This is a genomic window from Streptomyces sp. NPDC058683, assembly GCF_042716195.1.
In the GTDB taxonomy this organism is placed as follows: domain Bacteria; phylum Actinomycetota; class Actinomycetes; order Streptomycetales; family Streptomycetaceae; genus Streptomyces.
Window position 1 is genome coordinate 112,409 of sequence record NZ_JBHXSK010000022.1, and the last position, 55,301, is coordinate 167,709.

A 55,301-nucleotide genomic window follows, 5' to 3' on the forward strand; every position below is an offset into this window, starting at 1 on the left:
AGCCGCACATAAGCCCCTCAAGGCGCGGCCGGACTCCTTGACCTCACTGAAATCGTCGTTGCGATCTGCAACGAGGGAGGCCCTTGGGCCAGTTGGGAGTAGGGGGACGCGGACACGGGTCGAGCTGTGCGCCGGCGAATCCCGAACGCCCTGCTCGCACACCCTGCACGCCAGGAGCCCTCACCACGCACCCATGAGGCCTGCACGAATCACTCACGTCGGCTTGACCGACGCATGCCATGATTTTTGCCTGGCGGGTGCGGGTGCCGGACGGGGCCGGCCCTGCGCGTGGTGGCGGTCCCGGCCCGGACGGTTCGTGGCAGCAGTGCCCGAACTGTCGTGGATGCGACGGCGGTTGCCGGCAGCGGCGTCCGAATAGGATCAGCCGGCCGGGTGAAGGTTCGCCGGCATGAATGACGGGGAGGGTGCCGGGCCGTGATCGAGCCGTCGTACCGCCATCACTGGAAGCCCCCCGAGGGCGAGGAGCTCGTGACGCGCGGCCGGGTGTCCTTCGCCACCGGGGCCGCGGGGCGGGTCGAGGGGCGGCGCTGGTTCCGGGACACGGAACGGCGGGACATCCAGGGTGAGTTGGCGGGGTGGCCGGCGGGGCCGACGTATCGCCGACGCTCGTGGTTCGACCGAGTGGTGTGGGACGGCGTGGTGGCGGTGTTCGCCCTCCTGCTCACCATCGTCTTCGGACTCCTCGGAGGCAGCCCGGCCCAGCCCGAGGGCCTCGGCAGGAGCGAGGACCCGGAGAACGAGGACACGGACTTCCCGGTGCTGTGGGCGGCCCCCGGCACGATCGCCCGTACCCTCCCCTGGCAGCTCGACCCGGCCCGCCGCCCCGGCACGGACATCACGGAGCTGGCCCTGACCGACCGCCGGTTGCTGGTGCTCGGCGGGCTGAAGGACCCCAGGGAACCCTGGGAGGAAGTCCTCTGGGAGACGGACCTCAGCACGGTCGCCGCACTCGAGCGGCGACCGTTCAGTGCCGGCAGGCGGGACTTCAGGATCACCTTCACGGACGGCTCCTGGTGCCGTCTGACGTCCTTGGAGGGCGAGTCCCTGCTTCGCCGTCTGAACGCCGGCTGACCGAAAGCGAGGTACACCGTGGGGGGATCGGCCAAGCCCAGGCGCCCGAAGGCGGCACCGGCCGCGCTGCGCGTGCGGGGAGCCGTCAGGAAGAAGGAGAAGAAGGACCTGGACGGTCTCTTCGGGTGCCTGATGTTCCTCGGCATCGGGGGCGGGATCGTCCTGATGGCGCTGGGCACCATGCTCTGGGGCGACGACGCCTGGCGGTGGGCGGCACGGAACTGGCCGGGCGGGGCGTACGCCTTCGCGGTGTGCCTCGGCGTGGCCGCACCGCTCCTGGTCGCCCTCTTCCTCCGGGCACTGGACGGCGTGGGCCGCAAGACCTGGAAGACCCGCCCGGCCCACGCCCTGGGCTGGACGGTTCTCGCCGTCCTGTCGGTGGCGTCGCTGTTGGCCTTCCTTTCCCTGGCCTTCGACGCGATGGACAGCGGCAAGCGCAAACACCGTTCGGTGAACCCGAGTTGGGTGTTCGCCCATTACCCGTGGCTGTGGGCGGTGGGCATCGCCTCGACGCTCGCTTCGGCGGTGGTGCTGGTGTGGACGCTGGTGATCCTGACCCGGCGTGCCGACGCGGCTAAAGCGTGACCCGGACGGTCTCCGCCAGCTCGTCGGTCAGCTCGCACAGGACGTCCGTGCGGGCCAACGCCCGCCAGGACGTGAGCAGGACCAGCCCCCACGTCTCATCGGCCCGGATCCCGTACGCACAGGTCTCCAGCACCGTCCCCAGCCCGTCCCGGCCGGCGTCCTGGACGTACGCGTGCCGTACGCGCACCGCCGGGCCCGCGGGAAGGGTACGGAGCTGGGCCTCGGGCGGGCGGTAGGAGACCGGGGTGGGGGCGGCGAGGTAGCGCTGGAGGAGGTCGACGGTCATGGCCGGGTACGTGTCGTCGGCGACCAGCGCGGACAGTTCGATCCGGGCGAGTTCGCCGAGGCGCGGCTCGGGGACGTACGACAGCGCGGTGATCGGGCCGCGCTCGCGGGAGTCCGCGGCGGCCTCGCGCAGTTCGGCGGCGAGGGCCTGGCGGAGCCGGGGTTCGTCGTCGTCCGGACCGACGCGGCGCGCGGCCGCCTCCGCGGCCCACGCGTCCAGGTCGACCCTCGCCTCGCGCACCGGCAGGGACATGGCGTCCTCGGGCACCCTCATACGCACCGTGGACGCGGCGAACTCGGGCATCAGGCCATCCATTGCAGAGTACGGGCGACGGAGTCGAAGAGGCCGACCAAGGCGTCGGCGAGCGGCTCCATCGGCGTGGAGAAGGAGAGCAGCAGCCGCTGGTCGCTGTGCGGGACGGCGAGATGGACGTCCAGGTGTGTGACGGCGAGCTTGTTGCCGTCGGGGTCGTCGGCGGCCGGGCGGCGCAGATAGCAGTGGCGTACGGCGGGGCCGGCGGGGAGGTCGACGAGGGTGACGTCCTCGGCGGTCCCCCGCAGGGCGAGGGAGCGGGCGACGTCCCCGAGGTCGCCGGCCTCGGTGCCGGGGGGCGGCCGCAGCAGGGTGACGACCAGGCCGGCGGAGACCGGGACCTGGCCGAGGATCCGGTTCATGACGTACATCTCGACCCCGCCGTTGGCGTGCGCCGCCTCGGCCTGCTCGCGCATCCGCTCCGCGAGCGCGGCCTCCAGCCGCGGACCGGCCTTCGTACGCCGTAGACCGCGCTTGACCAGCTTGTCGATCCGGTGCGGCCACCGGTCGGGATCGAGCACGATCCGCTCCCACCCCTCGGGGACGGCGAGGCGGTAGTCGGAGGGGGGTGCCGAACCGGCCACATCCGCCGAACCGGCCACATCCGCCGAACCGGCCACATCCGCCGAACCGGCCTCATCCGCCGAACCGGCCATCTCGCCGTTCATCCCGCTGCCCCTGCCCCGATCGCCTGGCCGTACCGGTTGCGCCGCCCCATGACCACGACCGTCACCGGTGCCAGCACGAGCACCGCGGCGGCACCCAGGCAGACGTAGCCCTCAAGAACGCCGCCGATGTCGGACTTGGTGCCGAGGGAGGGCTTGTAGTGGCCTGCCGGGTCGACGACGGCCGTGGTCGTCCGCCCGACCCGGTCGGCACAGTTCTCCTTGTTGTCGATCACCTCGTGGACGGACCCGTCGCGCAGCCGGACCCGGCAGTACGTCTCACGGGTCCCGTGCGTCCACTGATGGGTCGGGGCGGCGATGGTGATCGTCTGTTCCACCCCGCGCAGCTGCAAATACCAGGCGTTGGCGAAGTACGAGCCGACCAGGACCAGTACGAGATAGGCGGCCGCGGTGACATACCGGGCGACGGGGGCCCCGCGGGAGTCACGGGTCTTGAAGGCCACCCAGAACACCGGCAGCCCGAGCAGCAGGCCGACGAACGCCGCCGCCTTGCCGATGAACAGGCTGGAGAGCAGACAGACGGCGACCGAGGCGGCGGCCACCAGCAGTAGCCGGGCCCACGGCCACACCGGCGTTCCGCCGCCGTACCCGTACCCGTACCCGGTCCGCGCCGGCCGGGGACCGGTGGTGGTCTCGGAGAACTCGGCGAGGATGGTGCGTACCCGCCGCATGCCGTCCGGGCCTGCCGCGATACGGCGCAGCTCCGGGAGCCCCATGCCCGCCTCTTCCAGGGCCCGTTGCCATTTCTCCGGCAGTTCCGCGAACAGTTCGTCGACGGACCGCTCGTCCTCGCTCGCCACGTGATCCTTGCTCTTTCCGCTCTGGGATTCCTGACAGCCGACCGGGTCAGCCGCTGGTGCTCCAGTGCCAGTTGTAGAACGGTGTGCCGCCGGCCCCGATGCCCGGAATCTCCTTCGCTCCCTGGAGGAAGTTCGGCCCGGTGCCCCACGGCTCGCCGGGGTGCGTGTGTGCCAGGTTCGACCAGCCGGCCAGGAGCGGCAGCACCTGGCTGCCGTAGTAGAGGGCCTTGGCCTGACCCGCCATGGTCTTGAACGAGGAGTCCGCGACCTCCGACAGCTTGGGCGCCGATTCCGCGAACGCCGCGGCCGCCCTGTGCACTGCGGGGGCATCGCGGATGTCGGTCGCGAACGCCTTGAGGTTCAGCGACTCCTTGACCACCGAGCGCATCCGCGGCAGGAGTTTCGTGGGCCCTTCGGACAGTGCCTTGCCGATCTCGCCGGCCTTGACCCCGTTGAGCGTCTCGGCGAGTTCGCGGGCCGCCGTCGGATTCAGCCCGATCTCCCGTGCCAGCTGGAGGTCCTTGACCGCGGAGGCGCCCCGGGCGGCCGTCGCCGCCTCCTTGGCCGTCGTCCCCAGGACCCGCCCGGCGCCGAAGGACAGCACGCCGATGGCGTCGATGGCGACGTCCAGCCAGGTGCCCTTGCCGTCCAGTGCCGAGATGGTGTCGCAGACCAGAGCGACGACCGAGGCGATCAGCGCCAGCGCGGCGAGCACCTCGCCGAGGACCGGCACCCAGCTGAGGACGAGGGCCAGCACGCCCAGCACCGCCGCGGCCACCCCCGCCCAGTGCCCGATGTCGGCGACCCAGTCCTTCCAGTTGTCCCACCAGTGGTGCTTGGGATCCTTCAGCCCGTCGTGGTCGATGGCGTCCCGGATCGCCTTGGCGGCGTACCCGCCCTGCGTGTCCCGGTAGTCGAGCGCGGCCCGAAGTTCCCGCTTCGCGGCGTCGAGCTCCCCGTCGGAGGCTTCCTTCTGCCGCTTCAGCTTCTGCTTGTCGGGATGGCTGTCGCCACTGGACGGGTGCTGGTCGATCTGCCTCTGGTAGTTACTGCTGTCGGCATCGGCAGCGGCGGCCTTCTTCAGCGCCGAACGGACCCGGTTCTGCGCGTGGTTGAGAGCAGTGGCCCAGTTCTCCCGCACCTGGTCGGCAATGGGCTCGTACGGCACGGAGGAACCAAGCGCCGCCCCCGCCGCCGCGTACCGCTGATGCGACTGACCGAGCAGCTTGACGGTGTCCCCGGTCTTCTTGGTGAACTCCCTGCCCGCGTCGGAGTCCCACCCGTTCCCGTCGACGAGGTTGTTCAGCTTGCCGGCCTGCTCCTCGATCAGCTTGGCGGTGTCGGAGATCCGCTTGCCGAGCCGGGCGACTTCATACGGATCACCGGGGGCGAACTCCTTGTCGTCGTACCGGGCCGTCTGCCAGTCCACGCCGGAGAAGTCGTGATCGCTCACTTGTCCCCCGACTGGGCCTTGAGCAGCGCGTCGGCGAGATGCTGATCGACCCCGTCGTAGGCCTTGGCGGCCTCGCCCGCGGTCTTTCCGAGAAACTCCAGTCCGTCGCAGAGCTGCTTGCGCTTCTTCTTCCAGTCGTCCGCGAAGTCACCAAGCGCACCGGCCACATCACCGGACCCGATCTCGGAGCCGTACGAGTCGACGAGATCCTTCGCATGCTCAAAGCTGGACTTCAACTTCGCGACCGACCGGCTGATCTCCCGCAACTCGGTCGTGGACACCTTGACGTGATCCGCCACTACTACCCCCGTGAATACCTGCGCATCCAGCCGCCCCGCAGGACGCAGACGGCCACGGTCACTGTGGGGCGAGGGTTTTCGGAGCCACAACCAACGGACCGCAAAGGGAGCTCAAAGGAGGGGTACTGAGCCGATCCCGGTTTCGTGGAGTCCCCGGCCTGTCCTGAGTTGTGTGGAGTCGGGGTATCCCAGGCATCGTGGCTGACCCATGCCCATGATCATCACTTATGGCCAATGCCAAGCCGGACCAACGATGGCCACCTATGATTCGCCGTTCGAAGGCCCCGTGTGCTGCGGCCTCGCCGCACCGCAGAACCGCCAGTCGCCGTCAGCGTTCTGCGACGAACGACCCCATGCCCGGCGTCGTGGTGATGAGACCCTCTTCCCGCAGGGCAGCGGTGGCTTTGCGCACGGTCACACGAGACACCCCGAACTCCTGCTCCAGCTTCACTTCTGAGATGAGTCCGCGCACGGGGTACTCGCCACTGGCGATCCTCGCTCGGACCACTTCAGCGATCTGCTGCCACTTGGGTCTGGTGGGGTCAAATTCGAACACGGCCAGACTGTACGTAGGGGCATAGCTACACGCATAGCAGTCCCTTTAAATAGATAGCTATAGACAGGTATCTACATGTGCCCTACGGTGAGGCAGGGAAAGCCCCCGCGACCGCTGGAACGGTCCGAGGGCACGGCCAACGCTTCGAAGGAGCGTCGACATGTACGACCTTATCCACCGGATCCTCGACCGGTTGAGCCTGTTGCTCACCCCCGGCACGGGCCAGCGCAGGCACAGCACGGAACTCCACTCCACCTCACCCACCCCCACCGACTCCTGGCCGAAGCCCGTACCACTCCCCGCCCACCGTTCCCCCTACGGCCTCGACTTCCCACTCGACGGAACCGCCTCCGCCCTCACCCGCCCCTACCTCACGGCACGGGAACAGGAACGCTCCCAGCAGACACAACCTCGACTCGCCCTCGCACTCCCCGCCGACTTCGGAATCGACTTCGACCAACACCTGATCGGCGCACAGGGAGCAGCCGTATGACGCAGCCGAAGTCGGCCGCCCCCATCCGCCTCCTGCCCTGGCCGTCCCCCGAGGGCAAGCCCTGCTACCTCGTACCGGGCACCGAGGGCGGCTACCTCTCCCGCCTGGCCGACGACATCGAGGCCGCACAGCTGTCGGCAAGCGCGGACGTCCTCACCTGCGCCCGAAAGGTGCTGGCCGATCCCGCATCGCCGTACACCGAGGTGCGGTACGCCGGAATCCGGCTTGCGGAGTGCCTGAACGACGCCCTGCGGGTGGCGGAGTCACGCGGCACACGACTGACCGAGACCCACACGCCCAACACCGGGGACTACAGCGAGTCGAGAAAATCCCTATGACCCCGCGTACCGCCTACCGCTACGTCCCGCGCACCATCCGGCACACCTCGGAGGCCGGCGCGACCTTCGAAGCGCACTGCCCCCCCGACCGCAATGCGCACTCAGGGCTCCTCGCCACCCAGGAAGCCGCCCGTGAGCGGGCTCCACGCCACACCGGGCGCGCGAGCCACACCCGCTTCCGACAGGTGATGACGGACCACGCCCGTGTGAGTCGCGACGAGTAGCTCTACCCGGCGTCGACCGCCTCGAACTGGGTGGGCAGGGCGACGCCGAGAACAGTCACGAGCACGAGTTGGAGCCGGGCGTTGTAACGGCTCCGGACGCCACTTCAAGGCGACCGGGGCCGCCACCTGTTCGAGCAAGATCGGGACACACCCCACACTAATATCATCTGATATACCGAGAACTGCATGTCTTTGCAAGGAAGTTCACTCTGGCGAAACCGTGAACCTCGCCGATAGCGTCTGCATCCTTGACGAATTTCATTCTCAGGGGGAGTCCACTGTGAAGCGCCGTACTTTGCCCGTTGCCACCATGCTCGCCGCCACCGCGGCCCTGCTGCTGACGGCGTGCGGAGGCGGGAACGACAGCTCCAAGGACAACAACGACAAGATCGCGGGGGCCGACACCAACGCCGCCGAGACGTCGGCATCCCCGAGCGCGTCGAACAACGTGGCGGACATCAACCGTCCCACCATGGAGTTCCCTTCGGACTTCAAGATGGCGTTCGACATCACCAAGCCGTCCGGGGAGAAGAAGGCTGCGGCTCTCGGAGACGCGGAGAACTTCATCCGGGCCATCAACTACGGCGTCGTCCGGCAGGACGCGGAGGACGCTGCGTACAAGTTCTACTCCACGGCCGGCAGTACCGCTCAGGCCTACGCCAAGACGCAGATCAAGCAGTACATCGACGGCGGCTGGACCGTCACGGGGGTCCAGCGCTACTCGCAGGGCAAGGTCGATCTGGCTGCCGGCGGCAAGCGCGCTTCCGTCGCCTTCTGCGACGACGACTCGAAGTTCTACGGCAAGGAAGTCAAGTCCAAGAAGATCCTCAAGACCAGTCCCAGCAACAAGGACTACTACTACTTCGAGATCGTCATGACGGCGTCTCAGGAGGCCCCGGGCCTGTGGACCGCTGAGGACATCGAGGTACAGAAGGAGGCCACGCAGTGCAAGGCGTGAGGCGTCACACGATCGGCATCGCCGCTCTGACCGCCGTCCTGCTTCTCGCTCCGGCTCACAGCGCCTTCGCCGGCGGCCCTACCGACAAGGCCACGACCAATACTGGCAAGGACACCGGCCTCAAGGACGACACTCTCTACGCGGCGGTCTCCTACGACACCTCGAAGAACGGCTCCGGTTCGTCCGTGGGACAACGTCTCGGGCACAGGAACCTCCTGGACACCACGACGACGCCGAGACCTATCCCGCTTCCGGCGATTGCGCGATCAACGCCGACGGTTCGATCGGTGCGCCGCACGAAAAGGGGAAGGCCGACGAGACGCCGCCCTGCGGCATCAAGTACCCGCGATCGTCGGGGCACGGGACGTACAAGCTCCAGGCCACGGTCACCTGGGAGATCACCTGGACGGGAACCGGAAGTACGGGCGGCGACCTGCCTGACAGGACCTTCAGCAACGACCAGGACGTCAAGGATCAGGAAGCCCAAGCCGTGAACCGCTGATCAAGCGGGGCAGCCTGCACTACTCGGGCTCCCACGGCCCATGGAACCAGATCCAGGAGCGGCGCTGATAGCGTCAGAGCCGGTGTTTCCAAGGCATTCACGTGCCTCGGACGGAGTCTCCGAAGGAACACAAGCACCTCACCGGGGAGGATGAGTAGATGACCGACCATGTGCCCGAGACGGCCTTCGCCGATCCGGCGACCGTCCGTGCTTGGCGGAAGGAGCGTCGCCGTTCACTCATGAACCTGGTCTTCTGGATTCTCTGCTTTCTGGGCTGTTCGGCACTCTTGTCGACAGCGGAGGACTGGGTGGGTAAAGCCCTCGCGATCGCCTTCTGCGTCCCGGTCGTCATTGTGATCGTGGTGGGGATCGGTCTCGTCTCCGTGCGCTGGGAACATCTCAGCAAGATGAGAGCCGTACTGAAGGCATATCCCTGGCAGCGCTGCCCTCCGCTTGGGAAATCCCCTGCGGACATCGAGTACTTCCGTCTCCCTGATCCGGATGAACCACACAAGAACATCCAAGTGGCCTTCCGGCGATATGGCACGGGCAGGTCTTGGCGGCGCGCCGTGGAGGAAGCCAGGTCGGCGGGGTTCGCGTTCGCGGGTGATCCACGGTACGCCTGCGTGGTCGCATTGTCTGGCCATCGGCGGCTACTGGCCGTGCGCCCTCAGCATGTGCACCTCGAAAGGTACGGCGCCAGGCCTCGCACAGTGAGCGAAACAGCCTGGCGACGTGCGCAGGAAGCCGGCATCACCGCCCCACCGTCCGAAGAGGAGCAACGGCGCAAACTGCTCTACGCCGTGTGGAGAGCCTTCCGAAACAGGCCCTCGTCCCGATAAGAAACCATCTGGCGCAGTTACCAGCGTAAGCGAGGCATCATGCCGGAATTTCACTTCACCATGATCGACGGGCAGGACGACGTCAAAGATGGGCTTACCTTCGGCCATCTCGAGGTCCGAGGGTCGAATGGGCAAGCCTCCTCGCGGAGTCGCGACGAAGACGGCGGCCTGGGCATCCAGGTATTCGTAGTGCTGCCCGACCTGCTGGACGGTCTGGGCACCCTACTCAGGCGCGGCCGGGGAACCTTCAACTTCACGGACCCAGTGTTTTCACTGAAGTTCAAGCTCGACAAGCACGGAAAACTGACAATTTCGCACCGCCGGACGGTGATCGACGAGGCTGCACCCGAGGTTGTGACCAAGGCGGTCTGGGCGGCGGTGCAAGAATTCACGGACAGGTATCTCGACCACATCACGGAGGCGACGGATTTCACGGAGCTCTCGGACAGCGGCGAGATTCAGAACATCACCATCCGCCCGCGAGTCGAGGCTGCGATGGCGCGCTTCCAGAACACCCTGAACGATCTCAAGAGCTGAGGGCTGCCTTGGCCGGCAGGATACCCGGCTTGTATCCAAGACCTCCACCACCGCCACTGACGGTATCCATGAAGACACCGCTGGTATCAAAATCGGCGCCGAACAAAGCCGTGTTGACAGTAGCCCGGGTCAAGCTGGTCACAAAGCCCTGGGCCGCACCGACCGTACTCGTACCCAATACACTCTTGCCGTTCAGCGCCATATTGAGTTTACCGAACTGCTTTCGGTCCATGTTGAACAGGCTGCTGCGATAGAGCTTGCCGGGCAGGCTGGACAACCCCTTGCTCACCAGCGTGCCCGTACCGGCTCCGACGACGTTGCCTGTGAGGTTCTGCAGGGCATTCTTCTGCACCTCGCTCCAGCCGCCGTTCAGGGCGTCCTTGAGCGTCGTCTTCATCTCTCCCTTGGCAAACGCGAAGCCGACCTGGCGGAAGCCCTTGAGGTCCTCGCCCATGCGCCACACCTTGACCAGTTGGGCGAAGGCAATCTCCGCCTTCCTGACCTTCAGCGCCATCCTGAACCCGGACATGAACTTGCCTGCCTTCGCCAGCATGGCGACCTTGCCGACCAGCGGGATGCAGTCCAACGCAGCGAATAGGAGATCACCCCAGCCTGCTTTGCCTTGGGAGAACTGGACGATGGTGTCCGCCAGCACGATCAGAGCTGCCGCCAGAACGAACCACACCAGCGGACCGCCGACGAAGAGCAGCAAGATACCGGCGACGGCCACGAAGATCTTGGCGAAGAATACGAGCCCCTTCCAGGCCTCACCGAGCCAGTCCCCGACCTTCTCGTACCACTTCTTGTTGTGGATCCCGGCGTCGGACGCGCTGTGGATGTCGTGGACGAGTTTCGTGGCGGCCTTGTCCTGGTCCTTGCCCGCGTTCTCCGCCTTCGTCCTCAGCTCCGCCAGCTGGGAGTTCAGACTGTCGACCTGGCCCTGCACCGCCTTCTGGTGCTGGTTGGCGTGCTGGGCGTCCCGCGTCGCCTTGCGGACCTTCTCCGGATCGGGTGCGGGGGCGCTGCCGGTGGGGTTGTTCAGCTTGCCCTGTGCCGACTTGGCGTTGTTCGCCGCGGTGGTGGCGCTCGCCAGCCGGGACTGAGCCCGGGAGAGGTCGCCGCGCAACGTCCGGGCCTTCGCGAGTGCGTGGTCCGCCGTCGTCTGGGAGTGTTCCAGCTTCCCGGCGTAGGTCACCAGGGCGCCCGAAACCATCTCGTACGAGTCGTGCAGCTTCTGCAACTGGCTGGGCAGTTTCCCGATCTGCTCCTTGAACGCCTCCATGGCCTTGCCGGCCGACTCCTTGAGGACGGAGTCCTTCGAGGCGGAGCGCATGCCCCTGAGGACCGCGGCGACGTCTTCGACGAAGGTCTTGTACCGCTGGCCCTGGAGTTTTACCTCGTGCGGATCGCCGGGCGTCGGGTCGTCGTGCAGGTCGAGGTTGTGCCAGTCGGCAGGGCGGACCATTGAGCTCAGCTCCCCGTGTCGAGTTCGGCGCGGTAGACGAAGCGGAAGGTGCTGGTGATGAGGTCGAAGAGCTCCAGCATCGGGTCGACCAGGGCCAGTTGGGGTGTGCTGGCGCTGATGACGGCGACCTTCGGATTGCCGCCCGGGAAGGGGACGAGGGTCTGCATCACGACCGCGCGGTAGCTGCGGTTGTCGTCGGGGATCTCGATGTCCTCGATGCCTTCGGTGCGCGCGGCTTGGCCGGCGTCCGGCAACTCCACGAGGCGCACGCGACGCCACGGATCGGTCGGCCGACGGCCGGGGGCGATCGGTGTCAGGACACCCATGAGCGTGTCGAGTCCCGTGACGGCGGTCTCGCCGGTGGCCTCGTTCACCGCCGCGCTCACGCTGACCGTGAGGCTGGCCACCATCGACTCGTCGTCGACGATCTCGCACATGGAGCCGGAGTAGACGACGTTGTTCTTCCGGGCCTCGCGGGCCACCTTCTTCAAGGTCCTGACCAGATCGGCCTGGTGCTCGGCCAACTCGGGCCGCTGTTTGACCCGCTCCGCCACCACTTCGCGGATCGAGCGGTTCACCGTGGCCGGGTGGACGTCGAACTCGTACCACGTGCTGGGGACCTGGATGTTGATGCCGATGACATCACCGGGGGCCGCCCCGGCGAACGGGTCCTCGGCGGCGGGTTCATCGGCGCGGGAGGCCTCAGTTTCCACCCTTGCCGCCCTTCTCGTGCTTGCGGACGGCGTTCCGGAGATCGACGTCGAGCTTGGTCATCTTGTCGACGATCTCCTGCGCCATCTTCGCCACGTTCTCAAGGCCGACGTCGATCTCCTTGCGGCCGTCCTTCCAGCCGTGCATGAAGTCTTCCATCGCGTCGAAGGCCGCGCTCGAGCCCAGCTCTCCGTTGCCCAGTTTGCGGTCGACCTGGCCGGTGTCGTCCATGCGCTGTTTGATCGAACGCAGTTGTCCCGCCAGGTCGTCGAGGCCGGCAAGGCTCAGAACGAGATCGCCGTTGGACATGTCCGGTATCCCCCAATACCCCAGAGTGCGTTGCCATGGCACAAGTCGCTTTTGCAATGCAGCCGTCGGAGCCTACTGCTCATCACGCGTACGACGACTGCCGACCGATCCATTGCAGCACACACGTTACAAGCTGCCGCCGTGTCCGCTCCGGCCGCCTCGGCCGCACCGGAGGCTCGAGAGGCCCCTTACGGGGCACTGAGTTTGCTGCTCTCTCCGCACACCCGATCGAACACAAAGCGCGACAAAGAAGCACGGATACCCTCGGCCGCCCGGCTTCTGGTTGTTCACGTTGGCGAACCTCAGTTCGCAAGGTGTCGCCAGCTACCTTGAATAACCCTTTACCTCCGATGAACTTTGTCGCCCTCGACGGCTTCTCCACGCTCCCACTCGACGGCACCTCGGAGGAACGCGCCGCACTCGCCCAGGCCTTCGCGCGCGAGCTGTTCTCCCGGGGCGACGAGACGGCCTGGATCCCCGCGGCTCCTTTTTCGAGGCCATCGCCGAATAGCTGTCGGACAGCGGGCTCGCATACTCCGCGCCGAACCCGTTCTCCACCGACGGCGGCGGTGTCGTCCGATGCGCCTTCACCGTGGCCACCGTCCAGACAGATCGGACAGAACCGGAAATCGCGGCACAGGATCTCCTCGCCGCCCTGAACCGCGATCCCCTGAACGACGCTCGCTGGATGGTGGTTCACCAGCCGTGATCGCTCACGCCGCCGAACCGGTGCCGTACACATCTGCATACCCTCGTGCGCCTACTCGAGACGGCCGGCACCGCGGTAGCGAAACGGAACTCGCACCTCACGGTGGCCGGGCACGGCGTCCCGACACATCCGAGTCGTCACCCGTTCGGGCACGATCAGGACACAGGTCACCCCTCCGAGCACCCCATGCGCCCAGAATTATCACCATTCACAGGGAAGTTCGCGCTGGCGAAACCGAGAACCTCCCCGATAGCGTCGGGTCTCTTGAATGGACTTTTTTCTCACGGGGAGTTCACTGTGAAGCGCCGTACCTTGCCCGCCGCTGCCGCGCTGGCAGCAACCGCAGCACTGCTGTTGACCGCCTGCGGCAGTGGGGACGACAAAGCCGGCGACAACGACAAGATCGCCGGCGCCGACCAGGGAACGAAGACGCCGACAGCTTCGGCATCCGCCTCGGGAGCCGCAGCAGAGGACAAGCCGGACGGCGTGGACCTGTCCCTGCCCAAGGACATGAACCTGGTCTTCGACTGGGCCAAGCCGAAGGACAAGAACGAGGCGGCGGCGATGGAGGATGCCGCGAACTTCATGCGCTCCATCTACCGGGGCGTCGACAAGCGATCGACCAAGGATGCGTCCCTGGCCGCGTACGCCACTGGCGACGGGCTCAACTACGCGACCGTACAGATCAACGAGTGGATCAAGGGTGGCTGGACCGCCACTGGTACGCGCCGCCACTACGACGCCACCACCCGTTCCGCCTCCAACGGCACCTCGGTAGAGGTCGATTTCTGCTCGGACGCGAGCAAGTTCTACGGCAAAGAGGTCAAGACCGGAAAGGTTCTGAAGACCAAGCCCAGCCTCAAGGACTACGGCTACTACAAGATCATCATGGTCAAGGTCGCCACGGGTGAGAGCCTCTGGCAGGCGTCCAAGGTGTATGTCGAGACGGGAGCGAAGCAGTGCCAGTGAACGGATCACGGCGTACGCCCCTCGGTAACAGCGCCACTGTCCTTGTCCTGGCGATCAGCGCTCTCATGCTGGCAGCGCCCAACTCCGCTGCAGAGCCGGTGGACTATGGCAAGGGCGGCGGCTCGGACGAGAAAGGCGGCGCCGACGACACCAGCATCTACGCCGCCGCAAAAATCCAGTACTCCGGCGCCGTCACCAAGAACGGCAGCACCGGAAACGTGACGTCCTCCGACGTCAACTGGACGCCGCCGCCCTGCTGGTACGCCCCCTACCTCGGCGCCAAGGACTTCAAGAAGAAGATGTCCGAGCAGATCGAGAGCGCCAAGAACACGCCCGGTATGGGCGGCACCGCGGGCGCGGCGATCGGCGAGATGCAGCGTCACTACGAGGACGAGTACGGCTGGACCGACACCCCCGGCTATAAGGACTACAACGTCGACAAGGACGGCGATGGGATGTTCTGGGCCGCCGTCGAGAATCCCGATGAACCCGACGTACTCAAGCGGAGCTCGTGCAACGACCTCCCCTTCTGGGTCGACAACGGCGACGCCCCGCCGGCCCGGTACGAAGAGGCCATCAAACCGGAGATCCTCGCCGCCCTCGCGTACCAGCGCATGCAACTGCCCGACACCAAGGTGACCCTCGCGCCCGAGACCACCACCAAGGTGAACCTGCCGACATGGGCCTGGCTCGACAAGGCCGTCTTCGACGAGGTCCAGGCCACCGCGGCCATCAACGTCCCCGGCTTCGGCATCCAGGCCACAACCACCGCGAAGCCCGTCTCCCTCAAACTCGAACCCGGCACCACGGACGCCGAGACCTTCCCCGCCTCCGGCCAGTGCGCCATCAACGCCGACAACTCCATCGGCCAGCCCTACGCCAAGGGCGACGCGGGCAAGACGCCGCCCTGCGGAATCAGGTACCTGCGCTCCTCCGGTGACAACGTCTTCAAGCTCCGGGCGACGATCACCTGGCAGATCTCCTGGACGGGCACCGGCGGCGCGGGCGGAGACCTGCCCGACGGCACCTTCGGGACCACACAGGACGTCACCGTCCAGGAAATCCAAGCGGTCAACCGCTGATCAGACCCATGTGACCGCGTCGGGGTGTCCGGTCAGGAGGGACCCGGAAGCGGTGGTCCTCATGCGATCCACCGCAACGACTCCGCGATCGAGTCACAGAGTCTGCGCATGGGGCCGGTCACTCCGCTGAGCGGCACCGCGAACGCCAGGGCCAGATAGCCGACGCCACCGGGCATCTGGACATACAGGTCCAGAGTCGTCGGGCCGAGGACTTGCACGGTCTCCCCTGCCGGAAGGGCGACGATCGAGACCTCTACCTCGGCCGGATTCTGCCGTTGCTTCGCCTGGAGCGATTCCTGAAGGTCCCGGGGGGTCAGACCCCCGGGGCGCGGAATCAAGGAGACGATGAGCGAAGCGGGCAGGATGCCGCCGCCTTCCAGCTCCGGTCTCAGGAAGAACTCCAGCGCACCGGTTCTGACCCCGGCCTCGGCGGTGTTGCGCAGGGTGGCCCAAGCCTCCTGCTTGAGCTCCGCCGGAACGTTCCTGCCCTCGGCCTGGTGGTCCACGAACGTCTTCAGCTGGGAACGCCAGCGGTCCTGGGTGAGATCGATGCGGAACCAGTCCCGGGGGACCAGGAGCCGATAGTCCTTGGGAGGTGCCGTGGCGTCGGGCTCCGCGGTCATCAGGACATCACCATCGGCTTGCCCGCCTCGTTGAACAGGCGGACGCTCTTCACTACGCCGGCGAACATGGCCGAGAAGACCTCCCAGGCCTGCGGTGTGGGGGTGCCCATCTCCAGAAGCAGGACCGTCCCGTTGCTGAGCGGTATCTGGACCTGGATGAAGGAGGTCACCACCGGCTCGTCGGCTCCGGACGCGGTGAGACTGCCGGGAAGGCTCCCCTTCCGGGTCCCGATGCAGGAGACCGCAGGACCGCACGGCAGCTCGATCTCGCTGACCTCTCCCATGCTGAGGTGACGCATCGTCGAGCCCAGGAACCCTACGGGATGCGCGCCGGCCCTCTCGTCCAGATCGGTCATGCTGACGGAAACCGTCGCCGTGCACCGCTCCCCGTCGACCTCTGTCAGGACGAAGCCGGAGTACTGGATGCCGGCCTCGACGAAGGAGTCGTAGTGCGCGGCGACCATGACCGCCCACTCCAGTTGCACGTCGAAGGTGGCCTCCGGCATCACGGCGCGGGCCAGTTCGACGAGTTGCTCGGCGGTCTCCTCCAGGCTCTCCGAGTCCATCGGAATCTCGAAGAAGCCCTCCGGCATGATCCAGCGGACATCGATGCCCGGCCCACCGATCGAGCCCTGGACATCCTCTTCAGTTGCTACGGCGCTCACGACAGGCCTTCTCCATCGATGGTTTCCGGTTCATCCGCTTCGGGATGGAACGTGGCCGCGAAGGGATACGGCCCGTAGTGGGGATAGTGGGCAGGAATGTCCGCCCCTTCCCTGCGCGCAAGATGCGCCAGCTCGCGATATCTCCGCGCCCGGGCGCGGAGATTCTGGCGTACCGGGTCGCCCCAGTGGGTCACGGCGGTGCGTACGTACACGGCGAGCAGGATCAGTACGACGCCGGCGGCCACGGCCGCAAAGACGACACGCGCGGTGTCCGACTCCCAGTACTGGACCACGCCACCCCAGTACACCGCGGCGCCGAAGCCGGTGATCGCCAACGGAACGCCGGTCTTGAACCCCGCGTTGAACATCGCGGTCTCGTCCTCGTGCCGAAGCCGCAGCATACGAAGGACCGCTCCGTCGTCCAGGAAGTCGAAGCGGACTTCTCTGCCCGACCGTTCTGCGAGCGCCTTGGCGGCAGGGACCGCGGCGATCACCTCACCGGGGACGAGCCGGACAGGATCCGTGCCCCTGCGGCCGACGAATTCCCCTTCGTCAAGGTCGGTCGAGTCGCTCACGCGGATCGCCTCCTCTCATGCGGTGTGCACCGTCTTCGAACCGCCACGGCTACGCGGCGAGAGCCGCGTGGAACGGCTTCGGCGAAGGCTGGGGCGACGGGCTCGGAGTCGGGGTCGGCTTGGCCGTTTCCGGCTCCTGGTAACCAGTGGTCCCGCCGTTCTCACCGCTGAACATCCGGTGGAGCGCGCTCGCGAGGCCGTTCCCCTTGATGACCGCGGTGATCTGCTTTCCGCCGATGGGCGCGAACCTCTCCGGCAGCCCGGCGATGTTGAGCCTCTGTCCGACTTTGAGGCCTTGGGCAAGGACCTTGTTCGTCAAGCCCACGCTGAGGCCGTTGAGGAAGTTGTGCCCGATACCGTCGAGCCCTCGGAGGGAAGCCTCACCCCAGGTACCGGCCTTACCGAAGGCCTTGAGCTTGGCCAGGCCCTTGAGTTTGGACACGGCCTTGAAACCCTTGAGCGCGCCGAGCCCCGGGAGGACTCCGAGGAAGTCCGTTCCCAGCTTCAGCCAGTTGACCTTCCCACCACGCACCGTCATGTCGTACGCGTGACCGGCCAGGGCCGCCGCGCTGGTGAGCACCGCGAGGGTGGCGAAGATGGGCACCAGGAACTGCAGCGGCGGGATGAACGCACAGATGACCGCGAGGACGGAGAGGATCGCGGAGATGTTGGAGAACGTGTCCGCCCAGTCGGCGAGCCAGTTCATGAATCCGCCCGGGTCACGCACCGCGTCGTGGTGGACCACATCCTTGATACGGCGGGCGGCACGGTCTCCGGCGTCGTCGAAGATGTCCCTGGCGTCCTTGACTTCCTTACGCGCCTGGCCGATGCGGTGCAGCGCGTCGTCGCGCTTCCTCTCCCAGCGCTCGTACTCGGGCTTGTCCGCCTCGGGTATCTGGCTGACGAGGTATTTGTCCGTGAACTTCTTCACTTCCCGGTCGGCCAGATCGTGATCGGACTTGGCCTCACGGTAATCCGCCAAGGCCTTGTCGGCCTTCTTCTGAGACCGCTGCAACTCTCCGGCGAATTCCTTTGATTCACCTTCGGCCACCTTGGTACCCACGGCCTTGGACGCCTCGTCGTACCGTTCGAACGCCTTCTTCAACCGGTCACCGGCACCGTCCGCGATCTCGTTGAAGGCCCGGCCGGCGTCACTGTCCCAGCCCTCCACCGAGGACAGCGCCTTGATGACCCGTGCCTGCTCGTCGATCATGTCGGCCATCTGCCGCAACTTACGCCCGAGGGCCGCGACTTCGTCAGGATCCCCCGGAGTGGGATCCTCGTCCCACAGCGGCGGCCAGTCACCGGATCGCCTGCTCACTTCTTGCCCTTCCCCGTGTTATCGGCAATTGCCTTGGCCAACTCATGGTCGATCTCTTCGTACTTCTGGGCCGCGGCTCCGGTGTACTCGGCCAGCTTCTTCAGTTCCTTCGACAGTGTCTTCCGCGTCTTCTTCCACGTGGTACTGAACTCGTCGAAGGCGTCTTTCAGGCCACCATGCCCCAGTTCGTCCTCGTAACCGTCCGCAGGGTTCCCGTGCTGATCAAACTCATTGTGGAGCTTGCCCAGCGTCCGAGAGCACCCCTTGATCATGTCGAGGTCGTACCTGATTCTGTCCGCCATTGAAAAAATCCCCCATCATGGACATGAGACACTGCCGCGAGACTTCCTTCGGCAAACGACTTGGAAGGTGGAACGGATTTGTCCACGAGCACCGACCGCACCGTACGGGACCGACTCGGCGTATCGCCCGACGCAGCAGCCTGGTGCACGATCGGCAAGATCCCCGAGCCGCCCGCCGAAGCACACAGGGCAGCAGGATCCGGGCCGTTGCGTCCTGCCTCCATACGACCGCTCGGCATGCTCGGCGTCGCTCTGGGATCGCCCCTGCTGTTCATCGGCAAGCTGCTGAGTCTCCTCGGCGCCGGTGAGGAGGCCCTCAAGCGCATGCTGTCGACCACAGGGGAACAGGAGCGCCACCGCGCCGCGAAACTCGACGAGAAGCGGCGGGACCAGGCCGTCGTCGAACTCGGTCTCGACAAGACCTTCGACGGTGACTGGAACGGGGCCGCCGGCCGCTTCCTCCTGCAGTGGTACAGCCATTCCTCCCACCACCAACGCCTGGTCGCCCTTGCCGGGGACCGCATCCTGCTGGCCGCTCCGCCCACACGCGTGTCCATCCGCCGGGACGCACTCATGCAGGTCGTCGCCGAGATTCCGGCCGGGGACGCCACCCTCGCCGACCCCCTCCCCGCGTTCGAGAACGACCGGCTGCTCCTGCGCTTCAAGGACGGTTCGTGGCTCACGCTCACGACCGAGGAGTGGCGCAGCGAGCTGCACACCTACCTGATGCGTCATCCGCAGCCGGGCGAGACCCAGGCCACCGAGGCCTGACAGCCGGGTGCGACGGAGCACTTGACGCACTCCGTCGCACCCAGTCGTTCAAAGACCCCGGACTTTACTAACCCTTGGCCTGCTTCGCCAGCTGGTCGTCCAGCTGCTCGTACGCTTCCTTGGCCTTCTTCAGGAAGTCCGAGAGCCCGTGCAGGCCCTGGATCGTCTTCGTCGCGCCCTTCGTGAAGTCCTTCATGGAGTCGTCGTACGCTCCCGAGGCCTTCTGGGTGGTGAAGCCCTCCTCCACCAGTGCCGAGACACGCTTCTCGATGTTCTTGATCTTGTCCTCGAGCTCGTGCATGTCCTTGATCAGGTCGCCGGCGACCTTCTCCATCTCGGCATAAGTAAGGTCCGTGTCTTTGCCCTTGCCCATGTCGGCATCCCTCCCGTTGTGTTGTGGCCGCCCCAGGGCTCGCCCCCGTGGCTTGCTCCGATGGATCGGCCGGTCCTGACCCGGCCGTCCCATGAGCAAAGATCCTACGGGTGGGAGGCACGTGGCCGCAGGGGCCTCGTGCGAGGGAATCGTGAACCGGCGCAATCCCGTTGCGCCCGGGAAAGCCCGTCCGGCTAAGGTCACACCGAATGTGCCGGGCCTGCGAGGAGGACGAACGTGCGCCTGAGTCTGACCGTCGTCGACCCGGTCGGCGGTGCCACCGCCGACGTCGTGCTCGACGCGGATCCCGAGTCGACGGTCGGTGACGTGGCCCGGGAGCTGGCCCGGCAGGTCGGTCTGGGCTACCCGGACCACGGCGAGGTCGCCCAGGTCATACCCATCGGAACACCGAGGGGTGCCGCGGCCGTCCAGGCGAGCGGTCCGCTCGCCTACGTCGACGGCTACGCCCTCGACGCCGCCGCCACCGTCGTCGGCTCGCCGCTGCGCGACGGCGTGGTCGTCAGCCTGCACGACCCCGCCGGGTGTCTGCTCGGCGAGCCCACCGGCATCGTCGAGTTCCGGGTCGCGGGCGGTCCCGCCGCCGGCGCCGTGCACCGCCTCGGTGTCGGGCGGTACGACATCGGTACCGGCCCCGCCTGCCACATCCGTGTCGAGGACCCGGAGCTGTCCGCCCGCGCCGCCACCCTCACCATCGCCATCGACGGCACCTGCAAAGTCCAGACGCACGGCGACGGCGCCCGGCTGGACGGGGAGGAGTTCGGGGGCGAGGGCGACTGGCCGCTCGGTTCCCAGCTCGCCCTCGGCAACACCCTGCTGGAGATCACCGGGTACGCGCCGCCCAACGCCGCCCTCAAGTGGTCCGACGACGGTGCCGGGCTCGACTACAACCGGCCCCCGCGGCTGCGCCCCGCCGAGCACCAGACGCACTTCTCGCTCCCGAACCCGCCCGGCGACTACGAGGCCCGTCCGCTGCCCTGGCTGATGGCGGTGCTGCCGCTCGTCGGTGCCGTGGTCTCGGTGTTCATGTTCCACCGCTGGTACTACCTGATCATGGCCGTGATGAGCCCGATCATGCTCTTCGGCAACTACTTCATGGACAAGAAGCACGGGCGCAAGTCCCATGCCAAGCAGCTGAAGGAGTACAAGGAGCACAAGGGCCGGATCGAGGAGGACGCGCAGGACGCCCTGAAGACCGAACGCAGCGACCGGCGGGCCGCCGTGCCCGACCCCGCCGCCGTGCTGACGTACGGCACGGGGCCACGCACCCGGCTCTGGGAGCGGCGCCGCACCGACGCCGACCATCTGCTGATCCGCTTCGGCACCGGGCGCGTCCCCTCCGAGGTCGAACTCGACGACCCCGAGCAGGACGAGCACAAGCGCAAGGTCCGCTGGTACATCGAGGACGCCCCGGTCGCCCTGTCGCTGCGCGACCTCGGGGTCATCGGCGTCGCCGGGCCCGGTGACGCGGCCCACGCGATGGGGCGTTGGGCGGTCGCCCAGACCGCCGTCCTGCACAGCCCGATGGACGTGCAGTTCTACGTCCTCACCGACAACGACGCCGGCACCCGCTGGGACTGGGTGCGCTGGCTGCCGCACTCCCGTCCCGGCGGCGGCCAGGACGTGAACGTGCTCATCGGCACCGACTCCGAGACCGTCGCCGCCCGCGTCGGCGAGCTCACCCAGCTCCTCGACGGCCGGCAGAAGGCCCTCCAGCAGGGCGGGCGCAGCAAGATTGACGGGCCCGCCTTCTCGGATCCGGACATCGTGATCGTGTGGGACGGGTCGCGGCGGCTGCGGTCCATGCCGGGTGTGGTGCGGCTGCTGAAGGAAGGGCCGGGGGTGGCCCTGCGCTCCATCTGTCTCGACGAGGAGGAGCGGTTCCTGCCTGGCGAGTGCCAGGGCGTCGTCGTCGCCGAGCCGGTGGCGGCCAAGGACGCCCCCGCGACGGCCGTGGCGCAGCAGGCGGCCGGCGGCTTCCCCTCCTTCCAGGCCTGGCACCCGCAGGCCCAGCAGGACCGGCAGGGTGCGGAACAGGCCCCGCAGGAGCTGGAGTTGCGGCTGCGGGTCGAGCAGAGCGGGGCGCTGCGCAAGCGCGAGGTACGGCCCGACTTCGTCTCCCCCGCCTGGTGCGCCCGGCTCGCCCGCTCCCTGTCGCCGCTGCGTGACATCAGCGGGGAGTCCGAGGACTCGGCGCTGCCCGCCGCCAGCCGGCTCCTCGACGTGCTCCAGCTGGAGCCGCCCAGCCGGGACGCGATCGCCGCGCGGTGGCGGATGGGCGGCCAGTCGACGATGGCGGTCATCGGGGAGTCGTACGACGGCCCGTTCGGCATCGACCTGCGGCGCGACGGGCCGCACGGACTCATCGCCGGTACGACCGGTTCCGGCAAGTCCGAGCTGCTGCAGACCATCGTGGCCGCGCTGGCGGTGGCGAACACGCCGGAGAACATGACCTTCGTGCTCGTCGACTACAAGGGCGGCTCGGCGTTCAAGGACTGTGTGAAGCTGCCGCACACCGTCGGTATGGTCACCGACCTCGACGCCCATCTCGTGGAGCGGGCCCTCGAATCCCTGGGCGCCGAGCTGAAGCGCCGCGAGCACATCCTCGCCGCCGCCGACGCCAAGGACATCGAGGACTACCAGGACCTGGTGCGGAGGGATCCGTCCCGGCCGCCGGTCCCCCGGCTCCTCATCGTCATCGACGAGTTCGCGTCCATGGTGCGGGACCTTCCCGACTTCGTCGCGGGGCTGGTCAACATCGCCCAGCGTGGCCGGTCCCTCGGGATCCATCTGCTGCTGGCCACCCAGCGGCCGTCCGGTGTGGTGTCCCCCGAGATCCGCGCCAACACCAACCTGCGGATCGCGCTGCGCGTGACCGACGCCGGTGAGTCGACGGACGTCATCGACGCGCCCGACGCCGGGCACATCGCGAAGAGCACGCCGGGACGGGCGTACGTCCGGCTCGGGCACGCCTCGCTGATCCCCTTCCAGTCGGGCCGGGTCGGCGGCCGGCGCCCCGGGGCGGCCGACCCCGCGACCCTCGCGCCCTGGGCCGGGGCGCTGTCCTGGCAGGACCTCGGGCGGGCCGCGCTGCGCAAGCCCAAGTCCGAGGCCAAGGAGGACGACGAGATCACGGACCTGAAGGTGCTGGTGGACGCCGTGCGCGAGGCCAACACCGCGCTCGCCATCCCGGCCCAGCACTCGCCGTGGCTGCCCGCCCTGGACGACATGCTGCTGCTCGACGACGTGCCGGCCGTACCGGCGCAGGGCACGCTGCCCGCCGCCCCCTACGGTGTCGAGGACCTGCCCGCCGACCAGGCCCGCCGTGCGGTCGCCGTCGACTTCGCGAGCTTCGGGCACCTGATCATCGCCGGTGCCCCGCGCACCGGACGCTCCCAGGTGCTGCGCACCATCGCGGGGTCGCTGGCCCGCACCAACTCCTGTGCGGACGTGCACCTGTACGGCATCGACTGCGGCAACGGCGCGCTCAACGCGCTGACCCGGCTGCCGCACTGCGGTGCGGTCGTCGGCCGTAACCAGACCGAGCGCGTCGAGCGGCTGATGTCCCGGCTCTCCGGTGAGCTGAGCCGTCGTCAGGAGCTGCTGGCCGACGCGGGGTTCGCGGACATCGGCGAGCAGCGGGCCGCCGTGCCGGAGGCGGAGCGGCTGCCGCACATCGTGCTGCTCCTGGACCGCTGGGAGGGCTGGCTGCCCACCCTCGGCGAGCTGAACCACGGTGATCTCACCGACCAGATCATGGTGATGATGCGGGAGGGCGCGAGCGTCGGTATCCATCTCGTGCTCACCGGTGACCGGCAGATCCTGGCCGGCCGGATCTCCTCCCTCACGGAGGACAAGTACGGTCTGCGGCTCGCCGACCGCGCCGACTTCTCGATGCTGGACATCAACTCCCGCAAGGTTCCCGAGGAGATCCCGCCCGGCCGCGCCTTCCGCAGCGAGACGGCCGCCGAGACGCAGTTCGCGCTGCTGTCCGCGGACACCTCCGGTCAGGGGCAGGCCGCCGCGATCGTCGCGATCGGCGAGGCGGCGGCGGCCCGGGACGCCCAGGTGCCGCGCTCCCGGCGCCCGTTCCGGGTGGACGTGCTGCCCAGCCGGATCTCCTTCGAGGACGCCTGGGCGATGCGGGATCCGGCGGTGGCGGCCGCACCGCTGTGGGCCCTGGTGGGCGTCGGCGGCGACGAACTCACGGCCTTCGGGCCGGACCTGGCGCAGGGCGTGCCCGCGTTCGTGATCGGCGGTCCCGCCAAGTCGGGCCGTTCCACGACCCTGTTGGGCTTTGCCCGCTCCTACCTGGCGGGCGGCGTGCGGATCGTCGTCGCGGCGCCCCGGATGTCCCCGTTGCGCGAACTCGAAGGCCAGGAAGGCGTGTTGAAGGTCTTCACCGGGCGGGACATCGAGGAGGACGAGCTGACCGAGGTCATCGCGTCGGCGTCGCCGGCCGAGCCGATCGTGGTCCTGGTCGACGACGCCGAGGTGCTGGACGACTGCGACGCCGAGGACGTCTTCAAGCGGATCGTGGAGAGCGGCGTCGAGGAGGGGCTCGCCGTGGTCATCGCCGGTGACGAGGACGAGATCTGCGACGGCTTCTCCGGCTGGCAGGTCGACGCCAAGAAGGCCCGCCGGGGCATCCTGCTCTCCCCGCAGGAGTCCGGCTCGGGCGAGCTGATCGGCGTCCGGACGACCCGCGCGATGGTCGGCGGCCCGATCCAGCCCGGCCGGGGCATGCTGCACCTGGGCAGCGGTGAGCACGTCACGGTGACCACCCCGCAGTAGTCGTGGTCGTGAGGCGGGGGCTCAGTCCCCCGTCTTCGACATCACCGCCACCGGGTTCCCCTCCGCCGAGCTGTCGGACGTGTAGATCAGCTCGCCGTGGCTGGGGGTCAGGTACACCGTGGTGGGGTCGGGGTCGCAGCCGTCGTGGTTGCCCTCGACGCCCTTCGACGTCGCGACGAGCTTCTCGGCGGTCACCGAGTTCAGGGTGAGTACGTCCGTACAGACCCCGCCCAGCTGGTCGGTCTGGCGCAGCCGGCCCAGCTCCCGGCCGACCTTGGCCTGCTGGACGGTGACCCGGAAGGTGCCGATGGGCAGATTGCCGTCCAGGGCGGTGGCCGAACCCTCCCAGGTGCCCAGGTAGGCGGCCGGGACCGGTCCGCCGCCCGACGAGGACGCCGAGGACGAGGAGGACGCCGAGGGTGATGTGCCGGTGGCGCTGCTGTCGTTGTTCGGTCCGCCGCCGTCGTCGCCGAGGTAGGGCTTCAGCAGGAATCCCGCCCCGACGGTCACCACCGCCAGCGCCCCGGCCACGGCGAGCGCGACCGTACAGCTGACCCGGCGCCCGCGCCCGCCCTCCCCCGCCGGTACGGCGGTCGCGGCGACGCTCACCGAGACCTTCCCCGGGGGTACGCCCGGGGGCACGGCGTCACGCGGCTCGGGTACGACCGCGGGCGGCACCGTCGGCGGTGGCCCGAACGCCCCCACCGCGGGAACGCCGGCAGAAACACCCGGAGAAGCGCCGGCAGAAACACCCGTGGAAGCGCCGGCAGAGGCACCCGTGGAAGCGCCCCCGGACGCGTCGACCGAAGGCGTGCTGAAGTCCACCGGCCCGGACGCCGGTACCGCCGCTCCCGGCCCCGTCACCTCCAGGTTCAGCACCTCCACCGCGCTCCGGCTGACCCGCTCCACCAGCGCCCCCGGCAGCCACCCGCCGGTCACCAGCCGCGCGGCCCCCTCCGGAGCCAGCCGCCGGGCCACCTCCGCGGGGGCCGGCCGCGCCCCCGCCTCCTTCACCAGGCAGGCCTCGGCGACCTCCCGCAGCTCTCCGCTCAGCGCGCCGAGTTCGGGCTCCTCGTGGACGACCTTGTAGAGGAGAGCGGCCGAGGAGTCCCCGGGGAAGGGCGGCCGGCCGTTCGCCGCATACGCCAGCACCGCGCCGAGCGAGAAGACGTCCGCGGCGCCGGTGACGCCCTTGCCGAGGATCTGCTCGGGGGACATGTATCCCGGTGAGCCGATCGAGACGCCCGACGACGTCAGCGAGGCCGTGCCGTCCGTGGCCCGCGCGATGCCGAAGTCGATGAGCAGCGGGCCGTCGAGGGTCAGCAGTACGTTCGACGGCTTCACGTCCCGGTGCACCAGGCCCAGTTCGTGCACGGCGGCCAGCGCCTCCGCGAGGCCGGCACCCAGCGCCCGTACCGAATGCGCGGGCAGCGGGCCGCCGTCCACGACGGCGGCGGCCAGGGACGGGCCCGCCGCGTAGGCCGTGGCGACCCAGGGCACCGGCGCGTCCGGGTCGGCGTCCAGGACGGGTGCCGTCCAGGCGCCGCCGACCCGCCGGGCGGCCGCCACCTCGCGGCGGAAGCGGGCCCGGAACTCCTCGTCCAGGGCGAAGTGCGGGTGCACGATCTTCACGGCGACGGTCCGGCCGCCGGCCGAACGGCCCAGATAGACGCGGCCCATGCCGCCGGCACCGAGCCGGCCGAGCAGCCGGTACGGCCCGACAGTCGTAGGTTCGTCACCCGCCAGCGGCTGCATGCCCCCACCCCCCAGTAAGTCCGGGCAGCAGCCTATTGCCTGTCAGGCCCCCAGAAGATCGACCTTCACATCCGCCGCGAAACCGGTCGTCGGCCCGACCCGGCGGGCGAACTCCGCCACCGCCGCCAGCTGCGGTGCGCCGAAGCTGAAGTCGAGGGTGGTGAAGTACTGGGCCAGGGTCGCCTCGTCGAAGGCCTCCCAGCGGGCGGCCTGTTCGGCGACCTTGGCGACCTCCTCCAGGGAGAGGTTGCGGGAGTCGAGGAAGGCGCCGTGCACCTCGCGGGTGATGTGCGGCTCACGCTCCAGGTAGTCCCGGCGCGCCGCCCACACCGCGAAGACGAACGGCAGGCCCGTCCACTCCTTCCACAGCGTGCCGAGGTCGTGCACCTGGAGGCCGAAGCGCGGGGCGTCCAGCAGGTTGGCGCGCAGGGCGGCGTCGCCGATGAGCACCGCCGCCTCCGCGTCCTGCATCATCAGGCTGAGATCGGGCGGGCAGGTGTAGTAGTCGGGCTGGACGCCGTAGCGGTCGGCGAGCAGCAGCTGGGCCAGGCGGACCGAGGTGCGCGAGGTCGAACCGAGGGCGACCCGGCGGCCGTCCAGCTGGTCCAGCGGGACCTGCGAGACGATCACGCAGGACATCACCGGGCCGTCGCAGCCGACGGCGATGTCCGGGAAGGCGACCAGGTCGTCGGCGTTGCGCAGGAACTCGACGAGGGTGATGGGCCCGATGTCGAGGTCGCCGCGCACCAGCTGCTCGCTGAGCTTCTCAGGGGTGTCCTTGGTCAGCTCGAAGTCGAGGAGGGTGCCGGTTCTCGCGAGCCCCCAGTAGAGGGGCAGGCAGTTCAGGAACTGGATGTGGCCGACGCGCGGCCGGGTGCGAGAATTGTCCACATCGCGAGACTAGACCCCATGAGGTACGGTGCTGAGACCGCCCCTGCCGTCGGCACCGAAGCCACCCCGGGCGTCAACCCACTTGCGAGGCCTTTCAAACGTCCGGGTGACGTGATCTTGGCCTCTGTTGCTTTCGGCTGCCCACATGCTAGGCTCGCCGCAAGTTGCAGTTTGGTTTCCCTTGCAGTACAGAGCCTGCGGAGCATGTAACCGCAGGCTCTCGTCGTTTTCAGACGTATGCAGTTGTGCGGCACTTAGTTTGTTTTCACACTTGCAGGTTCTGGAGCAGGGCGACCCTTTGGGCCCAAGGAGGGCTTATGGCTACCGGAACCGTTAAGTGGTTCAACGCCGAAAAGGGCTTTGGCTTCATTGCCCAAGAGGGCGGCGGCCCGGACGTCTTCGTTCACTACTCCGCGATCAACGCGAGCGGCTTCCGCTCGCTCGAGGAGAACCAGCAGGTGAGCTTCGACGTCACGCAGGGTCCGAAGGGCCCGCAGGCGGAGAACGTCACCCCCGTCTGATCTCACTGATCCAGACACCCGAAGTCTGATCTCAGACTGAGTGCAGTACCCAAGGAGCCCCGCGCCTTCCGGCGACGGGGCTCCTGCCTTTTCCCGCCGACCCGAATGCGCCGCGTCAGGCATACGCATGCGCATACGGCGCCGGACACCGTCACTTCCGCAGAAATGCGGAACATCCCCGCGACGCGTCAGAAATCCCCCGGGTTCAATTCGACGCCCTTCCCGCGTGACCCGGCGGTCACCTGCCTACCCCTTACGACGTAATGCCCTCCCCGCCCCGATCACCCGAACGCCGGACACCGACGGCTCCGCCGGGTCGGCCGGGCCGGCCGGTGGCCACGCGCCGCGGGCGAACCGGGCCGTTGTCGGCGGCGGCCGTCCGTCGTCCGTAGGGACCGTTGTCGGCGGCCGTCCGTCGTCCGTAGGGGCCGTTGTCGGTCGCGGCCGTCGTCCGTAGGGACCGTTGTCGGTGGCGACCGTCGTCCGTAGGGGCCGTTGTCAGTGGCGGCCGTTAGGGTCCGCGGGCATGACTGCCGACTTCCTTGCCGCCACCCGCACCTTCTACGACACGGTCGCCGAGGACTACGCCGACCACTTCCGCGCGGACCTCGCCGACCGGCCGCTGGAGCGGGCCCTGTTGGCCGCGTTCGCCGAGCTGGTCGGCGAGGGCGGGGAGGTGGCCGACCTGGGCTGCGGGCCGGGCCGGGTCACCGCCCGGCTGGCGGGCCTAGGGCTGTCGGTCTTCGGGCTCGACCTGTCGGAGTCGATGCTGGCCATCGCCCGCCGGGAGAACCCCGGCCTCCGCTTCGTACCGGGCTCGATGCTGGAACTGGCGGTCGGGGACGGGGCGCTGGACGGGGTGGTGTGCTGGTACTCGTCCATCCACACGCCCGATGACCGGCTGCCGGCGCTGTTCGGGGAGTTCCGGAGGGTGCTGCGGCCGGGGGGCCGGCTGCTGCTCGCGTTCCAGGTGGGGGACGTGGCACGGCGGCATGAGGATCCGTGGGGGCATCCGGTGGCGCTGGACTTCGAGCGGCGACGGCCGGAGGAGATGGCACACCTGCTGACGGAGGCCGGCTTCACGCTCCACTCCAGGACGGTACGGGAGGCCGACACCGCCCTCGCCGAAACGAGCCCGCAGGCCTTCCTGTTCGCGCAGGCCGGTAAAAAATGAGAAGACTTCCCATTCTGTTACGGTTGCCGCGTGGGGCTCAGGGAGAAAAAGGCGCAGAAGATCCGGGCCGCGATCTACGACGCCATGATCGCGCTCGCCGAGCGGGACGGCTACGAGGCGGCCACCCTGGAGCAGGTCGCCGAGCGGGCCGAGGTGGCGGTCTCCACGGTCTACCGGTACTTCGCGAACAAGGACGCCATCCTCCTCGACCCGGTCGAGCGCAGCATCGGCGCGCTCGCCGGGCAGCTCCGGGCCCGGCCCGAGGGCGAGGACGTCGCCGTCTCGCTGGGCTGGACCGCGCGCGCCGTTCTCGACCTGGGCCCGGAGGAACTGGCCCGGATCCGCCGGCTGCGGGCGCAGCTGGACCGTGCGCCCGGGCCGCGGGCGCGGCTGTGGGACCTGGTGAACCGGGAGCGGCTGCTGCTGGAGGACGCGATCGCCGAGCGCAGCGGCCGGGACCAGCTGTGGAACGCGGCCGCCGCACACCTCACGCTCATGATCGTCGGCATGGCGCACGACCATGCGCGCGACAGCCTCGACGAGACGGCGCCCGCCGACTACGCCGACCGGATCATCAGGATGCTGCACGAGGGCACCGCGGCACCGATCCCGGTGCTCGCGGGGCGGGCGGGGTAGGGCCGCGCATGGCCGACGAAACGATCGACGTGGTGATCGCCGACGACCAGGAGCTGGTGCGGGCCGGTTTCGAGATGATCCTCGACGCCCAGCCGGGCATCCGGGTCGTGGGCGTGGCCCGCGACGGCGTCGAGTGCGTGGAGCTGGCCCGGCGGCTGAAGCCCGACGTCGTGCTGGTCGACGTCCGGATGCCCCGGCTGGACGGGCTGGAGGTCACCCGGACGCTGACGGGCGAACGCAACGGCGGCCACGGCCCGAACGTCGTCGTCATCACCACCTTCGACCAGGACGACTACGTACGCGACGCGCTGCGGTTCGGCGCCTGCGGGTTCCTGCTGAAGGACGCCTCGCCCGCGCTGCTGGTGGAGGCGGTACGGGCGGCGGCGCGCGGGGACGCCCTGGTCGCGCCGGCCGTCACCGTCCGGCTGCTGCGGGAACTGCGCGCGGGCTCCGGCCCGGGAGCCGGCCCGGACACGGCCGGGCTGAGTACCCGGGAGACGGAGATCATGCGGCTGGTGGCGGTGGGCCGTACCAACCAGGAGATCGGCGAGGCGCTGTTCCTGTCGCTGTCGTCGGTGAAGACCTATCTGGCCCGGATCCAGTCCAAGACCGGCGCCCGTAACCGGGTGGAGGTCGCGGCCTGGGCCTGGGAGCACGGCGTGGTCACCTCGCGGCACCACTGAGCGGGCTCATCCCGGCAGGCCGGGCGGCGGGTCCGCCGGGGAGCGGGGCACGCTGGCGCGGACCTCCCACTGGGCGGGGTCGACGGCCCCGGCCCAGAACTCGCCGTCGAGCGCCTCGATGCGCTCCCGCAGCCCGATCAGCCCGAGCCCGCTCTGCCCGCCCGCCGGATTGCCGGTACGGCGGTGGCCCAGGCTGTTGGTGACCGTGACATGGAGCCAGTCCCGGTCGGCGTCCAGCCGTACGACGACCCGCTCGCCCGGGGCGTGGCGGTGCACGTTGGTGAGGGCCTCCTGGACCACCCGGTACACGGAGGTCTCGACCTCGGGGCTGAACCTGCTGGTCCGGGCCGCCGCGCCGGCCTCGAACCGGGCGGCGGGGGCGTCGGGGCGGCGCCCGGAGAAGTCGGTGACGAGGTCGCCGAGGCCGGAGAGCAGGTCGGCGGGGCGCAGGGCCTGGTGGTTGTCCTCGCGCAGGACGCGGACCAGGCGCCGCATCGACTCCAGGGTCTCCGTCCCGGACCGGGCGATCGCCTCCAGGGCCGGATCGACCTTCTCGGGCGCCGTCGCGTGCACGGTCCGGGCCGCGTTGGCCTGCACGATGATCCCCGTCATGTGATGGGCGATGAGGTCGTGCAGGTCACGGGCGAGGGCGAGCCGCTCGGCGTACCGGACGTCCTGGACGGCACGCTGTCTGCGGGTCTCCATGGCGCGCAGGAAGCAGCCGATGAGGACCGCCAGGGAGAGCGCGACCGTCAGCACGTACTGCCCGGCCACCAAAGTGGCCACCGTACGGCCGCGCAGCGGCAGCATCAGCACGGCGGCGACCAGGGCGGCGACGGTCCATGCCGTGGTGCGGTCGGACTCCGTCTCGGCGAGCACCCGGACGATCAGGAACAGCAGCGCGAGGGTCTCCAGGAGGCCCCAGTTCGCCACTCTCCCCGACACGGACAGGAAGACGCAGGTCAGCACGGCGGACATGGCGGCAACACCCACCGCGCGGACCGTGAGCGAGGGCGACCGGCGGGTGTCGGGCAGCGCCAGCACGGCCAGCGGGCCGGTGACGAACACCGGCAGCCAGCGGGCGGGCGCGCTCGCCCCGCCCGGCTGGTACAGCGCGACGAGGTCGACCACCCAGGTCAGGGCGAGGGCCAGCACGGCGGCGCCGGTGAGGAGCCGTCGTACCAGCGGCGAGAACGGAAGCTTCCAGTCCACGCTCTCCAGCGTAGGAAACCTGCCGGATCAGGTGGTGTCGGCCGGATGACCGACACGGCGGAGCAGACCCCGGACGAACGGCCGACACGGCGGCGGTGCCGGTCGGCACAGCATGGAGACCGGGCACAGGCGGTCCCCGGCGCCGGTGCCCTTCCCTCGCCCGCCGACGACGACGGGCCGCCCGGAGCACCGCCCCGTGCCCGCCGCCCGTGGGCACCGCCGCCCGTCAGGGCGGTCGCCTCAAGGGGCTTCGCACGGCCCCCGCCCCCTCACGTCCATTCACGTCCTGACATTCGGAGTCTGTCTTCCTCATGGCTACATTCCTGCACCGGATCGGCCGGGGTGCCTTCACACGCCGCTGGCTGGTCCTGCTGCTCTGGGCGGTCGTGCTGGGCGTCGCGGGCGCCGCGGCGGCCAACAGCACCGGCAGCGGCAACTCGAACATCACCCTGCCCGGCATCGAGGCACAGAAGGCGTACGACCTGCTCGGCAAGAAGTTCCCCGCCGCCAACGCCTCGGGCGCGAGCGCCCGGGTCGTGCTGCGGGCGCCCGGCGGGGAGAAGCTGACCGGCAGCGCCCCCAAGGCCGAGGTCCGCGCGCTGCTGAAGGACCTGCGGGACTCCTCCCCGCGCGTCGCCTCGGTCACCGACCCCTTCACCGCCAAGACCGTCAGCGCCGACCGCACCACCGGATACGCCCAGGTCACCTACAAGGCCAAGTCCACCGAACTCACCGACGCGGACCACCGGCACCTCGACGACGCCCTCGACGCGGCCCGTGCCAAGGGGCTGACCGTCGAGGCATCCGGCGACGCGCTGGCGGCCGCCGAGTCCAGCAGTTCCTCCGAGGCGATCGGCTTCGTGCTGGCCGCGGTGATCCTGGTCATGACCTTCGGCTCGCTGGCCGCGGCCGGCATGCCGCTGCTGACGGCCCTGATCGGCGTCGGTATCACGATCAGCTCCCTGACCGCGCTGACCAGCGCCCTCGACCTCAACAGCAGCACCTCGGCGCTGGCGACCATGCTCGGCATCGCGGTGGGCATCGACTACGCGCTGTTCATCGTCTCCCGCTACCGCTCCGAACGGGCCGCCGGACACGACGCCCGGGAGGCGGCCGCCCGGGCGAACGGCACGGCCGGCTCCGCCGTGGTCTTCGCCGGGCTGACCGTCGTCATCGCCCTGGTCGGCCTGGCCGTGGTGAACCTGCCGATCCTCACGGCCATGGGCCTGGCCGCCGCCGGTGCGGTCGTCATCGCCGTCCTGGTCGCCGTCACCCTGGTCCCGGCGCTGCTCGCCCTCGCCCCCGAACGCGTCCTCGGCCGCGCCGCCCGCAAGCCGCGGACGGTCACGAAGACGCCCCTCGGCGAACGCTGGGCGGTCTTCATCCTGCGCCGCCCCTGGAAGGTGCTGCTCGTCGCGGCCGCCGGTCTGATCCTGATCGCCCTGCCCGCCACCAAGCTCCAGCTGGGCCTGCCCGACGACGGTTCCAAGCCCCCCGCCACCACCGAGCGCAAGGCCTACGACATGCTCGCCGAGTCGTTCGGCCCCGGCTTCAACGGCCCGCTCACGGTCGTCGTCAGCGACTCCGACCCGGCGACGGCGAAGAAGGCCGTCGGTGAACTCACCGGCACCATGGGCGGGGCGAAGGACGTGATCGCGGTCGCCCCGGCCGTCTACAACCCGGCCGGCGACACGGCGATCATCACCGTCGTCCCGAAGAGCTCCCCCTCCAGCGAGGCGACCAAGGACCTCGTCCACACCCTCCGCGACCAGACCGCGGACGCCCGTGCCGCCACCGGTGCCGAAGCCCTGGTGACCGGCACGACCGCCCTGAACATCGACATCGCCGCGAAGTTCGCCAACGCGATCGTCCCCTACATGCTGCTCGTCGTCGGCCTGGCCTTCCTGGTCCTCATCCTCGTCTTCCGCTCCCTGCTGGTACCGCTCAAGGCGGCCCTCGGCTTCCTGCTGTCCGTCCTGGCCGCCTTCGGCGCGATGGTCGCGGTCTTCCAGTGGGGCTGGTTCAAGGACCTGTTCGGGCTGCAGACCACCGGCCCCATCATGAGCCTCGTCCCCATCCTCACGGTCGGCATCGTCTTCGGCCTCGCCATGGACTACCAGGTCTTCCTGGTCACCCGGATCCGCGAGGCCTACGTCCACGGGGCCGGTCCGCGCGAGGCGATCGTCGAGGGCTTCCGGCACAGCGCCAAGGTGGTCACCGCGGCCGCGCTGATCATGACGTTCGTCTTCGGCGGCTTCATCGGCGGTGACGACGCCATGATCAAGTCGCTGGGTCTGGGCCTGGCCGCGGCGGTCGTCTTCGACGCGTTCGTGGTCCGCATGACGATCGTCCCGGCGGTCCTCGCCCTCCTCGGCCGCCGCGCCTGGTCCCTGCCGGGCTGGATCGACCGCCGCCTGCCGCACGTCGACATCGAGGGCGAGCGCCTGTCCCGCACCACCGCCGCGGACCGTGAAGCCGCGGACAGCGAGGCCGGGTTCACCAGCGTCGGCTGAGCCCACCGATGCGCCCGCACCCGGGGTGCGGGCGCATCACCACACCAGAACCACAGCCTGCACGCCGCACGCCGCGGCCTGCGGCCTGCGGTCGACGTCCTGCGCTCCACGGACTGCGGACTGCACGCCGCGCTCCACGGGCTGCGGACTGCGGACTGCGCTCCACGGACAGCGCTCCGCGGACCGCGCTCCGCGGACCTCCGACAACGGAAACCCGCACGAATCCGTCCCGAGGGGGAGACGCCCATGCGTAAAGGTCCCGTCCTGCTGGCCCTTGTGGTCGTCCTCGGTCTGCTGGCCCTGTCCCAGCACGCGCGGCAGCAGACGGCCGAGCTTCCGGACTTGCGTGGCCTGACCCTGCGCCAGGCCCAACTGGCGGCCCGGGACGCGGGGTTCCGTCAGCTCGCTGGTACGGACGCGTTCGGCCGGCACCGTGTCCCCGTGCTGGGCTCGAACTGGCGGGTCTGTTCACAGCAGCCCCCGCCGGCCCGCCACAGCCTCACCACGCCGGTCACCGTACGCGTCGTGAAGACGGGCGAGGCGTGCCCGAGGAGACCCTGAGCGCTCCGCCGGCTACCTCTCCTTCGCGTAGAGGCTCTCGATCTCCGTCGCGAAGTCCTTCATGACCGCCTCCCGGCGGAGCTTCATCGAGGGGGTCAGATGCCCGGCCTCCTCGGTGAAGTCGACGGGGAGCATCGTGAAGCGGCGGATGGACTCGGGGCGGGAGACCAGCTTGTTGGCCTCGTCGACGGCCCGTTGCAGGATCGCCTGCAACTCCAGGTCGTCCAGCAGGAGTTCCGGCGGTACCGGGTGCTTGCCGTTCATCTGGCGCCAGTGGGTGAGGCCGTCCCGGTCGAGGGTGATCAGCGCGCTGACGTACGGCAGTCCGTCGCCGACCAGCATCACCTGGGAGATCAGCGGGTGGGAGCGGAGCCAGTTCTCCAGCGGGGCGGGGGCCACCGACTTGCCGCCGGCCGTGATCAGCATCTCCTTCTTGCGGCCGGTGATGGTGAGGTAGCCCTCGTCGTCGAGTTCGCCGAGGTCGCCGGTGGCGAGCCAGCCGTCCCGGGTCGCCGGAACGACCCCGCCGGCCTGCGGGTCCCAGTAGCCGCGCAGGACGTGCTCGCCGGCGACCAGGATCTCGCCGTCGGCGGCGATCCGGACCTTGGTGCCGGGCATCGGCCAGCCGACCGTGCCCAGCCGGGGTTTGAGCGGCGGGGTGACGGTGGAGGCGGCGGTGGTCTCGGTCAGGCCGTAGCCCTCGTAGACCTCGATGCCGGCGCCGGCGTAGAACGCGGCGAGCCGGCGGCCCAGCGGGGAGCCGCCGCAGATGATGTGGCGGACCCGGCCGCCCATGGCGGTGCGGATACGGCGGTAGACCAGCGGGTCGTAGAAGGCGCGGGCGGTCCTCAGGGCGCGGCCGGGGCCGCTGCCGGTGCCGGTCTGGCTGGCCTCCAGGGCCTCCCCGTACCGCTGGGCGACCCCGGTGGCCCGGTCGAAGACCGCGACCCGGCCGCCCGCCTCCGCCTTCGCCCGGGCGGTGTTGAAGACCTTCTCCAGCATGTACGGGATGGTGAGCAGGCAGGTCGGCTTGAAGGCGGCGAGGTCCGGGAGCAGGTCCTCGGCCTTGAGGCTGGGGGCGTGGCCGAGGCGGACCCCGGCACGGATGCAGGCGATCGCCACCATCCGCCCGAAGACATGGGACATGGGCAGGAAGAGGAGGATGGAGACCTCCTCGTCGTTGCGGGCCTTGAAGATCGGGTAGAGGAGTTCGATCGCGTTGTCGACCTCGGCGAAGAAGTTGCCGTGCGAGAGGGCGCAGCCCTTGGGGCGGCCGGTGGTGCCCGAGGTGTAGATGAGGGTGGCGAGCGTGTCGGGGCCCAGCATGCCCCGCCGTACGGCCACTTCGGGGTCCTGGACATGCTCGCCCGCCTCCGCGAGCCGGTCCACGTGCGCCTTCTCCATCACCCACAGATGGCGCAGGTCGGGCAGCCGGTCCAGTTCGGGGCCGAGCGCGGCGGCCTGTGCGGAGGTCTCGGTGACCAGGGCGACGGCGCCGGAGTCGTGCAGGATCCAGCGGGTCTGGAAGACCGACGAGGTCGGGTAGACCGGGACGGTCACCAGGCCGGCCGCCCAGGCGCCGAAGTCGAGGAGCGTCCACTCGTACGTGGTCCGGGCCATGACGGCGATCCGGTCGCCCGGCATCAGCCCTTCCGCTATCAGCCCTTTGGCCACCGCCAGCACCTGCGCGGCGAACTGGGCGGCCGTCACCTGCTCCCACCGGCCCTCGCCCGCGGCCGGCTTGCGGCTGAGCACGATCGCGCCGGGCTCGGCCTCCGCGTTCTCGAACGGCAGGTCGGCGAGGGAGCCGTGCCGCACCGGCGGAGCGAACGGCGGTACGGAGGCCTCCCGCACCACCCCGTCCAGCCGCTGGACGAGGGGTTCGATCAGGATCGGCTTCCCGTCGTAGTCCGTGGCCTGGATCGCGGCACCCGTGGAGACGGGGGCGGCGTTCTGGAAAGAGGAAGTGGACACGGGGCGGCTCCTCGGGCGTGCAGCGGGTGAACTGCTTGCTGCATGTCGTACGCGCCTCGCGCACCGAGGCGTTCACCGGGGCCGGGCCTCAGAAAGGGGTTACCGGCGGTTAGGACTGGAGATCGTACGGGGCCGCTGTGGTGGGGTTGTGGGGTTTCGGGGATGGTCCGGGGCCGGGCCTGTGCAATCCCGGAGGTTACGTGAGGACCTCTCACATTAGGCCCCACTTCCGGACCTTGACAGCTGTGACATAGACTTACCTTGGGTAACCTTACTCCAGAGTCAGCAGTTGGGCGATCCGGGGGGACGGACATGACGGACCGCTGTTGTCGTCCGCGCCGACGGCCGCAGGAAGGGCGGGCGCGGTGATCGTCCTCAGCGGCCCGCCCGCCCTCGGACCCCTGCTCGCGCGTGGCGCGCTGCGGTCGCCCTTCAAGAGGCCGGCCGCCGACGCCCCCTTCCCCCGTACCCGCCTGGTGCTCCCCGCCCTCCGCGCCGACGTCGGCAGGCTCGCCGCCTACGAACGCGTCTGCGGTTTCGCCACCGGCGACGACGGGCTGCCCGTCACCTACCCGCACGTCCTCGGGTTTCCGCTGGCCATGCGGCTCATGAGCGCGCGGGACTTTCCGCTGCCGTTGCTGGGCCTGGTGCACACCTCGGTCGAGATCGAGCGGTATGCCGGGCTGCCCGGTGCGGGGACGTACGAACTCTCCGTCCACATCGAGAAGCTGAGCCCCCATCGGCGCGGCACCGAGGCCACCGTCGTCACCGAGGCGCGCGCCGGCGAGGACGTCGTATGGGCGTCGCGGAGCAGGTATCTGGCGCGGCACCGGACCCCGGCGGTGCGCGGCGGCACGCCCCAGGAGGGTCAAGAGAGCCAAGAGAACCGGGAGCATCGGGAGCACCCGGAGCCGCTGCCGGTCGTCGAGGAGTGGAAGATCGCCGGGGATGTCGGCCGGCGGTACGGCGCCGTCTCCGGGGACCGCAACCCCATCCACCTCCACCCGCTCACCGCGAGGCTCTTCGGCTTCCCCCGGGCCGTCGCGCACGGCATGTGGACCGTGGCCCGCTGTCTCGCCGCGCACGGGGTGCCCGAACGCGCCCGGGTGGAGGCGGAGTTCCGGGCGCCGGTGCTGCTGCCGGGGACGGTCACCTACGCGGCGCAGGGGGGACGGTTCGAGTTGCGCGGCGCGGCGGGGCGGGTGCACGTGGCGGGCGGTGTCCGGCCGTACGACGGCTGATCATTCCCCCGGGGCTGTGCAAAGAATGTGTTTCGCCTTTCTGTGCGACGGCTGTAGGCGGGCCGCAAACCCGCAGCTGGAAGGGGCGGGCATCACGTTTCCCACAGGAAATCCTCACCCTGCCCAAGGCTCCTGGCAGGCTTTCCTCATATTTCACAAAGGGAGCATTCCTAGCCTCTGCTCACTTCCCTGATCCTTTGCACGAAGGGCACTGAGCATGCCTTCCAGACGCGTCGCCGTACTCGCGGACTCGGACACCCGTTGGAAATGGGGTGCGTCGGTGGCCCGGCAGATCGCCCCCGGCCACGCGCTCGACGCGTACTTCCTGCGGAGCCGGTCCACCCCGACCGAGCGGCAGCTCGCCGAGATCGGCATCGTGCCCGACACCCGGCGCGAGGTGCCCGCGGCCCGGCTGGTCGACGACGAGGAGCTGGCGAACGCCGACATCGTCGTGCTGGCGGTCGCCGGCGGCACCGTCCTGGCGCTCGCCCACAGCCTGGGGCTCGCCTGGGCGGGCCGGGAACACCGGCCGGTCACGGTCAGCGGGTACGTCGGCGTGGTCTACGAGAAGATGGTCGACGGCCTCATGACCCGGGCCGGCACGGACATCGTGCTCGCCAACTCCGGCCATGACGCCGAGCACTTCCGGTCCGTCTTCGCGAGCGTCGGCGTCGACCCCGACTCGGTGGTCGAGTGCGCGCTGCCCTTCCTCGGCGGGGATCCCTACCGGCCCGCCCCCGACCGGCCGTTCACCGTCACCTTCGCGGTCCAGCCCTCCGTGCCCAAGGACCGCGGCGCACGGCTCACGCTCCTCGAACGCGCCGCCGCGCACGCGCGCCGGTATCCCGAGCGGCAGGTGCTGATCAAGCTGCGCAGTCTGCCCGGCGAGCAGACCACCCACGTCGAGTCCGCCCCGTACCAGCTGCTCGTCGACTCCCTCGCCGAACCCGCCCCCGAGAACCTCCAGCTGGTCTACGGCAACATGGGCGAGGTGCTGGACCGCACCGACCTGCTGGTCACGGTGAGTTCGACGGCCGCCATGGAGTCGATGCACCGGCGGATCCCCACCGCGATCCTCACCGACTTCGGCGTCCGTGAGGCCCACGGCAACCACTACTTCGTGCACTCCGGCTGCCTCGCCTCCTGGGACGACATCGACGCGGGGGCGCTTCCGCAGCCCGCCCCGGACTGGGCGGCGGCGCACGGCATCGGCAAGAGCGACCCGTACGCGGCGGCCCGTGCCCGCGTCGCCGCGCTGCGGGCCGCCGGTCCGCTGACGCCGCTGCGCCCGTACTACACCCCGGGGACCGCCGGCACCTACCTCGGCTCGATCCTCCGGCACAACGGGTTCGACGAGCAGGGCCGCCCGCTGCCCGTGCCGCTGGGCGCCGGCGGCCGGGGACGCGTGCGGCGGGTGGTGCGGAAGGTGGCCCGGCGGGGCGCCAAGCGGCTGTACCGCGTGGGCTATCAGCGGCTCGCGCCCGCCCTGCGCCGCTGGGGCGCCGTGTGAGGACCGGCGTCCGCCGGCCCGGCCGGGTCCGGCGGCGTCGGCACCCAGGGGTGCCCGTCCATCAGGTTGCCGAGGCCCGCCCACGCGAAGTTCATCAGGGTCGTCGCCGCCTCTCGCGCGGTGACACCGGGAGTGACGTTCGCCCAGGCGGCGAGGGACTCGGCGGCACCGACCAGGGCCTCGGCGAGCCCCGCCACCTCACGCTCGGGCAGGTCGGGATCGCGGCGCGCCTCGCGGGCGGCGACCACGATGAGCTGGGTCACGAACTCCACGATCTCCGTGCGCATCGCGGCGACCTCGGAGGCGAACCGCTCGCCGTGTGTTCGCGCCTGCAGATGCAACACCGACCAGCCGTCGGGGTGTTCGGCGGTGTGCGCGAAGAACGCCTGCAGCCCGTCCCAGAGTTGGCGGTCGGCGGGCAGGTCCCGCTGCACGCCGGTGCGGACCGCCTCGGTCAGCGCCGCCGCCTCACGGCGGATGCACGCCGTGAACAGGTCGTCCTTGGAGTTGAGGTACAGATACACCAACGGCTTGGAGACACCGGCGAGTTCGGCGATCTCGTCCATCGACGCGGCCATGTAGCCGCGCTGCCCGAAGGTCCGCACGGCGGCGTCCAGCATCTGCTGCTCCCGGACCGCCCGCGGCATGCGCTTGGTCTTCACGGCACCCATGAGGCAAAGCCTAAAGGGGACCGGCGGCGAGGGAGTCGCCCGGGAAGCTCAGGAAGTGGTCTGGGCCTGTCCCTGGGCCGGCGCCTGCGGCTGGGCGGCCTGCGCCTGCGCCGCCTCGTCGACGGCGTCGTCCTCCTGGCTGCGGTTGGCCTCGATGTTGGCCTTCATCCGGTCGACCCGCTGGGAGACCTTGACCGAGGCGCGGTCCCGCTCCTTGCGCAGCACGACGAAGCTGATCGGTGCCGACAGGAGGAGGGAGAGCAGCAGGACCCACAGGAGGTTGGAGTCGCCGAAGCCACGCGGGAACGCGCCGGCGTAGACCAGGCCCCAGACGACAAGGAGGCAGCCCGCGAAGATACCGAGGCGCATCAGCGTGTAGCGGAGCATCTCAATCCAGTCTTCCGATGACGAAAAGGGGCACCGTCCAGTGAAGCACGGGCCGGGGCCGATCTTGCAGCGGGGTCAGACGAGCGGCAGCAGCATGGTGATGTCGTCGCGGTCGTCGCCCGGGGCCACGCGGATCGCGGCGGGGACGCGGCCGACCTCCTGGTAGCCGCAGGAGCCGTAGAACTTCTCCAGGCCGTGGCCGCCGCGGCAGCCGAGGCGTATCGCGGCTATGCCGTCGAAGCCGCGGGCCGCGTCGGCGGCGGCCGCGAGCAGGTCACGGCCGTAGCCCTGCCCCTGGTGCTTGGGGTGCACCATCACCGTGTACAGCCACACCCAGTGCTTCATGAGCCGGTGCGTGTTGAAGGAGAAGAAGGCGGTGGCGGCGACGGTACCGGTGTCGTCGTGGCCGACGAGGAGCCGGTTGCGCCCCTCGGCCATGGCGACGAAGTGCTTGACCAGCTCCGGGCGGACCTCCTCGACGCTCACCGGGGCGACGAACCCGACGGCTCCACCGGCGTTGGACACGTCGGTCCAGAGGTCGAGGATGCCGTCGCGGAGGGCGGGGGTGACGGCGGGGTCGAGGGTGAAGGTAAGGGGCATGGGCGGATCGTATCTATTACCACGAGGGGTGCGGAAAGGCTTTTCGGGTGGGTCGAGTCACGTCGGCCCCATGCCTCACCCTTCTCCCGACCGAGTCGGGTGGTGGGTGGGCAGAGGGCCCGGGGGGGGCGGAGCCCCCCGGTGCCTCAGACCCGCATCGGCTGGGGGGACTCCCGGCGTGCCGGGTCCGGGCCGTCGTACTCGCGGATGATCTCGTACCGCGTGTTCCGCTCCACCGGGCGGAAGCCGGCGTCGCGGATGAGGTCCAGCAGGTCCTCGCGGGTCAGCTTGTTCGGCGTGCCGTAGTTGTCCGCGTCGTGGGTGATCTTGTACTCGACGACCGACCCGTCCATGTCGTCGGCCCCGTGCTGGAGCGCCAGCTGCGCCGTCTGGACACCGTGCATGACCCAGAAGACCTTGACGTGCGGCACGTTGTCGAAGAGGAGACGCGAGACCGCGAAGGTCTTCAGGGCCTCGGCGCCGGTCGCCATCTGCGTCCGCGCCTGCAGCCGGTTCCGTACCTTCCCGTCCTTCATGTCCACGAAGTCGTGCTGGTAGCGGAGCGGGATGAAGACCTGGAAGCCGTTCGTCTCGTCCTGGAGTTCACGGAGCCGAAGGACGTGGTCGACCCGGTGGCGGGGCTCCTCGATGTGGCCGTAGAGCATCGTGCAGGGCGTCTTGAGGCCCTTCTCGTGCGCCAGCCGGTGGATCCGGGACCAGTCCTCCCAGTGCGTGCGGTGGTCCACGATGTGCCGGCGGACCTCCCAGTCGAAGATCTCCGCGCCGCCGCCGGTCAGGGACTCCAGACCCGCGTCGATCAGCTCGTCGAGGATCTCGGAGGCCGACAGCCCGCTGATCGTCTCGAAGTGGTGGATCTCGGTGGCCGTGAAGGCCTTGAGAGAGACGTCCGGCAGGGCCGCCTTCAGCTCCCGCAGCGACCGCGGGTAGTAGCGCCACGGCAGGTTCGGGTGCAGGCCGTTGACGATGTGCAGCTCGGTGAGGTTCTCGCCCTCCATCGCCTTGGCGAGCTTCACCGCCTCCTCGATGCGCATCGTGTACGCGTCCTTCTCGCCCGGCTTGCGCTGGAACGAGCAGTACGCGCAGGACGCGGTGCACACGTTGGTCATGTTGAGGTGACGGTTGACGTTGAAGTGGACGACGTCGCCGTTCTTCCGCGTCCGCACCTCGTGGGCGAGGCCGCCCAGCCAGGCCAGGTCGTCCGACTCGTACAGCGCGATGCCGTCCTCGCGGGTCAGCCGCTCACCGGCCCTGACCTTCTCCTCCAGCTCACGCTTGAGCCCGACGTCCATGCCCACACCTTTCGTCACGACCACGACCACCCCACCGTACGCCCCCACCCTTCGGGCGGGAGGTGCCCCCAAACGGCCCTTCGGGCCTAGACCTCTTCGGGCAGTTCCCCGACCCGGTTCTCCCACTTCGTGGACAGCACGATGGTGGTACGGGTCCGGGAGACGCCCTTGGTCCCGGACAGCCGCCGGATGGTCTTCTCCAGTCCGTCGACGTTCGTCGAACGCACCTTGAGCATGAAGGAGTCGTCGCCGGCGATGAACCAGCAGTCCTCGATCTCCGGCAGGTCCCGCAGCCGCTGTGCCACGTCCTCGTGGTCGGCCGCGTCGGACAGGGAGATGCCGATCAGGGCGATGACACCGAGGCCGAGCGAGGCCGCGTTGACGGTGGCGCGGTAGCCGGTGATGACACCGGCCGCCTCCAGCCGGTTGATGCGGTCGGTGACGCTGGGTCCCGACAGTCCGACGAGGCGCCCCAGCTCCGCGTACGAGGCCCGGCCGTTCTCCCTCAGGGCCTGGATGAGCTGCCTGTCCACGGCGTCCATGCGATCGAAGCCTTCCGCTGAAAGTTCCCGAAGTAGATGAGAGGTACTGCAGAGGTGGAGCCTGGTGGTGCCGGGTGGTGCTACCTGCTGCCGCCCCCGAGGTCGCCCTCCCAGCGGCGGTACAGCCGGTGCCCCACACCGGCCGCGTCCAGCACCCGCCCGGCGACGAAGTCCACCAGGTCCTGGATGTGCGTCGCGCCCGCGTAGAACGCCGGGGAGGTGGGGACGACGACCGCCCCCAGGTCGTCCAGGGTGACGAGGTGACGCAGGGTCTGGCCGTTCAGCGGCGTCTCGCGGACGGCGACGACGAGCGGCCGGCGCTCCTTCAGGTTGACACTGGCCGCCCGCTGGAGCAGGTCCTTGGAGAGCCCGAGCGCGACCCCGGCGACGGCGGCGGTGGACGCCGGCACGATCAGCATGCCCTTGGTCCGGTACGACCCGGAGGACGGCCCGGCGGCCAGGTCCCCGGCGTTCCAGTACCGCACCCGCGCCAGGTCCGCCTGGAAGGTCCCCGGCTTGCCGTCGGCCCCCCGGGCCAGCCACTCCCCCAGGTCGTCCTGCCAGTGCGCGTCCCGGAAGGAGATCCCGGTCTCGTCCAGCAGGGTGAGCCGCGAGGCCCGGCTGACCACCAGGTCGACGCTCTCGCCCGCGTCCAGCAGCGCACGCAGCACAGCGGCCGCGTACGGCGTACCGGACGCCCCGGACACCCCCACGATCCAAGGCACGCGCTGTGTTTCTCCTGCGTTCACACCTTGAGCGTACCGGCGCGCCCGACCGAGTTCAGGACGGGGCTGCGGTGGCCGACGGTACTCAGACCGTCAGGCCCCGGACCAGCAGGTCCAGCAGGGCGCACACGAAGAGGGCAATGCCGATGAAGCCGTTGACGCTGAAGAAGGCGCGGTTGAGGCGGGAGAGGTCGTGGGGGCGGACGATGGAGTGCTCGTAGGCGAAGGCTCCGGCGACGATCACCAGGCCCAGCCAGAAGAACCCGCCCGCGTGCGTCGCCACGGCGTACCAGACGAACAGGGCCGTGGTGATCAGGTGACAGGCGCGGGCGCCCCAGATCGCCGCCGGGATGCCGAAGCGGGCCGGGACCGACATGACGCCGATCTCGCGGTCGGTCGCCACGTCCTGGCAGGCGTAGATCAGGTCGAAGCCGCCGATCCAGATGCCGACCGCGAGGCCGAGGATCACCGCGTCCCAGGACCATTCGCCGGTGATCGCCAGCCAGCCGCCGATCGGGCCCATGGCCTGGGCGAGACCCAGGATGGCCTGCGGGAAGTTCGTGAACCGCTTGCCGTAGGGGTAGACCACCATCGGGATCACCGCGATGGGAGCGAGGGCCAGGCAGAGCGGGTTGAGCAGCGCCGCCGAGCCCAGGAAGACCGCGACCGCGATCAGCGCGCCGGTCCAGGCGTGCTTCACGCTCATCGCGCCGGTGACCAGCTCACGGTGGGCCGTGCGCGGGTTCCGGGCGTCGATCTCGCGGTCGATGATCCGGTTCACGGCCATCGCGAAGGTGCGCAGGCCGACCATGCAGATCGTGACCAGGAGCAGCCGCCCCCAGTGGATGTTCTTGTCCAGCTCGAACATCGCCGTCAGCGCGGCGATGTACGCGAAGGGCAGGGCGAAGACCGAGTGCTCGATCATCACCAGACGGAGGAAGGCTTTCGTGCGTCCCGGCTGCGGGAGCGCTGCGGAAGCGGAGCTCACAGTCCGTACTCCTTCCAGCGGCGGTCGACCGTCGCCGCCGTATCCGGGTCCGACAGGACCATGTCCGGCCAGCCCCCGTCCCTGGTGTAACCCTCCTCGGGCCACTTCTTCGTCGCGTCGATGCCCGCCTTGCCGCCCCAGAACTGCTGGTAGGAGGCGTGGTCGAGGTGGTCGACGGGGCCTTCCACGACCGTGAGGTCACGGGCGTAGTCGGTGTTGCCGAGGGCTCGCCAGGCGACCTCGTGCAGGTCGTGGACGTCGCAGTCGGAGTCGACGACCACGATGAGCTTGGTGAGGGACATCATGTGCGCCCCCCAGACCGCGTGCATGACCTTCTGCGCGTGCTTCGGGTACTTCTTGTCGATCGAGACGATCGCACAGTTGTGGAAACCGCCTGCCTCGGGGAGGTGGTAGTCCACGATGTCCGGGACGATGATCTTCAGCAGGGGGAGGAAGAACCGTTCGGTGGCACGGCCGAGGGGTCCGTCCTCCGTCGGGGGGCGGCCTACGACGATCGACTGCAGGAGCGGCCGCTTCCGCATCGTCACGCAGTCGATGGTCAGCGCCGGGAACGGCTCCTGCGGGGTGTAGAAGCCGGTGTGGTCGCCGAAGGGGCCCTCGGGGAGCGTCTCGCCCGGCTCCAGCCAGCCCTCCAGGACGACCTCGGCGTTGGCCGGGACCTGGAGCGGGACCGTCTTGCAGTCGACCATCTCGATCCGCCGGCCCGCGATGAACCCGGCGAAGAGGTACTCGTCGATGTCGCCGGGGAGCGGGGCGGTGGAGGCGTAGGTGACGGCCGGCGGGCAGCCGAAGGCGATCGCGACGGGCAGCCGTTCGCCCCTGCGCGCCGCCACCTGGTAGTGGTTGCGGCTGTCCTTGTGGATCTGCCAGTGCATGCCGATGGTGTTCCGGTCGTGCCGCTGGAGCCGGTACAGGCCCAGGTTGCGGATGCCGGACTCGGGGTCCCTGGTGTGGGTCAGGCCCAGGTTGAAGAAGGAGCCGCCGTCCTGCGGCCAGGTGAACAGGGCCGGCAGCTGGTCCAGGTCGACGTCGTCGCCGTGCAGGACGACCTCCTGGACCGGCGCGTTGTCGGACTTCACCTTCTTCGGCGGTACGTGGGTCATCGCGCCGAGCTTCCCGAACGCCTCCCGCACACCGACGAAGCCGTGCGGGAGTTCGGGGCGCAGCAGCCCGCCGATCTTCTCGGAGATCTCGCCGTACGACTTCAGGCCGAGGGCCTTGAGCAGGCGCCGGTCGGTGCCGAAGACGTTCATGGCCAGCGGCATGCTGGAGCCGCGCACGTTCTCGAAGAGCAGCGCGGGTCCGCCCGCCTTCTGCACCCGGTCGACGATCTCCCCGACCTCCAGATACGGGTCGACCTCGGCCTTGACACGCTTGAGGTCTCCCTCGCGCTCCAGTGCCCGGAGCAGGGAGCGAAGATCGTCGTAAGCCATGCGTCCCAGTATCGGCCACCCGGGCCCCGGGCCCGGTCACCGCCCCCTGCGATACCCCCCTGCGATACTCGTCGGCCGTGACCGTCCACCGCCGGATCAGCCGGTTACCGCTGCTCGCCCTGCTGCTCGTGCTCGCCGCCTGTGCGCCGCGCCAGGACACCGGCGGGGCGCCGGTCTCCGCGCTGACCCGGGTCGCGGCCACCGACCGCGCCGCGGCCCCCGACCTGTCGGGCAGCGGCCTGGACGGCAGGGCGGTACGGCTCGCCGACTACCGGGGCAAGGTCGTCGTCCTGAACGTGTGGGCGTCCTGGTGCGGACCCTGCCGGGCCGAGGCGCCCGAACTGTCCAAGGCGCAGCAGGAGTTGGCGGCCAAGGGGGTCCAGGTGTTCGGGGTGGACACGGACGCCCGGCGGGACAGGGGGCGGTCGTTCGAGCGTGCGCACGGGCTGGTCTACCCGAGCCTGCACGACCCCGGCAGCCGCAGGCTGCTCCGGCTGCCCCGGGGCTATGCGCCGCAGGCCCTGCCGTACACCCTCTTCATCGACCGGGACGGGAAGATCGCCGCGAAGTACCTGAGCCCGCTCACGGCGGCGGACGTCCGCACGATCGTCCGCCCGCTGCTGGCCGAGAAGGCGTGACGAAGGCGCGACGAAGGCGCGACGAAGGCCTGCCGAAGGCCTGACTAACCGCCGTCGCTCGCAAGGCATCCGGCGCCCGCTCCGATGGGCGCCACCAGGTGGCTGAGGTCCAGCAGTACCGCGTCCAGGCGGGTCACCGAGTCGGCGATCGAGACCTCCACGGCCGGGCTGCGGCCGTAGGTGACCAGGTACGTGCGGTCCCCGGTACGGTCCCCCGCCTGCTCCCGCCACACCCAGTCCACGCCGTCCACGCTGACGCACGCGTCCGTCGTCGGGGCGGGCGGGGTGAGGCCGCAGCGCAGCTCCACCGTCCCGCGGCCCCAGACCGCGAGGCCCTCGAAGGTGACCGGGTCGCGGCCGGCGCCGCCGAGGCGGTCGGGGTAGCGGCCGGCGATCCGCGCGCATGCCGGGTCCTTCGCCAGCGGACCCTGCGCCAGGCCGAACACCGGCGAACTCAGCTCGTACGCCACCAGTCCGGCGCCGGCCGCCAGCCCGGCCGCGGCCACACCGGCCGCCGCCCGCCCCCGGCGAGACCACCCACGCACCACCACGGATCCCCCTCCGCATCGAAGGGACCCATCATGCCCGCGGCCCCGTCACCGGGCGTCGCCCACCCGCTACTCTGACCGCCATGCTCAGGTATCTGCCTCTTCTGCTGGTCCTCGCGCTGTGGATCTACGCCTTCGTGGACTGCCTGAACACCCCCGAGGACGAGGTCCGCGCCCTGCCGAAGCTGGCGTGGGTGCTGATCATCCTGCTCTTCGGCGAGGTGCTGGTCGGCCCGGTGGCCTGGCTGGTCGCGGGCAGGACACGGCAGCCGCGGGAGCGGTGGGTCGCGCCGGACGACAACCCGGAGTTCCTGAAGTCCCTGAAACCGGAGGATCCGCGCACCGACTGACCGGCGCGTCCGCTAGAGCAGCGCCTTGACCTGGGCCGCGGTCAGCGCCCGCTGGAACACCTGGACCTGTTTGATCGAGCCCGGGAACCAGTCGGAGGGGCCGCCGCCGGCGGTGGCGCGGCCGATCACCAGGGGGCCGTGGGCGGCGACCGGGTTGCTGTCGTCGATGCCCGCCTCCTGGGTGCCGTCGACATACAGGACGAGCTGGTTGCGGGGGCCCTCGTAGACGCCGACCAGGTGGGTCCAGACGCCGGGCTCCGGGACGGTGTACGACAGGGCGCGCAGGCCGGGGCGGGCGAAGGCCCAGCGGTTCTCGGCGGCCGAGTACTGGAGGTAGAAGCCGCTGACGGCGTCGGCGTCCTGGCTGACGGCGGTGGCGTAGAAGGCCGGCCGGCCGCTCAGGCACACCCACACGGAGACGGTGAAGCTGCGGCCCTTGCCGGTGCGGAGCACCGGCCCCCGGGTCATGATCTGGCTGGTGGCGCCGTCGAACAGGGCCGTCCCGTCCTTGCCCCGGCCCCAGCCGACGGCGGTGGCGGTGCCGTCGTTGCGGCCGGTGTCGTCGGCGGCGACCGTGCCGGAGGCCTCTTCCAGCGGCCACGCGCCGAACGGCGAGGGGACGGAGACACCACCGCCGGAGTGCTGCGGGGTCTTCTTGCCGCCACCTCCGTTGACGACGTGCGCGACCGGTACGGCGGCGAGCGCGGCGACCGCGAGCACTCCCCCGGAGACGAGGAACGCGCGACGGCGGACGGGCGGCGCGGCGGCGGGGGTGGCCGTCGGGCCGGCGTACGACACCTGCTGCGGGGCCGGGTCGAGCCGGGTGAGCGGGCGGGTGGCGGCGGGCGGGGTGGCCGTAGCCGTGAAGCCGCCCTCGGGATCCTCGGCCACCGGTCTCGCGAGGAAGGCGGTCGCGTCGGCCGCAGGCCCGTTCCAGGCCAGGATCTGGCGCGGGGTGGGCCGCCGGTCCGGGTCCTTGGCCAGGCAGGCGGCGATCAGGGCGGCCAGGGCCGGGTCGGTGACGGCGGTGATGTCGGGTTCGTCGTGGACGACGCGGTAGAGCAGGGCCGGGGTGGGCCCGTCCCCGAAGGGGTTGCCACCGGTCGCCGCGAACATGAGGACCGCACCGAGCGAGAACACGTCACTGGCGCCGGTCACTTCCGCGCCCGCCACCTGCTCCGGCGACATGAAACCGGGCGAGCCGACCATCAGCCCCGCCCGCGTGATGGTCGCGGACTCCACGCTGCGGGCGATGCCGAAGTCGATGACCCGCGGCCCGTCCTCGGCGAGCAGCACGTTCGACGGCTTGAGGTCGCGGTGCACCAGCTGGGCGGCGTGGATGGAGGTGAGCGCCTCGGCGAGACCGGCGGCGAGCCCGAGCACGGTGGCGGCGGGCAGCGGCCCCTGCTCCATGACCGCGTCCTGGAGGGAGGGCCCGGCGATGTAGCTGGTGACCAGCCAGGGCAGCGGGGCGTCCGGGTCGGCGTCCACGACGGGCGCGGTGAAGGCACCGCTGACCTTGCGCGCGGCCTCCACCTCGCGGCGGAACCGGGACCTGAACTCCGGCTGCCCCGCGACCAGTTCCGCGTGGACCACTTTCACGGCAACGGCCCGGCCGCCCGGGGAACGGCCGAGGAAGACCCGGCCCATACCGCCCGCGCCGAGACGCCTGAGCAGCTGGTACTCCCCGACGGAGCGCGGGTCGCCGGGCTCCAGAGCTGCCACGATTCCCTCCCGCCGAACGCCCGAAGACGCGGTCAGCATAGGACCACCGGCACCGGTGGTTGACCGATTCCGGTCCCCTCCGGGCAAGTTGCCCGTGGGTCTGCCCTTGCGGACAGGTGGAAGGCCTGGCGTCCGCCGCGAGTTACACCGACGCGACGAAAACGTCCCACGCGGCTCGACCGAGGAACAGGACCGGGCCGTCTGGGGTCTTGCTGTCACGGACGGGGACTATGGAGGCGAACTCGGGGGCGAATTCGAGGCAGTCGCCGGCGTTGGCTCCGCTGTAGCTGCTCTTGATCCAGGTCGCCGCGTTCAGCTGCTGCTGGTTCATGGTCGCCGTACTCCTCCATCAATTTGCCGATCAGAACGGCAGACTCGTGAGCTGACGGAGTATCTGCCCGGAGCACATCATAGATTCGGCTGTACTCGGCATAGTCTTCCGGATCGTTGTGGAAGTGGCCGCGAGTCCGCGATTCCGAGTAGATCCAGTGTTCACCATCGGGCAATGCGACCAGCAACATCGACTTGTCGGGGCGCTCGATGTCGAAGCGGTCGGCCGGGACGACTTGGATGCGGATGTTGGGGAGTCGGCCCACCCGCAGCAAGTGCGCGCACTGATCCCGCATCACGGCTGGGCTGCCCACCGAGTGGCGCAGACAGCTCTCGTCCATCACCGCGACATACGTGGGTCCGCCTTCTGCGAGGTAGCGCGGCTGTCGGCTCAGCCGGGCCCTGACCCGCTTGTCCAGCAGGTCGCCGCTGGCTCGCTGAGAGAGCAGCGCCCGTGCGTATTCCGGTGTCTGCAACAGGCCTGGCACGACCATGACTTGGTAGACGTACAGCGCGAGGGCGTTCGCCTCCATATCCACCATGCGCTGAAACCAATCCGGGTGCTCCACCTGCGGATACCAGTCCACCCGCCCCCACAACCGCATCAACACCCCACCCGTGTCTAGCGCTTCGTCGCACTTCTTCGCGAACGAGTCCGACGGCACCCGCGTCCCCGACTCCACCCTCGCGACCAGCGACCGGTCGCAGGGGATCTGCTTGGCCAGCGCCTCCTGGGTGAGGAGCGCGGCCTCGCGGTAGTGCCGTAACAGCTCTCCGAAGAACTCGGCGTTGGTGGTCACAACTCTGGCCCCCTCCGTGACAGCGCCCGGTGGCACACCTCAGACATTGATACCGACGGTTCCCGTCCGCCACGCTCGATACACCCAGAGTCACGAAGTGGCGTCGGAGCGCACATGACTGAACACACCGAAAACGAGATCGAAGCGGGAACGGTCGTCTACGACCCCCGTACGGACAAGGTCGGCGAGTACCGCGGCACCGTGGGCCCCTACGCCCTGCTACGGCCGCTCGGCGGCGGCCGGGAGTGGGAGGCGCGACCGGAGCCTCTCCGCCCGGCGACCGCGGAGGAGCGGCTCAGCGCGGAGGTACGGGCCGTCAACCGCCGTTCCAGCACGTCCAGTTACCCGGTGCCGGACACCCCGGCCCCGGAACCCGTCCCCGAATGCGCCGCCTGCGCGGAGTTCGCCGCGCAGCGGGAGGCGGCCGAAGCGAGATCGGACGCGAGCGCGGCCACCGATGCCGCCGTGCTGCTCCGCAGGCATCTGCGCCGGGACCACTGGGGCACCCGGCCCCGCCGTTTCTTCCGCTTCGTGCCGTACCTGATCACGCAGGACGAGACCGCGGAGCCGGAGTACGAGGCGTACTGCGTGTCCGGGGACGAGAGCGACTGCGGGGCGGCGTCGGGGCCTTGCGGGTCTCCCGAGGCGGTGGAGGAGTGGCAGCGCCGGCACACCCGGGACACCCGGCACCTGCGCTACCGCCGCAGCTTCACGGACTACGCCGTGCTGAGCGCCCCATAGGGGCGCGGGGCCGTATCGATACGCGGGTCCGCCGCGCTTGCAGCCGCGCGCTCAGCAGGGCGCGTCCGGCAAGTGGTCCCGTGCCCAGTCGCCGAGCGTCTTCAGCGACGGCTCCAGTGCGGCCCCCGCCGCGGTCAGGCGGTACGAGACCCGCAGCGGCGGGCCCTCGTCGACCTCGCGCACGACGAGGCCCGCGGCGCCGAGTTCGGTGAGCCGGTCGGAGAGCATGCGTTCGCTGATGCCGGGGATGGCGCGGCGCAGGTTGGCGAAGTGCGTCGGCTGATCCATCAGGACGGACAGGATCGGGCCGTTCCAGCGCTTGCCCAGCACCTGGAAGACGCGCGTGATGCCGACGTCCACACCTTTGCACTGCTCCGGGTCGTGCGTCTGGTCCACCGCCATGGCATCAGGGTACAGGCCCACCATGGGACGGGGCTGAAAAAAAGTAAGCACCTGTGTTATCTATAGCTGAGTACGAATTCTCAGCCCCTCGCGTCTCGCGCCGGGCTTGCTACCCCTGTGTCTGGAGACACCCATGGCCACCCTTCTTCACATCGACTCGTCGCTCATGCCCGGCGAGGCGTCCGCCTCCCGTGCCGTCACGGAGGCCTTCCGCACGGCATGGCAGGAGCAGCACCCCGACGGCACGGTGATCTACCGCGACCTGGCGGCGAACCCGGTGCCGCACATCACCGCGGCCTCCCACAGCGCCGGTTTCGCCGATCCCGCCAGCCACTCCCCCGAGCAGGCGGCGGCCTTCGCCGAGCGCGTGCAGCTGGTCGAGGAGCTGGAGCGGGCGGACGCGATCCTGATAGGCGCGCCGATGTACAACTTCACGATCCCGTCGACGCTCAAGGCGTGGCTGGACAACGTGATCCTGATCGGCCGCACCGGGGGCGAGAACCCGTCCGCCAAGGGCACGCCGGTCACCGTCGTGGCCAGCCGCGGCGGTTCGTACGCGCCGGGCACCCCGCGGGAGACGTTCGAGTACGTGCAGAACTACCTGTCCGCGGTCCTCTCCGGCGGCCTCGGCCTCGAAGTCGACTTCATCGTCCCGGAACTGACGATGGCTCCGCAGGTGCCGGCCATGGCCGAGCTCGTGCCGCTGTACGAGGCCTCCCGTGAACGCGCCCTCCAGGAGGCGGCCGACAAGGCGAAGGACCTGGCCGGACGCCTCGCCGCATAGCGACCCGGGCGGAGCGGATTGCGCCGATCGGCCCAGCTCCACATGCGGGCCCGGTGGCGGGCGGTTGTGATGAACGCGTTCTCACCCCGCTACCAGGAGGCCTTCATGCGCATCCGAGCCATCGCCGCCACCGGCGCCCTCGCCACCGCCCTCGTCCTTGGCGGCACCACCGCCGCCTTCGCCGACAACGGTGCCAACGCCACCGGCTCCGCGACCAACAGCCCGGGTCTGGTGGCGGGCAACGTCATCCAGCTCCCGATCGAAATTCCGGTCAACGCGTGCGGCGACAGCATCAACGTGATCGGCCTGCTCAACCCGGCGGCCGCCAGCACCTGCACCAACGGCTGACCCGGCCCAAGCGCTGCCCGCGGAAGCTTCCCGAGGACCGACCCGCCTCCGGAAGCTTCCGCATGCGTGCAGGTTGTACGCCGGTGAGCCGTCCGAGACGGACAATGCGCCCCTGGGCCGGACCGGGCGCGAACCCGACACTTACCTCGTATGACGACTGCTCCCGCCGGTTCCACCACCAGTATCGCGCCCGAGTACGGCGACCGGGTCATCGCCGTGGAGGCGGCGGGCTCGGAACCGATCCCCGACGCCGAACGCCACGGCAGCCCGCTCCAGTTGCTCTGGACCTGGGCCTCCCCCAACATCGAGTTCGCGACCGTCTACATCGGCGTGATCGCGGTCCTCTTCTTCGGCCTGGACTTCTGGACGGCGACCGCCGCGATCCTGCTGGGCACCGCGCTCGGCGCGGTCACCCAGGGCGTGCTGTCGCTGGACGGGCCGCGGTTCGGCGTCCCGCAGATGGTGATCGGCCGCTTCTCCTTCGGCTACCTCGGCAACATCCTGCCCTCCGCCGCCAACGGCCTGCTCGCGGGCGTCGGCTGGTTCGCCGTGAACAGCGTGAGCGCGGCCTTCGCCCTCAACACGCTGACCGGCCTGCGGCCCCTCCCCTCCCTGCTGCTCGTCGTGGTCGCGGAGATCCTGATCGGCTTCATCGGCCACAACTTCGTGCACACCTTCGAGAAGTACGCGTTTCCGGCGCTCGCGGTGATCTTCCTGCTGGCCGGGGTGTGGACCTTCAAGGACGCGGACCTCGGCGGGGGCGGCTCGGGCGGCGGTGTCGGCGGCTTCCTGCTCGCGTTCAGCGCGGCCTGGGGATACGCGGCCGGCTGGAACCCGTACGCCACGGACTACTCGCGCTATCTGCCGCGGACCGCGGACAAGGCGAAGACGGTGCTGTGGCCGGCGGTCGGCCTGTTCGTCTCGGTCTCGATCGTCGCCGTCATCGGCGCCGCCTCGGCCACGATCATCGCCCCGAAGGACGCCACGCCCACGGCCGCCTTCACCGGCCACCTCCCCGGCTGGCTCGGCGACCTCGTCCTGCTCGCCATCATGCTCGGCGGCGTCTCGGCGAACGCCCTCAACGTGTACTCCGGGGCGATCTCCATCGCCTCCTTCGGCCTGAAGCTCCCGACCTGGCTGAGCCGCAGCGCGCTGGTCGTGGTGTCGGGCATCGCCGGTACGGCGGCTGCCTGGGCCTCGCTGGACGACGCGGGCGCGGCGTACGAGGCGTTCCTGCTGGTCATCGCGTACTGGGTGGCGCCCTGGCTGGGGGTCGTGCTGGTCGAGCGGTGGCTCCAGCGCCGTACCGCGACCGACGAGCAGCTGGCCGCCCGGCTGACCGACCGTTCCTTCACCAACTGGCCGGGGCTTGCCGCCCTGTTGACCGGCGTCGCGGTCTCCGTCCCGCTCTTCTCCAACCAGGAGGACTACGTGGGCTGGGTGCCGAAGCACCACCCCGCCTTCGGCGACATCACGCCGGTGGTCGGCTTCGCGGTGAGCGCGCTGCTGTACGCGGCGCTGCGGGGCCGGGCCAGGCGGACGCCGTGACCCGGCCCGGGTGACCGGGAGCCCTAGTCCTGCTCCGACTTGAGGTACGCCTCGTACTTCGCGGCGCTCAACAGGCCGTCGAGGGCCTGCTTGTCGGAGACCTGGATCTCGATCAGCCACGCCTTGCCGTGCGGGTCGTCGTTGAGCGTCTCGGGATCGGAGCTCATCAGCTCGTTCACCGTGATCACCGTGCCTCCCACCGGTACGTAGAGCTGGCTCACCGCCTTCACCGACTCCACGGTGCCGAACTCGTCGCCCGCGTCGAGCACACGGCCCACCTCCGGCAGCTCCACGAACACGACGTCACCGAGCTGCTTCTGGGCGAAGTCGGTGATCCCGATCTTGGCGGTGCCGCCGTTCATGTGGATCCATTCGTGTTCATAGGTGTACTTGAATTCGGACGGGTACATGGGGCGGCTCCTTCGAGTTCGGTCGGCGCAATCAGCCTGCCACCCCCGTCGCCCTGCGTAACGATCCGGCTACACCACCCGGGTGACGGTCCGTCCGGCCTAGTCCTCGTCCCGCAGCCGCCGCCAGATGCGGGAGCGGTGCAGCAGGAACAGCGAGGCGACCACGGCGACCAGCTGGAGCCCCACGGCGAGCAGCCAGAACTCGTCCCTGGTATCCAGCCGGTTCGTCAGGAAGGTGAAGTTCATGCCGAAGAAACCGGTCAGGAACGACAGCGGCAGGAAGATCACCGACACGATGGCCAGCCGGTTGATCACGCCGTTCTGTTCGCCGGCGACCAGGGAGCCGTAGCTGGCGAAGGCCCGGCGGGCGGCATCCTGGAGGGACTCGATGTCCGCGAGGACCAGCCGCGCCGCCCGCTGGAACTCCCGGGCGAGCCGCTGCCGTTCCGCCGGGAAGTCAGGGCTCATCATCCTGCGGGTGACCACCTCCTCGACGGCCTGGAGGTAGGGCAGCAGCGCGTGGTGCAGGAGGGCGGACCAACGGCGCTGCTGGGACAGCAGGTAGATCTGCTCGGGCCGCCGCCCCTCGAACATGTCGTCCTCCAGCTCCTCCACCTGGAGCAGCGCCTGCACCGCGGCCCGGCGGAACGTCGCCAGCGCCTCCTGGAGCAGCAGGAAC

General features: G+C 69.7%; 59 protein-coding genes and 2 pseudogenes (1 of these 61 cut by a window edge). 27 read left to right on the forward strand and 34 right to left on the reverse strand.

Annotated features, from left to right (window positions below):
- Positions 1–435: 435 nt before the first annotated feature.
- Positions 436–1,092, forward strand: a complete 657-nt coding sequence (locus ACFWXC_RS24775) for a hypothetical protein (RefSeq protein ID WP_384482010.1) — start codon at positions 436–438, stop codon at positions 1,090–1,092.
- Between the two features lie 18 nt (positions 1,093–1,110).
- A complete protein-coding gene (locus tag ACFWXC_RS24780) occupies positions 1,111–1,677 on the forward strand; it encodes a hypothetical protein (protein ID WP_384482012.1) in 567 nt (188 codons plus the stop codon).
- Here ACFWXC_RS24780 and ACFWXC_RS24785 read toward each other — a convergent pair.
- The 6 genes from ACFWXC_RS24785 to ACFWXC_RS24810 all read right to left on the reverse strand — a co-directional run bounded on the left by ACFWXC_RS24785 (position 1,667) and on the right by ACFWXC_RS24810 (position 6,069).
- Positions 1,667–2,266: a hypothetical protein gene (locus ACFWXC_RS24785; protein ID WP_384482014.1), complete on the reverse strand. Its 600-nt coding sequence runs from the start codon at positions 2,264–2,266 to the stop codon at positions 1,667–1,669. The genes ACFWXC_RS24780 and ACFWXC_RS24785 overlap by 11 nt on opposite strands.
- Positions 2,266–2,943: a hypothetical protein gene (locus tag ACFWXC_RS24790; protein WP_384482016.1), complete on the reverse strand. Its 678-nt coding sequence runs from the start codon at positions 2,941–2,943 to the stop codon at positions 2,266–2,268. The genes ACFWXC_RS24785 and ACFWXC_RS24790 overlap by 1 nt, the downstream gene beginning before the upstream one ends.
- Positions 2,940–3,761, reverse strand: coding sequence for a hypothetical protein (locus tag ACFWXC_RS24795; protein WP_384482018.1), 822 nt, complete (start codon positions 3,759–3,761; stop codon positions 2,940–2,942). Before ACFWXC_RS24795 ends, ACFWXC_RS24790 begins: the two co-directional genes overlap by 4 nt.
- A gap of 46 nt (positions 3,762–3,807) precedes the next feature.
- Positions 3,808–5,214: a hypothetical protein gene (locus tag ACFWXC_RS24800; protein ID WP_384482020.1), complete on the reverse strand. Its 1,407-nt coding sequence runs from the start codon at positions 5,212–5,214 to the stop codon at positions 3,808–3,810.
- Positions 5,211–5,513 carry a hypothetical protein gene (locus ACFWXC_RS24805; protein WP_351740956.1) on the reverse strand — a complete coding sequence of 101 codons (303 nt, stop codon included), beginning with the start codon at positions 5,511–5,513 and terminating at the stop codon, positions 5,211–5,213. The genes ACFWXC_RS24800 and ACFWXC_RS24805 overlap by 4 nt, the downstream gene beginning before the upstream one ends.
- 328 nt (positions 5,514–5,841) lie before the next feature.
- Positions 5,842–6,069, reverse strand: a complete 228-nt coding sequence (locus ACFWXC_RS24810; protein ID WP_384482022.1) for a GntR family transcriptional regulator — start codon at positions 6,067–6,069, stop codon at positions 5,842–5,844.
- Positions 6,070–6,229: 160 nt separating this feature from the next.
- Here ACFWXC_RS24810 and ACFWXC_RS24815 point away from each other — a divergent pair, with 160 nt between their 5' ends.
- The 7 genes and pseudogenes from ACFWXC_RS24815 (at position 6,230) to ACFWXC_RS24845 (ending at position 9,963) form a co-directional block, all read left to right on the forward strand.
- Positions 6,230–6,562 (forward strand): hypothetical protein, encoded by a 333-nt coding sequence (locus ACFWXC_RS24815; protein WP_384482024.1) that lies wholly within the window; start codon positions 6,230–6,232, stop codon positions 6,560–6,562.
- Positions 6,559–6,900 (forward strand): hypothetical protein, encoded by a 342-nt coding sequence (locus ACFWXC_RS24820; protein ID WP_384482026.1) that lies wholly within the window; start codon positions 6,559–6,561, stop codon positions 6,898–6,900. Before ACFWXC_RS24815 ends, ACFWXC_RS24820 begins: the two co-directional genes overlap by 4 nt.
- Positions 6,897–7,124 (forward strand): hypothetical protein, encoded by a 228-nt coding sequence (locus tag ACFWXC_RS24825; RefSeq protein ID WP_384482028.1) that lies wholly within the window; start codon positions 6,897–6,899, stop codon positions 7,122–7,124. The genes ACFWXC_RS24820 and ACFWXC_RS24825 overlap by 4 nt, the downstream gene beginning before the upstream one ends.
- 280 nt (positions 7,125–7,404) lie before the next feature.
- Positions 7,405–8,082, forward strand: coding sequence for a hypothetical protein (locus ACFWXC_RS24830; RefSeq protein WP_384482030.1), 678 nt, complete (start codon positions 7,405–7,407; stop codon positions 8,080–8,082).
- Between the two features lie 229 nt (positions 8,083–8,311).
- Positions 8,312–8,584, forward strand: a pseudogene (locus tag ACFWXC_RS24835) (hypothetical protein); the annotation flags it as partial.
- Positions 8,585–8,742: 158 nt separating this feature from the next.
- Entirely contained in the window at positions 8,743–9,426 is a 684-nt protein-coding gene (locus ACFWXC_RS24840) for a hypothetical protein (protein WP_384482031.1), read from the forward strand.
- Between the two features lie 39 nt (positions 9,427–9,465).
- Entirely contained in the window at positions 9,466–9,963 is a 498-nt protein-coding gene (locus tag ACFWXC_RS24845; RefSeq protein ID WP_384482033.1) for a hypothetical protein, read from the forward strand.
- Here ACFWXC_RS24845 and ACFWXC_RS24850 read toward each other — a convergent pair.
- The 3 genes from ACFWXC_RS24850 to ACFWXC_RS24860 are packed head-to-tail and all read right to left on the reverse strand — an operon-like array spanning position 9,953 to position 12,448.
- Positions 9,953–11,428, reverse strand: coding sequence for a putative T7SS-secreted protein (locus ACFWXC_RS24850; RefSeq protein ID WP_384482035.1), 1,476 nt, complete (start codon positions 11,426–11,428; stop codon positions 9,953–9,955). The two genes, ACFWXC_RS24845 and ACFWXC_RS24850, sit on opposite strands and share 11 nt — an antisense overlap.
- A gap of 5 nt (positions 11,429–11,433) precedes the next feature.
- A complete protein-coding gene (locus tag ACFWXC_RS24855) occupies positions 11,434–12,141 on the reverse strand; it encodes a hypothetical protein (RefSeq protein ID WP_384482037.1) in 708 nt (235 codons plus the stop codon).
- Entirely contained in the window at positions 12,131–12,448 is a 318-nt protein-coding gene (locus tag ACFWXC_RS24860) for a hypothetical protein (RefSeq protein ID WP_384482039.1), read from the reverse strand. Before ACFWXC_RS24860 ends, ACFWXC_RS24855 begins: the two co-directional genes overlap by 11 nt.
- A 1,006-nt stretch (positions 12,449–13,454) precedes the next feature.
- On the opposite strand from ACFWXC_RS24860, the gene ACFWXC_RS24865 reads away from it, so the two are divergent.
- Positions 13,455–14,126, forward strand: coding sequence for a hypothetical protein (locus ACFWXC_RS24865; protein ID WP_384482040.1), 672 nt, complete (start codon positions 13,455–13,457; stop codon positions 14,124–14,126).
- Positions 14,123–15,208, forward strand: coding sequence for a hypothetical protein (locus tag ACFWXC_RS24870; RefSeq protein WP_384482042.1), 1,086 nt, complete (start codon positions 14,123–14,125; stop codon positions 15,206–15,208). The genes ACFWXC_RS24865 and ACFWXC_RS24870 overlap by 4 nt, the downstream gene beginning before the upstream one ends.
- Before the next feature lie 59 nt (positions 15,209–15,267).
- On the opposite strand, the gene ACFWXC_RS24875 is transcribed toward ACFWXC_RS24870, so the two are convergent.
- Genes ACFWXC_RS24875 through ACFWXC_RS24895 form a run of 5 tightly spaced genes read right to left on the reverse strand, consistent with a single transcriptional unit; the run spans position 15,268 to position 18,694 of the window.
- Positions 15,268–15,831: a hypothetical protein gene (locus tag ACFWXC_RS24875; protein ID WP_384482043.1), complete on the reverse strand. Its 564-nt coding sequence runs from the start codon at positions 15,829–15,831 to the stop codon at positions 15,268–15,270.
- Complete coding sequence (locus ACFWXC_RS24880; protein WP_384482045.1) at positions 15,831–16,496, reverse strand: hypothetical protein; 666 nt, start codon at positions 16,494–16,496, stop codon at positions 15,831–15,833. The genes ACFWXC_RS24875 and ACFWXC_RS24880 overlap by 1 nt, the downstream gene beginning before the upstream one ends.
- Positions 16,493–17,071 carry a hypothetical protein gene (locus ACFWXC_RS24885; protein WP_384482046.1) on the reverse strand — a complete coding sequence of 193 codons (579 nt, stop codon included), beginning with the start codon at positions 17,069–17,071 and terminating at the stop codon, positions 16,493–16,495. The genes ACFWXC_RS24880 and ACFWXC_RS24885 overlap by 4 nt, the downstream gene beginning before the upstream one ends.
- 49 nt (positions 17,072–17,120) lie before the next feature.
- Positions 17,121–18,392 carry a putative T7SS-secreted protein gene (locus tag ACFWXC_RS24890; protein ID WP_384482048.1) on the reverse strand — a complete coding sequence of 424 codons (1,272 nt, stop codon included), beginning with the start codon at positions 18,390–18,392 and terminating at the stop codon, positions 17,121–17,123.
- A complete protein-coding gene (locus tag ACFWXC_RS24895; RefSeq protein WP_365794984.1) occupies positions 18,389–18,694 on the reverse strand; it encodes a hypothetical protein in 306 nt (101 codons plus the stop codon). The genes ACFWXC_RS24890 and ACFWXC_RS24895 overlap by 4 nt, the downstream gene beginning before the upstream one ends.
- Positions 18,695–18,772: 78 nt before the next feature.
- Between ACFWXC_RS24895 and ACFWXC_RS24900 the strand changes: the two genes are divergently transcribed.
- Entirely contained in the window at positions 18,773–19,465 is a 693-nt protein-coding gene (locus tag ACFWXC_RS24900; RefSeq protein ID WP_384482050.1) for a hypothetical protein, read from the forward strand.
- Positions 19,466–19,532: 67 nt separating this feature from the next.
- Here ACFWXC_RS24900 and ACFWXC_RS24905 read toward each other — a convergent pair whose 3' ends face one another.
- Complete coding sequence (locus ACFWXC_RS24905) at positions 19,533–19,838, reverse strand: WXG100 family type VII secretion target (protein WP_351317920.1); 306 nt, start codon at positions 19,836–19,838, stop codon at positions 19,533–19,535.
- Between the two features lie 237 nt (positions 19,839–20,075).
- Between ACFWXC_RS24905 and ACFWXC_RS24910 the strand changes: the two genes are divergently transcribed.
- A complete protein-coding gene (locus tag ACFWXC_RS24910) occupies positions 20,076–24,650 on the forward strand; it encodes an FtsK/SpoIIIE domain-containing protein (RefSeq protein WP_384482052.1) in 4,575 nt (1,524 codons plus the stop codon).
- A 21-nt stretch (positions 24,651–24,671) separates the two neighbouring features.
- Here the strand turns inward: ACFWXC_RS24910 and ACFWXC_RS24915 are convergent, their stop codons facing one another.
- Positions 24,672–26,405, reverse strand: coding sequence for a serine/threonine-protein kinase (locus ACFWXC_RS24915; protein WP_384482054.1), 1,734 nt, complete (start codon positions 26,403–26,405; stop codon positions 24,672–24,674).
- A gap of 42 nt (positions 26,406–26,447) precedes the next feature.
- The gene (locus ACFWXC_RS24920; protein ID WP_384482056.1) at positions 26,448–27,296 is read right to left on the reverse strand and encodes a menaquinone biosynthetic enzyme MqnA/MqnD family protein; all 849 of its coding nucleotides are present in this window, start codon (positions 27,294–27,296) and stop codon (positions 26,448–26,450) included.
- A 317-nt stretch (positions 27,297–27,613) separates the two neighbouring features.
- Between ACFWXC_RS24920 and ACFWXC_RS24925 the strand changes: the two genes are divergently transcribed.
- The 4 genes from ACFWXC_RS24925 (at position 27,614) to ACFWXC_RS24940 (ending at position 30,310) form a co-directional block, all read left to right on the forward strand.
- The gene (locus tag ACFWXC_RS24925) at positions 27,614–27,817 is read left to right on the forward strand and encodes a cold-shock protein (RefSeq protein ID WP_003992177.1); all 204 of its coding nucleotides are present in this window, start codon (positions 27,614–27,616) and stop codon (positions 27,815–27,817) included.
- Between the two features lie 526 nt (positions 27,818–28,343).
- The gene (locus ACFWXC_RS24930; protein WP_384482057.1) at positions 28,344–28,991 is read left to right on the forward strand and encodes a class I SAM-dependent DNA methyltransferase; all 648 of its coding nucleotides are present in this window, start codon (positions 28,344–28,346) and stop codon (positions 28,989–28,991) included.
- 30 nt (positions 28,992–29,021) lie between these two features.
- Complete coding sequence (locus tag ACFWXC_RS24935) at positions 29,022–29,627, forward strand: TetR/AcrR family transcriptional regulator (protein ID WP_384482059.1); 606 nt, start codon at positions 29,022–29,024, stop codon at positions 29,625–29,627.
- An 8-nt stretch (positions 29,628–29,635) separates the two neighbouring features.
- Entirely contained in the window at positions 29,636–30,310 is a 675-nt protein-coding gene (locus tag ACFWXC_RS24940) for a response regulator (RefSeq protein ID WP_384482061.1), read from the forward strand.
- Between the two features lie 6 nt (positions 30,311–30,316).
- Here ACFWXC_RS24940 and ACFWXC_RS24945 read toward each other — a convergent pair whose 3' ends face one another.
- Positions 30,317–31,522 carry a sensor histidine kinase gene (locus ACFWXC_RS24945; protein WP_384482063.1) on the reverse strand — a complete coding sequence of 402 codons (1,206 nt, stop codon included), beginning with the start codon at positions 31,520–31,522 and terminating at the stop codon, positions 30,317–30,319.
- Positions 31,523–31,833: 311 nt separating this feature from the next.
- Here ACFWXC_RS24945 and ACFWXC_RS24950 point away from each other — a divergent pair, with 311 nt between their 5' ends.
- Together ACFWXC_RS24950 and ACFWXC_RS24955 are read left to right on the forward strand one after the other, a co-directional pair.
- Entirely contained in the window at positions 31,834–34,035 is a 2,202-nt protein-coding gene (locus ACFWXC_RS24950; RefSeq protein ID WP_384482065.1) for an MMPL family transporter, read from the forward strand.
- Between the two features lie 246 nt (positions 34,036–34,281).
- Complete coding sequence (locus tag ACFWXC_RS24955; protein ID WP_384482067.1) at positions 34,282–34,596, forward strand: PASTA domain-containing protein; 315 nt, start codon at positions 34,282–34,284, stop codon at positions 34,594–34,596.
- Positions 34,597–34,608: 12 nt separating this feature from the next.
- Here ACFWXC_RS24955 and ACFWXC_RS24960 read toward each other — a convergent pair whose 3' ends face one another.
- Entirely contained in the window at positions 34,609–36,519 is a 1,911-nt protein-coding gene (locus ACFWXC_RS24960; RefSeq protein WP_384482135.1) for an AMP-dependent synthetase/ligase, read from the reverse strand.
- 416 nt (positions 36,520–36,935) lie between these two features.
- Between ACFWXC_RS24960 and ACFWXC_RS24965 the strand changes: the two genes are divergently transcribed.
- Both ACFWXC_RS24965 and ACFWXC_RS24970 read left to right on the forward strand, forming a co-directional pair.
- Entirely contained in the window at positions 36,936–37,811 is an 876-nt protein-coding gene (locus ACFWXC_RS24965) for a MaoC family dehydratase (RefSeq protein ID WP_384482069.1), read from the forward strand.
- 217 nt (positions 37,812–38,028) lie between these two features.
- The gene (locus ACFWXC_RS24970; protein ID WP_384482071.1) at positions 38,029–39,321 is read left to right on the forward strand and encodes a DUF6716 putative glycosyltransferase; all 1,293 of its coding nucleotides are present in this window, start codon (positions 38,029–38,031) and stop codon (positions 39,319–39,321) included.
- On the opposite strand, the gene ACFWXC_RS24975 is transcribed toward ACFWXC_RS24970, so the two are convergent.
- The 8 genes from ACFWXC_RS24975 to ACFWXC_RS25010 all read right to left on the reverse strand — a co-directional run bounded on the left by ACFWXC_RS24975 (position 39,279) and on the right by ACFWXC_RS25010 (position 45,998).
- A complete protein-coding gene (locus ACFWXC_RS24975) occupies positions 39,279–39,992 on the reverse strand; it encodes a TetR/AcrR family transcriptional regulator (RefSeq protein WP_384482073.1) in 714 nt (237 codons plus the stop codon). The two genes, ACFWXC_RS24970 and ACFWXC_RS24975, sit on opposite strands and share 43 nt — an antisense overlap.
- A gap of 48 nt (positions 39,993–40,040) precedes the next feature.
- A complete protein-coding gene (locus ACFWXC_RS24980; RefSeq protein ID WP_384482074.1) occupies positions 40,041–40,379 on the reverse strand; it encodes a DUF4229 domain-containing protein in 339 nt (112 codons plus the stop codon).
- 75 nt (positions 40,380–40,454) lie between these two features.
- The gene (locus ACFWXC_RS24985) at positions 40,455–40,979 is read right to left on the reverse strand and encodes a GNAT family N-acetyltransferase (protein WP_384482075.1); all 525 of its coding nucleotides are present in this window, start codon (positions 40,977–40,979) and stop codon (positions 40,455–40,457) included.
- Between the two features lie 146 nt (positions 40,980–41,125).
- Complete coding sequence (gene mqnE / locus ACFWXC_RS24990) at positions 41,126–42,289, reverse strand: aminofutalosine synthase MqnE (RefSeq protein WP_384482077.1); 1,164 nt, start codon at positions 42,287–42,289, stop codon at positions 41,126–41,128.
- 86 nt (positions 42,290–42,375) lie between these two features.
- Entirely contained in the window at positions 42,376–42,831 is a 456-nt protein-coding gene (locus ACFWXC_RS24995; protein WP_351694208.1) for an Lrp/AsnC family transcriptional regulator, read from the reverse strand.
- A gap of 80 nt (positions 42,832–42,911) precedes the next feature.
- Positions 42,912–43,556: a UbiX family flavin prenyltransferase gene (locus ACFWXC_RS25000; RefSeq protein WP_360489065.1), complete on the reverse strand. Its 645-nt coding sequence runs from the start codon at positions 43,554–43,556 to the stop codon at positions 42,912–42,914.
- A gap of 85 nt (positions 43,557–43,641) precedes the next feature.
- A complete protein-coding gene (gene mqnP, locus ACFWXC_RS25005; protein ID WP_384482079.1) occupies positions 43,642–44,544 on the reverse strand; it encodes a menaquinone biosynthesis prenyltransferase MqnP in 903 nt (300 codons plus the stop codon).
- Positions 44,541–45,998: a menaquinone biosynthesis decarboxylase gene (locus tag ACFWXC_RS25010; protein WP_384482081.1), complete on the reverse strand. Its 1,458-nt coding sequence runs from the start codon at positions 45,996–45,998 to the stop codon at positions 44,541–44,543. The genes mqnP and ACFWXC_RS25010 overlap by 4 nt, the downstream gene beginning before the upstream one ends.
- A gap of 77 nt (positions 45,999–46,075) precedes the next feature.
- Between ACFWXC_RS25010 and ACFWXC_RS25015 the strand changes: the two genes are divergently transcribed.
- Positions 46,076–46,636, forward strand: a complete 561-nt coding sequence (locus tag ACFWXC_RS25015; RefSeq protein WP_384482083.1) for a TlpA family protein disulfide reductase — start codon at positions 46,076–46,078, stop codon at positions 46,634–46,636.
- A gap of 44 nt (positions 46,637–46,680) precedes the next feature.
- Here ACFWXC_RS25015 and ACFWXC_RS25020 read toward each other — a convergent pair whose 3' ends face one another.
- Positions 46,681–47,181 (reverse strand): DUF3515 family protein, encoded by a 501-nt coding sequence (locus ACFWXC_RS25020; RefSeq protein WP_384482085.1) that lies wholly within the window; start codon positions 47,179–47,181, stop codon positions 46,681–46,683.
- Between the two features lie 86 nt (positions 47,182–47,267).
- Between ACFWXC_RS25020 and ACFWXC_RS25025 the strand changes: the two genes are divergently transcribed.
- Positions 47,268–47,534, forward strand: coding sequence for a PLD nuclease N-terminal domain-containing protein (locus tag ACFWXC_RS25025; protein WP_384482087.1), 267 nt, complete (start codon positions 47,268–47,270; stop codon positions 47,532–47,534).
- Between the two features lie 12 nt (positions 47,535–47,546).
- Here the strand turns inward: ACFWXC_RS25025 and ACFWXC_RS25030 are convergent, their stop codons facing one another.
- The 3 genes and pseudogenes from ACFWXC_RS25030 to ACFWXC_RS25040 all read right to left on the reverse strand — a co-directional run bounded on the left by ACFWXC_RS25030 (position 47,547) and on the right by ACFWXC_RS25040 (position 50,389).
- On the reverse strand, positions 47,547–49,259 hold the full coding sequence (locus ACFWXC_RS25030) for a protein kinase (RefSeq protein WP_384482089.1): 1,713 nt from the start codon (positions 49,257–49,259) through the stop codon (positions 47,547–47,549).
- A gap of 142 nt (positions 49,260–49,401) precedes the next feature.
- Positions 49,402–49,506, reverse strand: a pseudogene (locus tag ACFWXC_RS25035) (DUF397 domain-containing protein); the annotation flags it as partial.
- Positions 49,475–50,389, reverse strand: a complete 915-nt coding sequence (locus tag ACFWXC_RS25040; RefSeq protein ID WP_384482090.1) for a Scr1 family TA system antitoxin-like transcriptional regulator — start codon at positions 50,387–50,389, stop codon at positions 49,475–49,477. The gene ACFWXC_RS25040 and the pseudogene ACFWXC_RS25035, both read right to left, overlap by 32 nt.
- A gap of 114 nt (positions 50,390–50,503) precedes the next feature.
- Between ACFWXC_RS25040 and ACFWXC_RS25045 the strand changes: the two genes are divergently transcribed.
- Positions 50,504–51,130 carry a hypothetical protein gene (locus ACFWXC_RS25045; RefSeq protein WP_384482092.1) on the forward strand — a complete coding sequence of 209 codons (627 nt, stop codon included), beginning with the start codon at positions 50,504–50,506 and terminating at the stop codon, positions 51,128–51,130.
- A gap of 51 nt (positions 51,131–51,181) precedes the next feature.
- On the opposite strand, the gene ACFWXC_RS25050 is transcribed toward ACFWXC_RS25045, so the two are convergent.
- On the reverse strand, positions 51,182–51,532 hold the full coding sequence (locus ACFWXC_RS25050) for a winged helix-turn-helix transcriptional regulator (protein ID WP_384482094.1): 351 nt from the start codon (positions 51,530–51,532) through the stop codon (positions 51,182–51,184).
- Positions 51,533–51,665: 133 nt separating this feature from the next.
- On the opposite strand from ACFWXC_RS25050, the gene ACFWXC_RS25055 reads away from it, so the two are divergent.
- From ACFWXC_RS25055 to ACFWXC_RS25065, 3 genes are all read left to right on the forward strand, one after another.
- Positions 51,666–52,316 carry an FMN-dependent NADH-azoreductase gene (locus ACFWXC_RS25055; protein WP_384482096.1) on the forward strand — a complete coding sequence of 217 codons (651 nt, stop codon included), beginning with the start codon at positions 51,666–51,668 and terminating at the stop codon, positions 52,314–52,316.
- A gap of 105 nt (positions 52,317–52,421) precedes the next feature.
- Positions 52,422–52,664 carry a chaplin gene (locus tag ACFWXC_RS25060; RefSeq protein WP_384482098.1) on the forward strand — a complete coding sequence of 81 codons (243 nt, stop codon included), beginning with the start codon at positions 52,422–52,424 and terminating at the stop codon, positions 52,662–52,664.
- 150 nt (positions 52,665–52,814) lie between these two features.
- Complete coding sequence (locus ACFWXC_RS25065; protein ID WP_384482100.1) at positions 52,815–54,212, forward strand: purine-cytosine permease family protein; 1,398 nt, start codon at positions 52,815–52,817, stop codon at positions 54,210–54,212.
- Positions 54,213–54,235: 23 nt separating this feature from the next.
- On the opposite strand, the gene gcvH is transcribed toward ACFWXC_RS25065, so the two are convergent.
- Both gcvH and ACFWXC_RS25075 read right to left on the reverse strand, forming a co-directional pair.
- Positions 54,236–54,622 (reverse strand): glycine cleavage system protein GcvH, encoded by a 387-nt coding sequence (gcvH, locus tag ACFWXC_RS25070; protein WP_384482102.1) that lies wholly within the window; start codon positions 54,620–54,622, stop codon positions 54,236–54,238.
- A 99-nt stretch (positions 54,623–54,721) separates the two neighbouring features.
- Positions 54,722–55,301: the 3' portion of a CorA family divalent cation transporter gene (locus tag ACFWXC_RS25075; RefSeq protein ID WP_384482104.1), read on the reverse strand. Its footprint extends 416 nt past the window's final position; the window shows 580 of its 996 coding nt (coding positions 417–996); the start codon falls outside the window, past its right edge; the stop codon is at positions 54,722–54,724.

Bases quoted from the DNA above. Each gene is read 5' to 3' on its own strand.
- ACFWXC_RS25025 (WP_384482087.1), top strand. From the start codon at position 47,268: ATGCTCAGGTATCTGCCTCTTCTGCTGGTCCTCGCGCTGTGGATCTAC.
- ACFWXC_RS24840 (WP_384482031.1), top strand. From the start codon at position 8,743: ATGACCGACCATGTGCCCGAGACGGCCTTCGCCGATCCGGCGACCGTC.
- ACFWXC_RS24915 (WP_384482054.1), bottom strand. From the start codon at position 26,405: ATGCAGCCGCTGGCGGGTGACGAACCTACGACTGTCGGGCCGTACCGG.
- ACFWXC_RS24815 (WP_384482024.1), top strand. From the start codon at position 6,230: ATGTACGACCTTATCCACCGGATCCTCGACCGGTTGAGCCTGTTGCTC.
- ACFWXC_RS24825 (WP_384482028.1), top strand. From the start codon at position 6,897: ATGACCCCGCGTACCGCCTACCGCTACGTCCCGCGCACCATCCGGCAC.
- ACFWXC_RS25045 (WP_384482092.1), top strand. From the start codon at position 50,504: ATGACTGAACACACCGAAAACGAGATCGAAGCGGGAACGGTCGTCTAC.
- ACFWXC_RS24845 (WP_384482033.1), top strand. From the start codon at position 9,466: ATGCCGGAATTTCACTTCACCATGATCGACGGGCAGGACGACGTCAAA.
- gcvH (WP_384482102.1), bottom strand. From the start codon at position 54,622: ATGTACCCGTCCGAATTCAAGTACACCTATGAACACGAATGGATCCAC.
- ACFWXC_RS25060 (WP_384482098.1), top strand. From the start codon at position 52,422: ATGCGCATCCGAGCCATCGCCGCCACCGGCGCCCTCGCCACCGCCCTC.
- mqnE (WP_384482077.1), bottom strand. From the start codon at position 42,289: ATGGACGTCGGGCTCAAGCGTGAGCTGGAGGAGAAGGTCAGGGCCGGT.
- ACFWXC_RS24940 (WP_384482061.1), top strand. From the start codon at position 29,636: ATGGCCGACGAAACGATCGACGTGGTGATCGCCGACGACCAGGAGCTG.
- ACFWXC_RS24850 (WP_384482035.1), bottom strand. From the start codon at position 11,428: ATGGTCCGCCCTGCCGACTGGCACAACCTCGACCTGCACGACGACCCG.
- ACFWXC_RS24860 (WP_384482039.1), bottom strand. From the start codon at position 12,448: ATGTCCAACGGCGATCTCGTTCTGAGCCTTGCCGGCCTCGACGACCTG.
- ACFWXC_RS24905 (WP_351317920.1), bottom strand. From the start codon at position 19,838: ATGGGCAAGGGCAAAGACACGGACCTTACTTATGCCGAGATGGAGAAG.
- ACFWXC_RS24955 (WP_384482067.1), top strand. From the start codon at position 34,282: ATGCGTAAAGGTCCCGTCCTGCTGGCCCTTGTGGTCGTCCTCGGTCTG.
- ACFWXC_RS24875 (WP_384482043.1), bottom strand. From the start codon at position 15,831: ATGACCGCGGAGCCCGACGCCACGGCACCTCCCAAGGACTATCGGCTC.
- ACFWXC_RS24950 (WP_384482065.1), top strand. From the start codon at position 31,834: ATGGCTACATTCCTGCACCGGATCGGCCGGGGTGCCTTCACACGCCGC.
- ACFWXC_RS25010 (WP_384482081.1), bottom strand. From the start codon at position 45,998: ATGGCTTACGACGATCTTCGCTCCCTGCTCCGGGCACTGGAGCGCGAG.
- ACFWXC_RS24980 (WP_384482074.1), bottom strand. From the start codon at position 40,379: ATGCTCCGCTACACGCTGATGCGCCTCGGTATCTTCGCGGGCTGCCTC.
- ACFWXC_RS24820 (WP_384482026.1), top strand. From the start codon at position 6,559: ATGACGCAGCCGAAGTCGGCCGCCCCCATCCGCCTCCTGCCCTGGCCG.
- ACFWXC_RS24930 (WP_384482057.1), top strand. From the start codon at position 28,344: ATGACTGCCGACTTCCTTGCCGCCACCCGCACCTTCTACGACACGGTC.
- ACFWXC_RS25050 (WP_384482094.1), bottom strand. From the start codon at position 51,532: ATGGCGGTGGACCAGACGCACGACCCGGAGCAGTGCAAAGGTGTGGAC.
- ACFWXC_RS24985 (WP_384482075.1), bottom strand. From the start codon at position 40,979: ATGCCCCTTACCTTCACCCTCGACCCCGCCGTCACCCCCGCCCTCCGC.
- ACFWXC_RS24995 (WP_351694208.1), bottom strand. From the start codon at position 42,831: ATGGACGCCGTGGACAGGCAGCTCATCCAGGCCCTGAGGGAGAACGGC.
- ACFWXC_RS24925 (WP_003992177.1), top strand. From the start codon at position 27,614: ATGGCTACCGGAACCGTTAAGTGGTTCAACGCCGAAAAGGGCTTTGGC.
- ACFWXC_RS24790 (WP_384482016.1), bottom strand. From the start codon at position 2,943: ATGAACGGCGAGATGGCCGGTTCGGCGGATGAGGCCGGTTCGGCGGAT.
- ACFWXC_RS24975 (WP_384482073.1), bottom strand. From the start codon at position 39,992: ATGGGTGCCGTGAAGACCAAGCGCATGCCGCGGGCGGTCCGGGAGCAG.
- ACFWXC_RS25055 (WP_384482096.1), top strand. From the start codon at position 51,666: ATGGCCACCCTTCTTCACATCGACTCGTCGCTCATGCCCGGCGAGGCG.
- ACFWXC_RS24895 (WP_365794984.1), bottom strand. From the start codon at position 18,694: ATGGCGGACAGAATCAGGTACGACCTCGACATGATCAAGGGGTGCTCT.
- ACFWXC_RS24970 (WP_384482071.1), top strand. From the start codon at position 38,029: ATGCCTTCCAGACGCGTCGCCGTACTCGCGGACTCGGACACCCGTTGG.
- ACFWXC_RS24785 (WP_384482014.1), bottom strand. From the start codon at position 2,266: ATGCCCGAGTTCGCCGCGTCCACGGTGCGTATGAGGGTGCCCGAGGAC.
- ACFWXC_RS25065 (WP_384482100.1), top strand. From the start codon at position 52,815: ATGACGACTGCTCCCGCCGGTTCCACCACCAGTATCGCGCCCGAGTAC.